We start from the raw sequence: 56,692 nt of genomic DNA on the forward strand, positions 1-56,692 counted from the left end.
TCCTCGGCGAACCAGATCCACTCGGGGCGGAACCGGTTCTGGGCGAGCTCCTCGCGGATCCCCTCGGCGGAAAGGGCTTCGACGGGGCCGTCGGCCGGGTAGGCGACGGCCCGGTCCAGGTCGGTGGGGTGCGCGGTGGCAGAGCGGAAGATCATTCGGCGATGATCACACGCACCGCCGACACCGACCAGGGCTTTTGTGCGGCTGGACCGTCGGCCGGCGAGAAGCCCTTTTCCAACGGCCGCTCACGATCACGCGGAGCCCGGAGACGCCCGATGGCCGGCCCCCGGTTCCGGGGCCGGCCATCGGACGTGGTGTGTACCGCCTGCTGCTACGACCAGGTGATCAGGCGGCGGGGGTGTTCCAGGACCGCCGCGATGTCGGCCAGGAAGCGGGAGCCGAGCTCGCCGTCGATGAGCCGGTGGTCGAACGACAGCGCCAGGGTGGTGACGTGCCGCGGCTTCACCTTGCCCTTGTGGACCCACGGCTGGAGCTTGATCGCGCCGACCGCGAGGATCGCGGACTCGCCCGGGTTCAGGATGGGCGTACCGGTGTCGACGCCGAAGACGCCGACGTTGGTGATGGTGATGGTGCCGTTCTGCATGTCGGCCGGCGAGGTCTTGCCGTCGCGGGCCGTGGCGACCAGCTCGGACAGGGCCGTCGACAGCTCGGGCAGCGTCTTGGCGTGGGCGTCCTTGATGTTCGGGACGATCAGGCCGCGGGGGGTGGCCGCCGCGATGCCCAGGTTCACGTAGTGCTTGAGCACGATCTCCTGGGCCGCCTCGTCCCAGGACGCGTTGACGTCCGGGTTGCGGCGGACGGCCACCAGCACCGCCTTGGCGATGAGGAGCAGCGGGTTGACGCGCAGCCCCGCCAGGTCCGGGTCGGCCTTGAGCTCCTGCACCAGCTTCATCGTGCGCGTCACGTCGAACGTGATGAACTCGGTGACGTGCGGCGCGGTGAAGGCGGAGCTGACCATGGCCTGGGCGCTGACCTTGCGGACGCCCTTGACCGGGATCCGGGTCTCGCGGGCCGTCGCCTCGCCCACCACCGGGGCCGGGACCTGTACGGGCGCGGCGGCGGCCGGGGCGGCCGGTGCCGGCGCGACCGCGGCCTGCGGGATGATCGAGGCCGCGGCGGCGTGCACGTCCTCCCGGGTCACGACCCCGCCGTCCCCGGTGGGCACCACGGTGGCCAGGTCGATCCCGAGGTCCTTGGCGAGCTTGCGCACCGGCGGCTTCGCCAGCGGGCGCTCCCCGCCGGCGTGGCCGTTGCCGTTCAGCCCGGCTACCGCGGCTGCCTCCGGCTGCGCCGGTACGGCGACCGGAGCGGCCACCGCGGCCGTGCCGTTCTGGGCGGCCTTGCGCGGGCGGCGCTTCGTGGACGCCTGGGACACGCCGTACCCGACCAGGACGGGCTGGCGGGCCGCAGCGGCCGGCTCCTCGGCGGGGGCCTCGGCAGCGGCCGGAACGGCAGCCGGGGCAGCAGCCGGAACGGCAACGGCAGCAGCCGGAGCCTCGGCCTCGGCCGGGCCGGTCTGCACGGAGATGATCACCTGGCCGACGTCGACCGTGGTGCCCTCCTCGAAGAGGAGCGCGTGCACGACCCCGTCGAACGGGATCGGCAGCTCCACGGCGGCCTTGGCCGTCTCGACCTCGCAGACGACCTGACCGTCGGTGACCGTGTCACCCGGCTGGACGTACCACTTGAGGATCTCGGCCTCGGTGAGGCCCTCGCCCACATCGGGCATCTTGAATTCGCGGATCGTCACAGGGCTCTCCTCAGTACGCCAACGAGCGGTCGACGGCGTCGAGCACCCTGTCAAGGCCCGGCAGGTACTCGTCCTCCAGGCGGGCCGGCGGGTACGGAGCGTGGAAGCCGCCCACGCGCAACACCGGCGCCTCCAGGTGGTAGAAGCACCGCTCCGTGATGCGGGCGGCGATCTCCGAGCCCATGCCCAGGAACACCGGTGCCTCGTGGACGACCACGAGCCGGCGGGTCTTCTCCACCGAGACCTGGAGTCCGTCGAAGTCGACCGGAGACATCGAGCGCAGGTCCACGACCTCCACCGACTTGCCCTCCTCGGCCGCCGCGGCCGCCGCCTCCAGGCAGACCTTCACCATGGGACCGTAGGCCGCCAGGGTGATGTCCGAGCCCTCGCGCGCCACGCGCGCCTTGTGCAGCTCGCCCGGGATGGCGTCGACGTCGACCTCGGCCTTGTCCCAGTAGCGCCGCTTCGGCTCGAAGAAGATCACCGGGTCGTCGCTGAGGATCGCCTGCTGGAGCATCCAGTACGCGTCGCTCGCGTTCGACGGCGAGACCACCTTCAGGCCCGGGATGTGCGCGAACAGCGCCTCGGGGGACTCCGAGTGGTGCTCGACCGCGCCGATGCCGCCCGCGTAGGGAATGCGTACGACGACGGGCAGCTTGATCTTGCCCAGGGCCCGCGCGTGCATCTTCGCGAGCTGCGTGACGATCTGGTCGTACGCCGGGAAGACGAAACCGTCGAACTGGATCTCCACCACCGGACGGTAGCCGCGCAGCGCCAGGCCGATCGCGGTGCCGACGATGCCGGACTCCGCGAGCGGGGTGTCGATGACCCGCTCCTCGCCGAAGTCCTTCTGCAGGCCGTCGGTGATCCGGAAGACACCGCCCAGCTTGCCGACGTCCTCGCCCATGATCAGGACCTTCGGGTCCGTCTCCAGGGCCTTGCGCAGGGACTCGTTGAGCGCCTTCGCGATCGACATCTTCTCGACAGCCATCAGTGACCCTCCTCGAAGGACGCGAGGTAGGCAGCGAACTGGGCGCGCTCCTCGTCGACGAGCGCGTGCCCGTCCGCGTAGACGTTCTCGAAGATCGCCATCGTGTCCGGGTCGGGCATGGCGCGCACGACCTCGCGCACCCGCTTGCCCAGCGCCTCGCTCTCGGCCTCCAGGGACTCGAAGAAGGCCTCGTCGGCGCCGCCGCTCGCGACCAGGTAGGTCTTCAGGCGCAGGATCGGGTCCTTCGCCTCCCAGGACGCGGTCTCCTCGTCCCGACGGTACTTCGTCGGGTCGTCGGAGGTGGTGTGCGCGCCCATCCGGTACGTGAACGCCTCGATCAGGGTCGGGCCCTCGCCGCGGCGCGCCCGCTCCAGCGCCCAGCGGGTGACCGCCAGGCAGGCCAGGACGTCGTTGCCGTCCACGCGGACGCCCGGGAAGCCGAAGCCCTGGGCGCGCTGGTAGAGCGGCACGCGCATCTGGCGCTCGGTCGGCTCGGAGATCGCCCACTGGTTGTTCTGGCAGAAGAACACCACGGGGGAGTTGTAGACGGCCGCGAAGGTGAAGGCCTCGGCGACGTCGCCCTGGCTGGACGCACCGTCGCCGAAGTAGGCGATGACCGCGGAGTCCGCGCCGTCCTTGGCCACGCCCATCGCGTAACCGGTCGCGTGCAGCGTCTGCGAGCCGATCACGATCGTGTACAGGTGGAAGTTGTTGGTGTTCGGGTCCCAGCCGCCGTGGTTCACACCGCGGAACATCCCGAGCAGGTTCGTCGGGTCGACGCCGCGGCACCAGGCCACACCGTGCTCACGGTAGGTCGGGAACACGTAGTCGTCGTCGCGGAGCGCCCGGCCGGAGCCGATCTGGGCGGCCTCCTGCCCGAGCAGCGAGGCCCACAGGCCCAACTCGCCCTGGCGCTGCAGGGCCGTCGCCTCGCCGTCGAAGCGGCGGGTCAGGACCATGTCGCGGTAGAGCCCGCGCAGGTCCTCGGCGGTGATGTCCTCGACGAAGGACGAGAACTCCGCAGTGTCAGGGTTGTCTGTGGCGCTGACGCGTTCCCCTTCGGGTGTCAGCAGCTGTACGAGCTGGGGCTCGGCGTTCTGCGCGGTGGCAGCGGCGGTCTTGCGGGCGCTCGCCGCGCCAGCCGCCCGCTTGGTGCCGCTGCTGCGTCGCGGCTTGCGCGCGGCAGTGCTCTCCACGGTCACGTGTTGCTCCTCCGTCGGTCCGGCTCCCGGGTTCTCCGGGGTCCAGTGCGGCTCACCCGAATCTCCACCAGCGCACGGGGTGGGTGCGCGTCGTGTGTGGATTCGGGCGTGACAGGTGCCCCGGCAAGTGCCCTGCGCAATGCACGTTACCCAGTACGCCGCATAACTGCGAAACCCCGCTTGACCTGCGTTTTTACTTGGATTTCCAAGTAAATCCACGGAGCCGGGAACAACCACTGGTCACAGCCTTGCAGGGGGCCGGAACAACGGCACGTTATCCCGGGTAACGACGTCAGGGAAGGGGTGAGTGTGTGAAACTGAGTTCGTGCGCGAAGACGGAAAAATCAAGGTATTCCTCCTGGACGACCACGAAGTGGTACGTCGGGGTGTCCATGAGCTTCTTTCGGTCGAAGAGGACATCGAGATCGTCGGCGAAGCCGGCACCGCAGCCGATGCCCTGGTGCGCATCCCCGCCACCCGTCCCGACGTGGCCGTGCTCGACGTGCGCCTGCCGGACGGCAGCGGGGTGGAGGTCTGCCGCGAGGTCCGCTCACAGGACGAGGACGTCAAATGCCTGATGTTGACCTCGTTCGCCGACGACGAGGCCTTGTTCGACGCGATCATGGCCGGGGCCTCGGGCTACGTGCTCAAGGCGATCCGCGGCAATGAACTGCTCGGTGCCGTTCGGGACGTGGCGGCCGGCAAGTCGCTGCTGGACCCGGTGGCCACGGCGCGGGTGCTGGAACGCCTGCGCGACGGCGGGAAGGGCAAGGGCGACGACCGCCTCTCGCACCTCACCGAGCAGGAGCGCAAGATCCTCGACCTGATCGGCGAGGGCCTGACCAACCGTGCCATCGGCGAGCGGCTGCACCTGGCCGAGAAGACCATCAAGAACTACGTCTCCAGCCTGCTGTCCAAGCTGGGCATGGAGCGTCGCTCCCAAGCCGCCGCGTACGTGGCCCGTCTCCAGGCCGAGAAGCGAGCCTGAGCGCGTCCGGTTCGGTTTGGTTCAGGACCAACGTCCTGCGGGCATCAGGGCGGGCTCCTCTTTTCCGGCACCGGGTGGGTACCTCAAGGTGGACGCATGTCACCGGAGGAACTCCACGCCATCGAACTGCTGCACCGGGTGCCGTACGGCAGGGTGGCCACCAGCATGCGCGCGCTGCCCTTCCTCGCCCCCGCCCGTCACATCGTGGTGGACGGCAAGGTCGTCCTGAGGATGCACGCCGGCTTCGGCTACCACCGGGCCTGCAACGGCAGCGTGGTCGCCTACGGGGCCGACAACTTCAATTCCCGGGACTCGCGGTTGTGGTCCGTTCAGTTCACCGGAACCGCGCAGATCATCGAACCGACGACCCGCGAACTGGAGCTCTTCGGGCCGGGCCCGCATTTCGTGGACGGTGAAGTGTTCGATCCGGTCCACCTGCGAATCGAGCCCCAGTTCGTCACGGTCCACTCCCTCTCCGGAAATCCGGACCGGGAGTACCAGTACGCCCTCTGATCAGGGCGTTCACCCGCGCATCGAAGACTCGCACGAAGGCGGGCCCGACGGAATCGCATTCCGTCGGGCCCGCCCTTCCGCACGCGCTGTTTCGCCGCTAGTTCGAATCACCTTGCGGATTCGGCGACTCCACCGGCGGCGACGCGCTCTTCGTCGGCGACTTCGTCGCCGAGGGCGAGGGCGTCCCCTTCGACGCCGAGGGCGACGGGCTGGACGACGGCGACGAAGACGGACTACTGCTCGGCGAGTACTTGCTGCGACTGGGCGCCGGCGTGAAGTCCTCGGACGAACGCGAGGCCGACGCCTCGTGCGACGGCTGCGTGTTCTGCTGCGCGGACGGGCTCTCCGACCGGCCGCTCGGCGAACTCTGGACGACCGACGGAGTGTTGTCGCCCTTCTCCTTGTGCGACACGGAGGTGACGGCGTACGCCACGCCTCCCGCGACCGCGACGATCGCGAGCAGCGCGAACAGCCACAGCTTCCAGCGGCCGGTGCCGCGGTCGTCGTAGCCGTCGTGGCCGCTCGGACCGCCACCGTGGCCGTGGTTGTCGTACCCGCCGCCCCCGCCGGGGAAGGCCGAGCCGTCGTCCGGGTTCAGCGGCGGCACCATCGGCTGGTGGAACTGCGAGGTCGTGGCGTGCGCCGGGTAGTTCTGCTGCCCACCGGACGCGGCCGTCGGCATCGCCGTGGTCTGTGCGCCACCGCGGCCGTGCGGAAGGGCCATGGTGACCGGGCCGGTGTTCCAGGTGCCCGTGTTAGCGCCCTGGTCGTGCAGCATCTGCAGGGCGTACTGGACCAGCCCGCGCATCTCCTCGGCGCTCTGGAACCGGTCGTCCGGGTCCTTGGCGAGGGAGCGCATGACGAGCCCGTCGAGCTCCTGCGGGATGTGCCGGCCCTCCGGCAGCTGCGACGGCGGTACCGGCACGTCCTGCACGTGCTGGTAGACCACCGACAGCGGGGTCTCACCCGTGAACGGAGGACGCAGCGCGAGCAGTTCGTACAGCAGGCAGCCCGTGGCGTACAGGTCGGAGCGGTGGTCCACCGCCTTGCCGAGCGCCTGCTCGGGCGACAGGTACTGCGGGGTGCCCATGACCATGCCGGTCTGGGTCATCGTCGACTGCGCGCCGTGCAGGGCACGGGCGATGCCGAAGTCCATCACCTTCACCGCGCCGGTGTCCGTGATGATGACGTTGGCGGGCTTGATGTCACGGTGCACGATGCCGTGCTGGTGCGAGTAGGCGAGCGCTTCGAGCACGCCCGAGACGATGATCAGCGCCTGCTCGGGGCCCGGGGCCTCGGCACTGATCAGCAGATCGCGGATGGTGCGACCCTCGACCAGCTCCATGACGATGTAAGGGACGGTGTTGGGGCCGACCTTGTCCTCACCGGAGTCGTACACGGCGACGACGGCGTGGTGGTTGAGCCCCGCGACCGACTGTGCCTCGCGCGTGAAGCGCGCCTTGGACACCGGGTCCTCGGCGAGGTCGGCGCGCAACAGCTTCACGGCGACGGTCCGGCCCAGCCGGACGTCCTCGGCGGCGAACACCTCCGCCATGCCACCGCGGCCCAGGCGGTGGGTGAGCCGGTAGCGGCCGTCGCCGACCAGTCCGCCGGCGCCCCAATGCTCAGGACCGTCGGCCATCCCGGCGCCGTTTCCCTCGGGTTCGGGTGCCATCAGTCCTCGCCGTCGTCTCTCTCGGCCGCCGCTCAGCGGTAGGTCCTTTTCGTGTGCTCCGATGAACGCTACAGCCTCGGAACAGGTCGCCGTTCGGACAATGGCGCGCGGTGGCCTTGTGGTCACGGAACGAGTACCTGGCTTGACGTGTGCTTGCCCTCCGGCAGACTGGGCGCGACATGCGCTCAGCCAGAGGCGTAGGGACACATCCCGAGGGGAAGCAACAGTCATGAGCCAGGACGGCACTCAGGGCCAGTACGCAGGCGGCTCTCTGGCCGGTGGCCGTTACCAGCTAAGGGACTTGCTGGGTGCGGGCGGCATGGCGTCCGTGTACTTGGCGTACGACACTGCGCTCGACCGGCAGGTCGCCATCAAGACGCTGCACAGCGACCTGGGCCGCGAACAGTCATTCCGTGAGCGGTTCCGCCGTGAGGCCCAGGCTGTTGCGAAACTGTCGCACACGAACATCGTCTCGGTCTTCGACACGGGCGAGGGCGAGGTGACCGGCTCCGGCGCGGACGGCGCGGTGATGCCGTACATCGTCATGGAGTACGTGGAGGGCCAGCCGCTCGGCTCCGTCCTCGAAGCGGACATCCGCCAGTACGGGGCGATGCCGGCCGACAAGGCGCTGAAGGTGACGGCCGACGTGCTGGCCGCACTGGAGACCAGCCACGAGATGGGCCTGGTCCACCGTGACATCAAGCCCGGCAACGTGATGATGACCAAGCGCGGCGTGGTCAAGGTGATGGACTTCGGCATCGCCCGGGCCATGCAGTCCGGTGTCACCTCGATGACGCAGACCGGCATGGTCGTCGGCACCCCGCAGTACCTCTCGCCCGAGCAGGCCCTGGGCCGCGGCGTCGACGCCCGCTCCGACCTCTACTCGGTCGGCATCATGCTGTTCCAGCTGCTGACCGGCCGGATTCCGTTCGACGCCGACTCACCGCTCGCCATCGCGTACGCGCACGTGCAGGAGGAGCCGGTCGCTCCGTCCTCCGTCAACCGGTCGATCACCCCGGCGATGGACGCACTGGTCGCGCGAGCCCTGAAGAAGAACCCGAACGAGCGCTTCCCCACGGCCACCGCCATGCACGACGAGGTCATCCGGGTGCTCTCGGCCGGGCAGGCCGGCGCGCCGGTCATCGTCCCGGGCAGCCACACCGGCGGCAGCGGGGCGGGCGTCAGCTCGGCCGTGTTCCCGCCGGTGGACTCCGGCTTCCAGGCACCGCCGCAGTCGGTGCAGCAGCCGTACGCGCAGACCCCGCCGCCGTCCCCGTACGCGCAGACCCCGCCGCCGGCGCCGCAGCAGCACGGGCAGGGCGGGTACGCGTACCCGCCCCAGCAGCAGTACGCGCCGCAGACCCCGCCGCCGTTCACCATCTCGCCGGCGACCAACGCGGCCCCGACCGCCGGGGGCGGCGACAAGCGGAACACGCCCGTGATCGTGGGCGCGATCGCGGTGGCCCTGCTGGCCGTCGGCGGTCTGATCGCGGCCCTGTCGTACGACGGCAACGAGAAGGACACCGGCGGCGGTACGGCTTCGCCCGGAGCCTCCGCGTCCGCGTCCGCATCGGCCAAGGCCGGTTTCAAGGGGCCGGACCTCTCGCGCACGATCGACGCGGCCAAGTGCAAGGAGCCGAGCAAGCACTACAGCGACGCCACCAAGTACACGGCGCCGGACCTGCGCTACAAGAACCTGCTCTCGGTCAAGGCGTGCATCCAGGCCTCCGGCGGCAAGTACACCATCGTCGAGAAGGACGAGGCCGTGTACGGCAAGGACACCGTGCTCGACCAGAACCCGCGGCCCGGCGACAAGATCGACAAGGAAGGCACGGAGTACACGCTGACCGTGTCGACCGGCAACCCCGAGTAGTCCGAAGCACCATGAAGGCGGCGCCGTCGCCGCCCCGCACGACACACCGGCATCCCGGACGACCCTGACGGGCCGCCCGGGATGCCGCTTTTGCCCCACCATGTAAACCTGAGCGAAACATCTCGCTCTCCCCCGGATCCGGTCCGGGGCCCCACGGACGGGAGGGGCTACCCGTGGCTCAACGCCTCCGTGTGCAGCGCTGGCTGGCCGGGGCCGCAGCGGCCGGCGCCGCACTGTCCCCCGCCGCATCCGCATCCGCGTCCGCGTGCGCGGCCACTTCGTCCGCCTCCACCGCTTCCCCGTCCGCCTCGTCCGCCACCTTCTCGTCCGTTTCCCGCGCCGCCCCGGCCGGCCGTCCGCTCGCCCGTGCAGCCTCCCCCGCCTCAGCCGGGCGGATCGACACCGAGGACCCGACCGACACCGAGGACACCGAGGAAACCACCGACACCACCGACATCGACGACACCGCCAGCGTCACCGCGCCGCACGTCGCCGCCCCCGATCCGGCGGCCGACGTACCCCACGAGGCCTACCAGGAGCTGGCCGGCAACGCCGCCGGGGTCGGGCGGGAGCGGCCCGGTCGGCCGGCGGCCGAGCCCCCGAACCCGGAGACCGTGCTGGCCTCCCGCCCCTTCCCGGTGCGCCCGCGCATCCGGCCCACCGCCACCGCGCCCCCGCCTCTCGCGCAGCCCCCGCCGAGCCCTCCACCCGCAGTCACCGCGCTCGGCACCGAGCGGAACGAGCGCGCCGCCGATCTGGCCGCCCACATACTGCCGCTCGGCACCGGTTTCGCCCTGATGGGGCTCGGCCTGGGGTACCTCGGCGTGCGGCTGCGCAGGGGCCTCTGACCCGCCTCCAGCAGGACGCGGGGCGGCCTCTCCTCCTCCCGACGTACACCTCAGGACGGTTGCGATACCCGACATACTCGGTATACATACTGAGTATGTCCATTCGCCACGGCCTTCTCGCCCTGCTGGAAAGGGGTTCTCGGTACGGCTCTCAGCTGCGTACCGAGTTCGAATCCCGTACCGGCTCCACCTGGCCACTCAACGTCGGTCAGGTGTACACCACACTCGCCCGTCTGGAACGCGACGGCCTCGTCGTCCCCGACGGCGAGGACGCTGCCGGGCACACCCTCTACGCCATCACCGATACCGGACGCGCCGAACTGCACCAGTGGTACGAGCGCCCCGTGGACCGCACCAACCCGCCCCGCGACGAGCTGTCCATCAAGCTCGCCATGGCCGTGGGCGCTCCCGGCGTGGACATCCGCGCCGTCATCCAGGCCCAGCGGCACGCCACGATCAAGGCGATGCAGGACTACACCCGACTCAAGGCGCAGGCGCTCGCCGCGATCGAGAGCGGGCAGACCCGCGAACGCGACGACGTGGCCTGGCTGCTGGTCCTGGAGCAGCTGATCTTCCAGACCGAGGCCGAGGCCCGCTGGCTCGACCATTCCGAATCCCGGCTCGTACGGCTCTCCCTGCTGGCCGACCGGAGAGCCGAGCCCGACCCGCCGCAGGCCGCCGACACCGACACCGTCGCCGTCACCGCACCACCGCTCCGCGCCTCCCGCACCCCGCGGAGCTGACCACACCACCGTCCCAGGGGGGACTTCCATGCCCGACCAGCATTCCGCACCCCACATACAGCCCGTACCGCACGCACCGTCCGAGCGCCCCGTCCTCCAACTCGACAGGCTGGTGCGCACGCACGGCAGCGGCGCCACCGAGGTGCACGCCCTGCGCGGCATCAACCTGGCCGTCTACCCCGGTGAACTCGTCGCCGTCATGGGCCCCTCCGGCTCCGGCAAGTCCACGCTGCTCACCCTGGCCGGCGGTCTCGACACCCCGACCAGCGGCCACGTCATCGTCGAGGGCACCGACATCACCACCGCGAGCCGCAAGGAACTGGCCGCGCTGCGCCGCCGCAGCATCGGGTACGTCTTCCAGGACTACAACCTGATCCCGGCCCTCACCGCCGCCGAGAACGTGGCCCTCCCCCGTGAACTCGACGGCGTCTCCGCCCGCAAGGCCCGCGTCTCGGCGCTGGCGGCCCTGGAGGAAATGGGCCTGCGGCAGCTCGCCGACCGGTTCCCCGACGAGATGTCCGGCGGCCAGCAGCAGCGCGTGGCCATCGCCCGCGCCCTCGTCGGCGACCGCCGCCTCGTGCTCGCCGACGAGCCCACCGGTGCCCTCGACTCCGAGACCGGCGAATCCGTCCTCGGCCTGCTGCGTTCCCGCTGCGACGCGGGTGCCGCCGGGGTCCTCGTCACCCATGAACCGCGGTTCGCCGCCTGGGCGGACCGCGTGGTCTTCCTGCGCGACGGAAGCGTGGTCGACGAGACCCTACGCAGCCAGGCCGACTCCCTGCTCTCGGGGCAGGCGGCCGGCCAGTGACGTCCTCGTACCACGCGTGGGTCGCGGCCATCCGGATCGCCCGCCGCGACGCCTGGCGCGCCAAGGGCCGCAGCGCCCTCGTCCTCGCGATGATCGCCCTGCCGATCGTCGGCGTGAGCGCCGCCGACCTCACGATGCGCAGCGCCCAGCTCTCCCCCGCGCAGGCCGTCTCCCGTCAAATCGGTAGTGCCGATGCCCGGTTGAGCGATCCGGGCATGGGCGTACCCGTCTACCAGAACGTCGAGGGAAGGGACTTCAGGCCGGTCGGCGGCTACGACTCGTACGACCCGTCCAAGGAATCGAATCCGAATCTCGTGGGCGAGGCGGTCCCGGCGGGCGCCCAGTCCCTCAAGGACAGCACGAGCCAGGCCAAGGTCCGTACCCGGTACGGCCTGCTCGACACCGAACTGCGCGAGATCAACGCGGCCAGCCCGCTGGTCGACGGCATGATCACGCTGAAGCGCGGCCGGCTTCCCCAGGAGGCGGGCGAGGTCATCGCCACCACCGCCTTCCTGAAGGACTCCGGCTTCTTCGTGGGCTCCGACTTCCGCGCCCGCGGATCGGACGCCTGGTACAAGGTCGTGGGTGCCTACGAGTTGCCCTCCGACCTGAACAAGTCCGAGGTCATCGCGCCGCCCGGCACCCTGCTCACCCCGCTCGACAAGGCCCTCCAGAGCGCCGGGGTGCCCGGGATCGTCGCCCACGACACCTACCTCGTCAAGGTCGGCGGCGATGGTTTCACGTGGAACATGGTCAAGGAGTTCAACGCGAAGGGCGTGGTGGTCGTCTCCCGCGCCGTGCAGCTGAACCCGCCGGCCGACTCCGAGGTGCCCTACATCGCCCAAGCCAAGGAGCTGGGCTACTACCTCCCCGACGACAAGCTCCCTGTCACCGAACTGGCCGTCCTGGCCACCGTCGTCGGCCTCGCGATGCTGGAGGTCTGCCTGCTCGCCGGACCCGCCTTCGCGGTCGGCGCCCGGCGCTCGCGCCGCCAGCTCGGCCTGGTCGGTTCCAACGGCGGCGACCGGCGCCACATCAGGGCCATCGTGCTCTCCGGCGGCCTCGTCATCGGCGCCGCGGCCGCAGTCAGCGGCACCATCATCGGCGTCGCCCTCACCGTGGGGCTTCGGCCGGTGCTGGAGGAGTACCTCGGCCTGCGCTTCGGCGGTTTCGAGTTCCGCCCGCTGGAGATCCTCGGCATCGCCCTGCTCGCCGTGCTGACCGGTCTGCTGTCCGCCATCGCCCCGGCCGTCACCGCCTCCCGACAGACCGTCCTGGCCTCGCTGACCGGCCGCCGCGGTGTCCGCCGGTCCAACCGCGTCCTGCCCGTCATCGGCCTGGTCGCCCTCGGCGTCGGCGCCACGATCGCCCTGTACGGCACGGCCTCCCGGATGGGCGCCACCGTCGTCGCGGGCGGCAGCGCCATCGCCGAACTGGGCATCGTCGCCCTCACCCCCGTGCTGGTCGGCCTGTTCGGGCGGCTCGGGCGCTGGCTGCCGCTGTCGCCGCGGCTCGCGCTGCGCGACGCCGTGCGCAACCGGGGCCGTACGGCGCCCGCCGTGGCCGCCGTGCTGGCCGCCGTCGCCGGCACCGTCGCCGTGGCCACGTACGAGCACAGCATGGACGTCCAGTCCCGCCACAAGTACGTCGCCGACCTCCCCGGCGGTTCGGGGGTCGTGGAGCTCCAGGAGCGTGGCCGCCAGAAGGACGTGCCCGCCGTCCGCGAGGCCCTGTCCCAGGAACTCCCGCTGGCGGTCCGGGCGGACGTGGACTACGTCCAGGTCGGCGCGGCCGATTGCGCGAAGTTCTCCCGCAACGACGGCTGCGGACTGGCCGAGATCATCAAGCCCAAGGAACAGCGCTGCCCGCTCTTCGAGGCGAAGAACGGGCCCTCCTCCTTCCCGCCGGCACAGGTGAAGGAACTGCGCAAGGACGAGCGGTGTCAGATGGACCGGCACGGCGTGCAGTACGAGACGGTGGTCGCCGACGAGAAGCTGCTGACGGCGCTCGCGGTCACCGATCCGGGGGCGGTGTCCGCCCTGAAGGCCGGCAAGGGCGTCTCCTTCGACAAGCGCAACGTCAAGGACGGCAAGGTCACCCTGCGGCTGATCGACAACAAGGGCCTCGACAAGCGCGAGCCCGGCGTGGACCCGCCCGGAGAGGACAAGGTCTTCGCGGTCCATCAGGTGCCCGACACCACGGACGGCTACGGCATCGAGCTCATCCTGCCGCCCTCCGCGGCCAAGAGCGCCGGCCTCGCTACGCTGCCGTACGGCTCGTACTTCACCCTGGACGGCAAGGCCACCAGCGAACAACGGCAGCGGCTCGCCGCCCGGATCGACCAGATCGGGGTGGAGGCACCCGTCACCATCGAGGCCGGCTACCAGCCCCGGGCCGGCGTGGCCATGCTGGCCCTGACCGTCTTCGCCGGCCTGGTCACCATCGGCGCGGCCGGCATCGCCACCGGGCTCGCCCAGGCCGACGCCGAGGGTGATCTGAAGACCCTGGCGGCGGTCGGCGCGGCCCCGCGGGTGCGGCGCACCCTCAGCGGCTTCCAGTGCGGGGTGGTGGCCCTGATGGGCGTGGTCCTGGGCTCGGCGGCCGGAATCCTGCCCGCGGTCGGCCTACGGCTCGTCCAGCGCCGGGAAGAGGAACACCTCATTGAGATGGCCGGCGGCCCGGGCGACGTGGTGTACGTGCCCATCTCGGTGCCGTGGGAGACCCTCGGCGGACTCCTCGTCCTGGTCCCGCTGGGCGCGGCCCTGCTGGCGGCCCTGGTCACGAAGTCGGGCGGCGCCCTGGCCCGCCGCGCAGCAGGCTGACGGTCACTTACCGTTCACGCCCCCGTACAGGGTGGATCACGCCCGTGCGGGGGCACACCGTGTGAGTACGCAGGTGTGCGAGAGAATGGCCGGCATGGAGATGCCGAGGAGTGAACGGTCGCAGGACAGCCCCCCGCACGTCCTGATCGTGGGACAGGACGGGACGGCGGTCGGCGGCGCCGATGACGAGTCGCGCGAGGTCCCGGTGACGGAGATGGTCGAACAGCCCGCCAAGGTCATGCGGATCGGCAGCATGATCAAGCAACTTCTGGAAGAGGTCCGCGCCGCACCTCTGGACGAGGCCAGCCGGGTCCGTCTCAAGGACATCCACGCCGCGTCGGTGAAGGAGCTGGAGGACGGTCTGGCCCCGGAACTGGTCGAGGAACTGGAGCGCCTCTCCCTGCCGTTCACCGAGGAAGCCATTCCTTCCGAGGCGGAACTGCGCATCGCACAGGCCCAGTTGGTGGGTTGGCTGGAGGGCCTCTTCCACGGCATCCAGACGGCCCTGTTCGCACAGCAGATGGCTGCTCGGGCCCAGCTGGAACAGATGCGCCGGGCGCTCCCGCCCGGCGCCCCGACGGACGACGACGACGGCCACGGCCCGATCCGCTCCGGCCCGTACCTGTAGACCGCCCTGCGGGGCCGGAAGCACTGCGCCTTCCGGCCCCGCAGGCACGTGCGGCGCCGCAGCCGGGACGAGACCGGCCGGGTCGGAGCCTCGGGCCGGGCGTGAGCTACGCATGCACCATGTGAGCCACACGGGCCACACGGGCCACGTGGCCGCGCAGGCCACGTGAGCCCCGTGGGGCCCCACGTACGCCCCGGGCAAGTGCAGTTCCCCGCGGGCGACATGACCCGCGCATACTCATTGGCATGAGCTACGACGCAATCGTCCTGGCCGGCGGAGCCGCCCGCCGTCTCGGAGGCGCGGACAAACCCGCCCTCCACGTCGGCGGTCGCACCCTCCTCGACCGCGTCCTCGACGCCTGCGCCGACGCCGCGACCACCGTCGTGGTCGGCGGTCGCCGCCCCACCGCCCGCCCGGTCCACTGGACCGTCGAGAACCCGCCCGGCGCCGGCCCCGTAGCCGCCCTGGACGCCGGTCTGCGCCAGACGACGGCCGACCTGGTCCTCGTCCTCTCCGCCGACCTTCCCTTCCTGGACCGCGCGACGGTCCGCGCCCTCCTCCACGCCTGCGCCGCCGGAGGCGACGGCGCCCTGCTCCGCGACCCCACCGGCCGCGACCAACCCCTCGTCGCCGCCTACCGCGCCGAACCCCTGCGTCGCGAAATCGCCCTCCTGGCCGCCGAGCACAGCACCCTCGCCGGGCTCCCCCTGCGCTTCCTCACCGCCGAGCTCGACCTGGCCACAGTGGCGGACGCTGCGCCGCTCGCCTCCTTCGACTGCGACACCTGGGACGATCTCGCAACCGCCCGCGCCAGGATCAGGGAGCATGGGAACGTGCTGGAACAATGGATCACCGCCGTCTCGACCGAGCTGGGGATCGACGTCACCGTCGACACCAAGACCCTGCTCGACCTCGCCCGCGACGCCGCCCACGGCGTCGCCCGGCCCGCCGCCCCCTTGACCACCTTCCTGGTCGGCTACGCGGCCGCCCAAGCCGAAGCCACCGGCGCCGACCCCGCCACCGCCGTCGCCGAGGCGTCCCGCAAGGCTGCCGACCTGGCCCTGCGCTGGGCCGCCGAAACCGAAACCGAGACCGGAGAGAACGGCTCAGGATGACCCCCACCGATGCCGACCACGCGATGCAGGCCCTCGATGAGGCCCTGGCCCTGGTTCGCCGCCGTCCCGACGGAGGCGGTCACCGTGCCGCCGCCTGGCCGCAGGCCCGGCAGACCGCCGCCCGTGCCGGTTCCGGCAGCCGCCCCCGGACCCACCGGGTCCCCCTCGCGGACGCACTCGGCGAGGTGCTGGCCCACTCCCTGGACGCCCTCACCGACCTGCCGTCCTTCGACACCTCCGCCATGGACGGATGGGCAGTCGCCGGCCCCGGCCCCTGGACCGTCCGCCCCGGAGGCGGGGTGCTGGCCGGCTCCGAGCCCCCCGAGCCGCTGGCCGACGGCGAGGCGGTGCGCATCGCCACCGGCGCCCGGATCCCCGCCGACACCACCGCCGTCCTCCGCAGCGAGCACTCCCGCGAGTCCGGCACCCAGCTCCACGCCGACCGGCCGGTCCTCACCGGTCAGGACATCCGACCGCGCGGCCAGGAGTGCCGCTCCGGCGACCTGCTGCTTCACGCCGGCTCCCTCGTCACCCCGGCCGTCCTGGGCCTCGCCGCAGCCGCCGGATACGACGAGCTCACCACCCGGCCCCGGCCCCGCGTCGAGATCCTCGTGCTCGGCGACGAGCTGCTCACCGAAGGCCGCCCGCACGACGGCCTGATCCGGGACGCCCTGAGCCCCATGCTCGGCCCGTGGCTCGACCGGCTCGGCGCCGAGGTCATCGCCACCCGGCGGCTCGGCGACGACCCGGCCGGAGCCCGCGCCCTGCTGGACGCCGTCACGGGCTCCGACGCCGACCTGGTCATCACCACCGGCGGCACCGCCTCCGGACCCGTCGACCACGTCCACCCCGTCCTGCACGAGGCCGGCGCAGAACTGCTGGTCGACGGAGTCGCCGTACGCCCAGGACACCCGATGCTGCTGGCCCGGCTCGGCGACGGGGCCTCCGGCCAGGACCCGGTCCGCCACCTGGTCGGCCTGCCCGGCAACCCGCTCGCCGCCGTCTCCGGGCTGCTCACCCTCGCCGAACCGCTGCTGCGCTCCCTCGCCGGCCGCCGCCAGCGCTCCCGGTACGCGGTCCCGGTACGGGACGACGTACCGGGCCATCCGCACGACACCCGGCTCGTGCCCGTCGTACTGACCGAAGAGCACGCCGTTCCGCTGCACTACAACGGCCCCGCGATGCTGCGCGGCGTGGCCGCCGCCGATGCGCTGGCCGTCGTACCGCCCCACGGCGCCCGGTCCGGACAGGACCTGGAGATCCTGGACCTGCCGTGGGTCTCGGGAGGATGTTTCACGTGAAACTCCACGGCCAGGACGCCATGGCCCGGGACGCCGACGAGAAGCTCGTCTCACGACGCGTCAAACTGCCCAAGCGCGTCGTGGAGAAGCCGCTCCGACAGGTCGCCAAACGCCTGTTGATGGCCCTGTGCGTACTGTTCCTGACGGTCCTGATCGTGTGGCTCGACCGCGACGGCTACCACGACAACGCCGACGGCCAGGTCAACTTCCTCGACTGCTTCTACTACGCGACCGTGACCCTGTCGACGACCGGATACGGCGACATCGTCCCGTACAGCGCCAGCGCACGACTGATGAACATCCTGCTGGTCACCCCCCTGCGCGTGCTGTTCCTGATCATCCTGGTCGGCACCACGTTGGAAGTCCTGACGGAGCGGACCAGGGAAGAGTGGCGGCTGAACCGCTGGAGGAAGAACTTGCGCGAACACACGGTCGTCGTCGGCTTCGGCACCAAGGGCCGCTCGGCCCTACAGACGCTGCTGGCCACCGGCCTCAGCAAGGAACAGGTCGTCATCGTGGACCCCAGCGCCCAGGTGATCGACTCGGCCAATGCGGAGGGCTTCACGGGCGTGGTCGGCGACGCCACCCGCTCCGACGTCCTCCTGCGTGCCGAGCTCCAGAAGGCCCGTCAGATCGTCATCGCCACGCAGCGGGACGACACGGCCGTGCTGGTCACGCTGACGGCGCGACAGATGAACCGCGGCGCGAAGATCGTCGCAGCGGTCCGCGAGGAGGAGAACGCACCGCTCCTGCGCCAGTCGGGCGCCGACGCGGTCATCACGAGCGCGAGCGCGGCCGGCCGACTGCTGGGGCTCTCGGTCCTGAGCCCCAGCGCGGGCACGGTGATGGAGGACCTGATCCATCAGGGCAGCGGGCTGGACCTCGTCGAACGACCCGTGAAGAAGCCCGAGGTCGGCAAGGGGGTGCGGGAGACGGACGACCTGGTGGTGAGCGTGCTGCGCGGCCACCGACTGCTCGCGTACGACGACCCGCACGCGAGCCCGTTGCAGCTGACCGACCGGCTCATCACCATCGTGCGGGCCGTGCCGCCCAGTTCACCGCCGGGGACACGGGCACCTGCGGACGAGGGACGGTTGGCGTAACCTCCGGGCCATGCATGCGATCACCATCGAAGCGCCCGGCGGCCCCGAGGCGCTCGTCTGGGCCGACGTACCCGATCCGGTGGCCGGCGAGGGCGAGGTCCTCGTCGACGTCGCGGCGAGCGCCGTGAACCGCGCCGACGTCCTGCAGCGCCAGGGCTTCTACGATCCGCCGCCCGGCGCCTCCCGCTATCCCGGCCTGGAGTGTTCGGGACGGATCGCCGCCATCGGGTCGGGGGTGTCCGGCTGGGCGGTGGGCGACGAGGTGTGCGCCCTGCTCGGCGGCGGCGGGTACGCGGAGCGCGTGGCCGTCCCCGCGGGCCAGCTGCTGCCGGTCCCAGCCGGCGTGGACCTGGTGACGGCGGCGGCGCTGCCCGAGGTGGTCTGCACGGTGTGGTCCAACGTCTTCATGGTGGCCCACCTGCGTCCCGGGGAAACCCTGCTGGTGCACGGCGGCTCCAGCGGCATCGGAACGATGGCGATCCAGCTGGCGAAGGCGGTCGGCGCGACGGTGGCGGTGACCGCCGGGGGCCCGGAGAAGCTGGCCCGCTGCAAGGAGCTGGGCGCGGACGTCCTGATCGACTACCGCGAGCAGGACTTCGTGGAGCAGGTTCGGGCCGCGACGGGCGGAGCCGGGGCGGACGTGATCCTGGACATCATGGGTGCGAAGTACCTGGAGCGGAACCTGGACGCGCTGGCCGTGAACGGGCGGCTCGCGGTGATCGGGCTGCAAGGCGGGGTGAAGGCCGAACTCAACCTGGGCGCGTTGCTGGCGAAGCGGGCGGCGATCACGGCGACCTCGCTGCGGGCGCGGCCACTGGAGGAGAAGGCGGCCATCGTCGCGGCCGTACGGGAGCACGTGTGGCCGCTGGTGGAAGCGGGCCGGATCCACCCGGTCGTGCACGCCTCCTTCCCCCTGCGGGACGCGGCCGAGGCGCACCGGGTCATGGAGTCCAGTACGCACGTGGGCAAGCTCCTGCTGACCACCTGACCGGACCGCCCCGCGGCTGCCCGGTGGCTGCACGCCCGCCCCGGAGTGACCGTGCCCCGCGGCGTCCGGCTCCGTCCGACCCGTCCGGGTCCACGATCAGGAGCCGTGACCCCACGGGGCACGGTCAGGCAGTCAGGCAGTCAGGCAGTCACAGCGAGCGCAGCAGCACCGCCGGGGACTCCACGCAGTCGGCGACGTACCGGAGGAAGCCCCCGGCCGTGCCGCCGTCGCAGACCCGGTGGTCGAACGTCAGGGACAGCTGTACGACCTGGCGGACGGCCAGCTCGCCCTGGTGCACCCACGGCTTCGCCACGATCCGGCCCACCCCGAGCATCGCCGCCTCCGGGTGGTTGATGATCGGCGTGGATCCGTCGACCCCGAACACTCCATAGTTGTTCAGGGTGAACGTCCCGCCCGTCAGGTCCGCCGGCGACAGCTTCCCGGTCCGGGCCAGCTCCGTGAGCCGCGCGAACTCCGCCGACAGCGACTCGGGGTTCCGCGTCTGGGCGTCCCGGACCACCGGAACCACCAGCCCGCGCTCGGTCTGGGCCGCGAAGCCCAGGTGCACGGACGGCAGTCGCACGATCTCGTTCGCCGCGAGATCCACGGTCGAGTTGAGTTCCGGGTACTTCGCGAGCGCGGCCGTGCAGATGCGGGCCAGCAGCGCGAGCACCGAGATCTTCGGCCCGCCCACGGCGTTCATCGCGGCCCGTGCCGCCATCAGCTCGGTCGCATCGGCGTCGACCCAGCACGTGGCGTCCGGGATCTCCCGGCGACTGCGCGACAGCTTCTCGGCCACCGCACCGCGCAACCCCTTCAACGGCACCCGCTCCCCGGCGGCGGCCGGCGACGCGGACGGGGCGGGGGCCGGAGCCGCTGCGGCCACCGGCTCCGGTGCCCGCAGAGCAGCCTCGACGTCCGCGCGCAGGATCAGGCCCTCGGGCCCGGAGCCGCGCAGCGCACGCAGGTCGATCCCGTGGTCCCGGGCCAGCTTCCGCACCAGCGGCGAGATCACCGGGACCGGGCCGGTGACCACCGGCGCGGCAGGAGCGGGAACAGCGGGAGCGGGAGCGGCGAGGGGAGCGGGGGCGGCCACGGCAGCAGCAGCCGGCACTGCGGAGCCCGGTCGCACCCGCCTCCGACGCGCCGTGCGCGAGTGGTCCGTCCCGTAACCCACCAGGACGTTGCCCGAGCCGGAGTCCTCCGGCTCCACCGCCTCGACATCCCCCGCACCCACCGCCACCGTGATCAGTGGTGCTCCGACGGGGAGTTCCGTGCCCTCCTCCCCGAACCGTGCGGTGACCACACCGCCGTACGGGCACGGCACTTCCACCATCGCCTTGGCCGTCTCGACCTCGACCACCGGCTGGTCGACGGCGACGACGTCGCCCACCGCCACCAGCCAGCGGACGATCTCGGCCTCGGTCAGTCCCTCCCCGAGGTCGGGGAGCTTGAACTCCATTACCTGCGGCATCAGTTCTCCCACTGCAGGCGGGCCACGGTGTCCAGGATGCGGTCCACACCGGGCAGGTGGTGCTTCTCCAGCATCGGCGGCGGGTACGGGATGTCGAAGCCCGTCACCCGCAGCACCGGCGCCTCCAGGTGGTGGAAGCACCGTTCCGTGATGCGGGCTGCGATCTCCGCGCCCGGTCCGCCGAAGCCGTTGGCCTCGTGGACCACCACCGCGCGTCCGGTGCGGCGTACGGACGCCACGACCGTCTCCTCGTCGAACGGGACCAGCGAGCGCAGGTCCACGACCTCCAGGTCCCAGCCCTCCTCGCGCGCCGCCTCGGCCGCCTCCAGGCACACCGGCAGCGAGGGCCCGTACGTGATCAGCGTCGCGCTCGTGCCGGTGCGCCGGACGAGTGCCTTACCGATCCCGGGTACGGCGGTCGGCTCCTCGGGGTTCCACTGGGCCTTCGACCAGTACAGCCGCTTCGGCTCCAGGAAGACCACCGGGTCGTCGCTCGCGATCGACGCGCGCAGCAGCCCGTACGCGTCCTCGACCGTCGCCGGGGTCACCACGTGCAGGCCGGGCGTCGCCACGTAGTACGCCTCGGAGGAGTCGCAGTGGTGCTCGACACCGCCGATCCCGCCGCCGTACGGCACCCGAATGGTGATCGGCAGCGGCATCGCGCCCCGCGTACGGTTGCGCATCTTCGCGACGTGCGAGATCAGCTGCTCGAACGCCGGGTACGCGAACGCGTCGAACTGCATCTCCACCACGGGCCGCAGCCCGTACATGGCCATGCCCACCGCGGCGCCCAGGATCCCGGCCTCTGCGAGCGGCGTGTCCGTGCAGCGCTCCTCGCCGAACTCCTTCGCGAGGCCGTCCGTGATCCGGAACACCCCGCCCAGCGTCCCGACGTCCTCGCCCATGACGTGGACCGTCGGGTCCTGCGCCATCGCATCGCGCATGGCCCGTCCCAGGGCCTGCGCCATCGTCGCCGGCTTCACGCCCGGCTTCGCCGCCACCGTCGTCACGACTGCTCCTCCGCGTCGAGCTCGGCGCGCAGCATCTCCGCCTGTTCGCGGAGCCGGCCGGTCTGCTCCGCGTAGACGTTTTCGAACAGGTCCATCGGGTCGAGCACGGGCTCGGCGTTCATCCGCTCGCGCAGCGCCGCCGCCATCGTCTCGGCCGCGTCCTTGGCCTCCTGGATGCCTTCGGCGTCCAGGAGCCCGCGCGCGGTCAGCTCGCGCTCCAGCAGCTCCACCGGGTCGTGCGCCTTCCACGCCTCGACCTCGGCGTCACCGCGGTAGCGGGTCGCGTCGTCGGCGTTCGTGTGGGCCTCGATGCGGTACGTGATCGCCTCGATCAGCGTCGGACCGCCGCCGGCCCGGGCCCGCTGGACGGCCTCGGACAGCACCTCGTGGACGGCGGCGATGTCGTTGCCGTCGACGAGCCGGCCGGGCATCCCGTACCCGACGGCCTTGTGGGCCAGGGTGGGGGCGGCCGTCTGCTTGGCGAGCGGGACCGAAATGGCGAAGCCGTTGTTCTGGACGAGGAAGACCACCGGGGCCTGCCAGACGGCCGCGAAGTTCAGCGCCTCGTGGAAGTCGCCCTCGCTGGTGCCGCCGTCGCCCACCAGGGCGAGGGCGACCACCTCGTCGCCACGCAGCCGGGCGGCGTGCGCCAGGCCCACCGCGTGCGGCAGCTGGGTCGCGAGCGGGGTGCACAGCGGGGCGATCCGGTACTCGCGGGGGTCGTAGCCGGTGTGCCAGTCGCCGCGCAGCAGGGTCAGTGCCTGGACGGGGTCCAGGCCGCGCGCCACGGCCGCGAGGGTGTCGCGGTAGCTCGGGAAGAGCCAGTCCTGGTCCTCCAGGACCAGCGCGGCGGCGATCTCGCAGGCCTCCTGGCCGACGGTGGAGGGGTAGACCGCCAGTCGGCCCTGTCGGGTGAGTGCGGTGGCCTGCGCGTTGTAGCGGCGGCCGCGCACCAGCTCGGCGTAGCAGCGGCGCATCAGCTCGGGGTCGAGCTTCTCGGCGGCCGGCGTGCCCAGCACCCGGTACGGCTCGGGGTCCGGGAGCAGCGGGGCGGCATCCGTACGGGGCCTCCAGGCGGGCGGCGGGGTGGATCGGTAGGACGCACCGGCACCGGGCAGCTCTTGGACCGTCATGGCGGCGTACACCTCCTCGTGGGAAGCAGGCAGGGCCGCCTCGGATGTGAGGCGCCTCACCAACCGATTGTTCGGTCGTTGGCGCAATTTGGCTACAGGCGAGTTCAGGCTGTGGACAAAGTGGCGCCGTGGCCGTGGGATGGGTGCAGGATGTCCAGGAGAGGGAGGCAGTGGGCCATGCCGGATGAACAAATGGCCGCATCGGGTTCCACGGAGGGTTCCGCCCAGACCCCCGCGGCGGGTGCGCCAGCGAGCCAGCAGGCCCCACAGGTCCCGCCCCGCCCCCTGGACCCCATCGACCGATCGATCATGCGCCTGCTCCAGGCGGACGGCCGCGCGTCGATACGGTCGGTGGCCGAGCAGGTGCACGTCTCGCGCGCGAACGCCTACGCCCGTATCAACCGCCTCATCGACGACGGAGTGATCCGCGGGTTCACGGCCCGCGTCAACCACGAACGGGCAGGTCAGGGGGCCTCCGCCTATATCACCCTGAAGATCGTCCAGAACTCCTGGCGCACGGTCCGCGAGAAGCTCCGCGAACTCCCCGGCGCGGCGCACATCGCCCTGGTCAGCGGGGACTTCGACGTCCTGCTCCTGGTCCACACACCGGACAACCGCACCTTGCGCGAGCTGGTGCTGACCCGCCTCCAGTCCATCCCGGAGGTCCTCTCGACCCGTACTCTCCTGGTCTTCGAGGAGACCGACCTGCTCGCCCCGGGACCTTCGGCGGGGCCGGCCCTCACCGAGGAGTAGCCGGCCCCGGAAACGCCGGTGTCCCGGGACGGCCGCGAAGGCCGCTCCCGGGACACCGCCCGCCGGTCCGATCCGTTACTTCGTGTCGTAGTAGCCGAAGAGGTCGACGATCAGGTCCGTGGTGTCCCAGCTCTGATTCCAGACGTCGACGATCCCGTTGGCGCCGGTGCTCGCCTGGACCAGGTTCGGGACGGTCTTACCGGACGTCCAGTTGAGCGTGGACGCCGTGGGCCGTGCCGGGAAGACGTCGGTGTCGTTCTCGTAGTCCGCCAGGCGGTTGGTGTCCGGGGCGACCGACAGGAATCCGTCGGACCTCGTGTTGGTCACCGTCGTGTTCAGGACGACAGCCGTGATGCCCTTGTCCTTGGTGGACATGGGCATCCAGATGTAGCCCCGGGCGTACATCGGCCCCTTACCCCAGCTGCGGGTGTCGAGCCAGCGGAACGGCTCCATGGTCATGAGTGCCCCCGAGCTGTCGGGGCTGTAGTAGCCGACGACGTCGACGATGACGTCGGTGCCCGCCCAGGCGCCGTTGAAGACGTTGACCTTGCCGTCCGAGCCGACGGGGACGATCACCGAGTTGGCGACGGTCTGCATGGCCTTGAAGTTCACGTTCGACGTGTTCGGGGCCTGCTGGCCGCTCGGGTAGGCCGTCAGGTGGCCGTCCTGGCGCGGGTTGGTGACGGTCACGTTGAGCGCCACGGCAGTGGCGTTGGCGGGCACGTACCAGCCGCCGAGCTGCACGCCGATCGCGGTGCGGCCCGGGACCTGGCCCTGCGGCGCGCCCTGGCCGGAGCGGGTGTCCACCGCGCGGACCGGGGTCATCGGCGTGTAGCCGTTGGCCGCGCTGCGGGTGAAGTAGCCGGTGATGTCGGCGATCAGGTCGACCGGCGTCCAGCTGCCGTTGTAGAGCTCGACGGTGCCGTCCTTGCCGACCGGCACGACCACCATGTTCGGGACGGTCTGGTTGGCCTCGAAGTTGAGGTTCGAGGTGGTCGGACGGTTGCTGCCGCCGGGGTACGCCGTGACGTGCCCGGGGTTGGAGGTGTTGGTCGCGGTGACGTTGAGGGCCACGGCCGTGACGCCCGCCGGGATCTTGCCGTTGCCGGCGATCTTCACCTTGACCGCGGAGTACGCCTGCACCATGCCCCTCGGGGCCCCGGTGCCGTCCCGGGTGTCCAGGAGACGGGTCGGGGCGTACGGGGTGAAGTCCGAACCGACCGTCGACAGCGGGAGCTCGTTGACGACCTCGACCTGGTTCGTGACGTCCGTCACGGTGACCTTGACGTTGTACTCGCCAAGCTCGGCGTAGGTGTGCTTGAGCGAGACCTCCTGGTTCGGGTAGGCGTCAGAGCCGTCGGTCGTCCCGTCACCCCAGTCGTAGGTGATCTTGAGCGTGGCGCCGGGGGCGCTGAGCACCTGGGCCCGCAGATCGACGCTGTGCGCGGTGTCGCTCTGCGCGTTGAGCACGAGGCCCAGGTCCGGGTTGCCGGCGGCGACGGTCTCCGCGCCCTGCGCGGTGGCGCTCCCGGAAGCCTTGCCCTTGGCTGCGGGCAGGGCCTTGCGGACCGAGTGCTCCTTCGGGCTGTGGAAGGTCTTCACGTCTGCCGCACCGAGCTTGGCCAGGTCCGCTCCGGGAGCGGACACCCCCTTGGCCGCGGGTGCGGACGGACCTGCGGCCGGACCGGCCGCCTGGGCCATGCCCGGGATGAAACCAACGCTGGCCGCGACGACGACGGCAGCGGAAACAACGAGACGGCGACTGCGCACCGATCCCCCCATTTTCATTTTTGAACGCGCTCAGGATTGAGTCACGCTCAGGCTACCTCCACTTGCGCCGGTTTATCGGACACATTTTCGGCCGGCTCGTCGCGGGCCCCGTGTGCTCTCCGGATCGTCGTTCGCGGGATGGAGGCCCCTGTGGAGCCATACCGGCGGAGCCCGCCCACCGGGAGCCGGCACCGCCGCGTCCCAGACCGCCGCGGGTCGGATTCGCCGGCGGTGCCGGAAAGCGTGCGGACGGCTCGCCGATCCGCACGGGAGTCGGCACGGGGAGCGGCAGGCGCGGGGCCTAGCCGGCCGTGCGGCGCAGGCCGTCGAACGCCATGAGGGCGATCGTGTCGGCCAGTTGGTCCGGAGTGGTGCCCGGGTGCGGGCGGTACCACTCGACCAGGGAGTTCACCATGCCGAACAGCAGGCGGGTGGCCAAGCGGATGTCCACGTCCGCGCGGAGGTCGCCGTCGGCCGCTGCGGCCTTGAGGAGCTCCGCGACCTGGTGGTCGAACTCGCGGCGGCGCTCCAGGGCCCAGCGCTCGGTCCGGGTGTTGCCCCGCACCCTCAGCAGCAGTGTCACGTAGGGCAGTTCAGAGACCAGGACCTCGACCGTGCGCCGCGTGACGTACTCGACGCGCTCGACCGCCCGGCCGCGCACCGCGCCCGGCTCCTCCAGTACGGCGAACAGTCCGTCGAGCGCCCGGCTGACGGCCCGCCGCAGCAGCTCTTCCTTGCCCGCCACGTGGTGGTAGATCGAGGACTTCGAGATGCCCGCCGCCTTGGAGAGGTGCTCCATGGAGGTGCCGTCGTAGCCACGCTCGTTGAAGACCTGGACGGCGACCGTCAGGAGCGTCTCGGGGGTGTAGGTGTCCCTCTTGACGGTGGTCATGCGGTCTCCTCCGCCCCGCCCGCCTCGTCCTCGCCGCCCTCTTCGCCCTCTACGTAGCCGAGCTTGAACAGCGCGAGCGACGGCGCGTAGCGGCCTCCCGGACAGCGCTCGTCGAGGTTGTGGAGCAGGTCGTACGCCCAGTCCCGGCCGAGCCGGTCGTGCCATTCGGCCGGGCCCAGCGGGTAGTTGACGCCGAGCCGCATGGCCGTGTCGATGTCCTCGGCGGTGGCCACGCCCCGGGCGACCGCGTCGGCGGTCAGGTCGATGAGCATCGCGACCGTACGGGCCACGATCATGCCGGGCACGTCGCCGATGACGGACACCTGCTTGCCGAGCTTCTGGAAGAGCCCGATCGCCTCGGCGAGGGTCCGCTCGCTGGTGTCCTCGCCCGCGGAGAGTGCGATCCGGGTGGCGCCGCGGTAGTCGAGCGCGAGGTCGAAGTAGACGACGTCGGCGAACTCGATCGAGGTCTTGCCGTCCGCGAGGACCAGCTGACCGTCGCCGGGCAGCTGGATGTACGGCCCCCCGTGCTCGGTGGCCGTGATCGCGATCCCGGCCTCCTCCAGCAGCTCGACGAGCCCGGCGGCGGGACCGAGGTCACCGACGACGGTGACCTTGTCGGGTGCCTCCTCGGGCGCGGCGGTGTGCGGGGCCAAAGCCTCGGCGTCCGGGCCGTACGGGAACCAGCCGTGCCCCGACTTGCGGCCCAGGCGGCCCGACTGGACCAGCCGGCGCTGTGCGAGGGACGGGGTGAACTTGGGGCTCCGGAAGAAGGACTCCCAGACGGAGCGGGTGACGGCCTCGTTGACGTCCTGACCGATCAGGTCGGTCAGCTGGAACGGGCCCATCTTGAAGCCGCCGCACTCGCGCAGCACGGCGTCGATGGTGGCCGGGTCGGCGCCCCGCTCCTCGTGGACCGCGAAGGCCTCGGCGTAGAAGGGGCGGGCGATCCGGTTGACGATGAAGCCGGGGGTGTCGGCGCAGCGGACGGGGGTCTTCCCCCAGCCCAGCACGGTGCGGTACGCCAGCTCGGCGGCGGCCGGGTCGGTCGCGAAACCGCTGACCACCTCGACGAGCGGGAGCAGCGGAGCCGGGTTGAAGAAGTGCAGGCCGAGGAAGCGGCCGGGGTGCGCGAGGCCGGCGGCGAGCTCCGTGACGGAGAGGGAGGAGGTGTTGGTGGCCAGCAGCGCGTCCGACGGAACCACCGCTTCGAGCGCTTCGAAGAGCGCGCGCTTGACGGCGGTGTCCTCGACGACGGCCTCGATGACGAGCGCGGCACCGGCGAGGTCGGCGAGGTCGGATGCCGCGTCGATCCGGGCGATCGCGTCCTCGGCCTCGACGCGGTCGAGGCGGCCCTTCGCGGCCATCCGCTCGACGCGGTCCTGGACGATGCCGACACCGCCGGCGGCGAGCGCGGCGTTGATGTCGTAGATCAGCACCCGGTGACCTGCGAGGAGGGCGACCTGGGCGATGCCCTGCCCCATGGTGCCGGCGCCGACGACCGCCACAGTGCGGGACCGCTCGATTGCTGTCATGTCCTGATCCTCCCGCACCGAGTTATCCACAGGTCCGCCGGGCCCTCTTGTCCCGACCGATCGTTCGGTTACTCTAACTCCAGTCTGCTCTTCTTCACCCGCCCCTGCCTGATGTCAGTCTGCGAACCAGCCTGATCTTGCCCGGCTCAACGAGGAGTTGGTCCCTGATGGCCGCCGCGCTCACCGTCCCCCAGCTGTCCGCCAAGCACCGGCCCACCCTGGACCAGGCCCTGGCCGCCATCCGCAGCCGTGCCTACTGGTCCCCGCACCCCGAGCACCCCAAGGCATACGGCGAGACCGCGCCGGCCGACGGGCTCGCCGCCTTCGAAGCGGTCCGCGGGACCCGACTCGACCTGGGGCAGCCCGGTACGGACGGCTGGGTCGGCGGCGAGGTGTCCCCGTTCGGGCCGGAACTCGGCGTCGAGTACCCGCACGTCGACCCCGACGTGCTGCTGCCCGCGATGAAGGCCGGCATGGGCGCCTGGCGGGACGCCGGACCCGAGGCGCGCGCCCTGGTCTGCATCGAGATCCTGGCCCGGATCGGCGCGCGGACGCACGAGTTCGCGCACGCCGTCATGCACACCAGCGGCCAGGCCTTCATGATGGCGTTCCAGGCGGGCGGCCCGCACGCGCAGGACCGCGGCCTGGAGGCCGTGGCGTACGCCTACGAGGAGCAGACCCGTGTTCCGGGGCAGGCAGACTGGTCCAAGCCGCAGGGCAAGAAGGACCCGCTGGAGCTGGGCAAGACCTTCACGGCCGTCCCGCGCGGCATCTCCCTGATGATCGGCTGCAACACCTTCCCGACGTGGAACGGCTACCCGGGCCTGTTCGCCTCGCTGGCCACCGGCAACGCGGTGCTGGTCAAGCCGCACCCGCGCGCCGTGCTCCCGCTGGCGCTGACGGTGAAGGTAGCCCGCGAGGTCCTCGCCGAGGCCGGGTTCGACCCGAACCTGGTGGCGCTGGCGGTGGAACGACCGGGCGAGGGCATCGCCAAGACCCTGGCCGTGCGCCCCGAGATCAAGCTGATCGACTACACCGGTTCGACGGAGTTCGGCGACTGGCTGGAGACGAACGCCCGCCAGGCCCAGGTCTACACGGAGAAGGCCGGCGTCAACACGGTCGTCATCGACTCCACCGACAACTACAAGGGCATGCTGTCCAACCTGGCCTTCTCGCTGTCGCTGTACAGCGGCCAGATGTGCACCACCCCGCAGAACCTGCTGATCCCCCGGGACGGCATCGCGACGGACGCCGGCCACAAGACGTACGACGAGGTCGTCGCCGACCTCGCGGCCTCGGTCGGAGGCCTGCTGGGTGACGACGCCCGGGCCAACGCGCTGCTGGGCGCCCTGGTCAACCCGGACGTCAAGGTCCGGCTGGAGGCGGCGTCCGCCCTGGGCGAGGTGGCGCTGGCCTCCCGCGAGGTGGCCAATCCGGAGTTCCCCGACGCGGTGGTCCGTACCCCGGTGATGGTGAAGCTGGACGGCACCAAGCCGGACGACTCGGCCCCCTACCTCTCGGAGTGCTTCGGCCCGGTGTCCTTCGCGGTCGCGGTCGACTCCACGGCGGACGCCCTCGACCTCCTGCGCCGCACGGTGCGGGAGAAGGGCGCGATGACGGTCGGGGCGTACACGACGTCCGCGGACACCGAGCGGGCCATCGAGGAGGTCTGCCTGGAGGAGTCGGCGCAGCTGTCGCTGAACCTGACGGGCGGGGTCTACGTCAACCAGACCGCGGCCTTCTCGGACTTCCACGGTTCGGGCGGCAACCCGGCGGCGAACGCGGCGCTGTGCGACGGAGCGTTCGTCTCGAACCGCTTCCGCGTGGTGGAGGTCCGCCGCCAGGCCTGACCTCGGTCAGACCACGGTGACCACGGTGACCACGGCGGTGGCCGCCGCGGTCACCGTTTGTCTAACCGCCGTGGGGCCCGCCCCAGTGGAACAGGGTCATCGCGACGCTGGTCGCCAGGTTGTAGCTGGACACCTGCGACCGCATCGGCAGGGACACCAGGTGGTCGGCGCGGGCGCGCAGCTCGGGCGAGATGCCGTGGCGCTCCGAGCCGAAGGCGAGCAGGGCGTCGTCCGGGAGGGCGAGGGCGCGGATGTCCTCGCCCTCCGGGTCAAGCGCGTACAGCGGCCCGGCGGGGAGCGTGTCGAGCTCCACCCGGTCGACGGTGGTGGCGTAGTGCAACCCGGCCCCGGCCCGGACCACGTTCGGGTGCCAGGGGTCGAGGTCCCCGCGCGTCACCACTCCGGTGGCGCCGAAGCCCGCGGCGAGCCGGACGACGGCGCCGACGTTGCCGAGGTTGCGCGGGTTGTCGAGCACGACGACGGGTGCGGTGCGGGGCCGCCCGTCGAGCCGGGCCCGCCCCTCCGCGCGGTCGGGCCGCACCGCCAGTGCCGCGACCCCGGTGGGATGCACGCGGGTCAGCAGGGTGCGCAGCTCTGCCTTGCGCACCAGCCGCGCCACGTCCGCCTCCACGTCCGGAGCCAGCTCCGCGGCGAGGGCCTTCACGGCGTCCGGGTCGTCGGCGACGACGGCCCGGACGTCAGCCCCGAAGCGCAGGGCGTGCTTCAGCGCGTGGAACCCGTCGAGGAGCACGAGGTCCCCCCGCTCGGCTGCGGTCCGCCACTCCCGCACGGTCTGCTCAGTCATACCGCCGAGCCTACGGGGCCGCGGCCCGGGGTTTCCCGCCCCGCCGGGCCGGACTCCGGCAGGGCCACCGGGGGAGTCCCCGCCCGGGCCGGCGGCCCGGGCGGCCGGGAGACCTTGGCACCCAACCAGAGCAGGAACGCCGTCGGCAGGAACACCGCGTCCGCGGTGATCATCGCCAGCGAAAAGAACGGCAATCCCAGCAGCACCGCGATCCCCGCGTGCTCCAGCATCATCACCGCCAGCAGCACGTTCTTGATCCGCCGGTTGAACACCGTGAACGGGAATGCGACCTGCACGACCACGGTCCCGTACGAGAGCAGCATCACCACCGTCCCGCTCCCCGCCACCACCGACGACAACCCGGGCCACGGCGTGAAGTAGTCCAGCCCCAGCGGGTAGTACAGCGCGGTCCCGTCCTGCCACCGCGAGCCCTGGATCTTGTACCACCCCGCCGTCGCGTAGATCAGGCAGACCTCCGCCGCGATCACCAGCATCCCGGCGTTGTGGACCAGGTTCGCCACGACGTCCAGGACCGCGCGTCCCTCCCCCTCCGGCTCGTACCGGTCCGCCCTCCACCACACCGCGCAGACCACCCACAGCGTCGCCAGGGCCGCCAGCCAGCCGTGGCTGAACCGCGCCGTCACCGCCCCGTAGGCGAGCACCGCGCCCAGTACGACCCACAGCGCCGGCCCGGCAGCCCCCGCCGAGGCCGACCCCCGCAGCCTCGCGCGCCGCGCGTCCAACGACCACACCTGCGCGCACCGCGTCAGCACCAGGTACATCGCCATGAGGTGGATGACGTTGTCCCCGCCGTCACCCATGAACACGCTGCGGTTCTGTAGCGACAGCACGCCGACCATGAACACCACGGACGTCGCCCGGGTCCGCCAGCCCAGCAGCAACAGGGCGCTCGACACCACGGACAGCGCGTAGACGACCTCGAACCACAGCGCCGCGTCCGACCACACCAGCACGGTGAAGGCATGGTTCGAGGCGATCAGCCGCTCCGCCAGCGCGAAGCTCCAGGGCCCGTCGGGCCCGTACAGCTCGTGCCGGTTCGGGAACTCCCGCAGCAGGAAGAACAGCCAGGTCGCGGAGAAGCCGATGCGGACCACGGCGCTCTGGTACGGGCCCAACGCCTGCCCGGAGACCCGTGCCACCGCCCGGCCGGCGGCGGCCCGTGCCCGCCTCACACCGTCCACCACGGCAGCTCCCGGTAGTAGGTCTGGGTGTCGGTCTTCTCGTCGCTCCACGGCGGGGCCGCCACCGCCCTCGTCGCCGAGCGCAGCTGGATGCGTACGATCTCGCCCGCCGCGTCCGGCGCGATCCGGTTCAGCGCGATCCGCCGCAGGTACTGCTCCGACAGCGCGCCGCGTTCACCGATCGGCTTGTTGTCCTCGTCGTGGGAGCTGGTGAAGAAGTCCCAGGCCCGCCGCAGCTCGTTCTGCCGCGCGTGACTCGGCAGCAGGCTGTGCCGGATGGCCGCGCCGTCCTCCGCGGACAGGTCACGCCAGCTGCCGGTGACCGGCTCGCCGCCCCCGGTCCGGACCTCCGCGCGCACCTCCACCGCGATGTTCTGCTGGAGGGGGTTGGGGGCGAACAGCTTCCAGTTCTGCTCGAACTCGGGGTAGATCCAGTCGTCGACCGTCTTCGCGTGCTGTTTGCTCACCGTGTTCGACGGGGCGACGTGCAGGAAGACCAGCGCCAGGTGCCCGCATGCGGCGAGGGCGACGGCAGCCAGGGCCAGGGACGCGAGGACCCGGTACGGGGCGGACAGTCCGGCGATCCCGGGAACCCGTGGCGCCGGCGCAGGAGGCCGCGGAGCGGTCCGGGGAAGGGCCTGGGGAACGGCCGGCAGGACAACCCCCTCCGCGGGCTCGCGCTCGTTCGAATCCATCCCACCCCGATCATCCGGCGTCCACAGGGTTGACCACAGAGGTTGACACCCTACGGGCCGCCGACTCACCATTGAAGGGTACGAACCGAACGATCGGTCGGTCGGGCGGTCAACAATCTCTGGCAGGGGGCCGGGATGGTGGCAGTGACCCCGGAAACGGGGCAGGACGCAGGCCTCGGGGCTGACCTCGGGGCACAGCTCGCGGCAGCCTTCGACGCCGCGGTGGCGGCCGACGAGCGCGTCGAGCCGCGGGACTGGATGCCCGAGGCGTACCGCGCCTCGCTCGTCCGCCAGATGGCCCAGCACGCGCACTCCGAGATCATCGGCATGCAGCCCGAGGCCAACTGGATCACTCGCGCGCCCTCGCTGCGCCGCAAGGCGATCCTGATGGCCAAGGTGCAGGACGAGGCCGGCCACGGCCTCTACCTGTACAGCGCCGCCGAGACCCTCGGCACCAGCCGCGACGAGCTGCTCGACAAGCTCCACTCCGGCAAGCAGAAGTACTCCTCGATCTTCAACTACCCCACCCTGACCTGGGCGGACGTGGGCGCGATCGGCTGGCTCGTGGACGGCGCGGCGATCACCAACCAGGTGCCGATCTGCCGCTGCTCGTACGGGCCGTACGCCCGCGCCATGGTCCGCATCTGCAAGGAGGAGTCCTTCCACCAGCGCCAGGGCTTCGAGCTGCTCATGGCCCTCTCCAAGGGCACCGAGGCGCAGCACGCGATGGCACAGGACGCGGTGAACCGCTGGTGGTGGCCCTCGCTGATGATGTTCGGTCCGCCGGACGACGAGTCGGCGCACTCCGCGCAGTCGATGGCCTGGCGGATCAAGCGGCACTCCAACGACGAGCTGCGCCAGCGCTTCGTGGACATCGCCGTTCCGCAGGCCGAAGCGCTGGGCCTGACCCTGCCCGACCCCGATCTGAAGTGGAACGAGGAGCGCGGGCACCACGACTTCGGCGCGATCGACTGGGCGGAGTTCTGGGACGTGGTCAAGGGCAACGGCCCGTGCAACGACCAGCGGCTCGGCCAGCGGCGCCGCGCCCACGAGGAAGGCGCCTGGGTCCGCGAGGCGGCCGCGGCGTACGCACAGAAGCGCACCGCACAGCACACCGCGCAGCACACGGCGCAGCACACGGCAACGAACCAGGAGGCAGGGGTATGACGCAGAACTGGCCACTGTGGGAGGTGTTCGTGCGCTCGCGCCGCGGCCTCTCGCACACGCACGCGGGCAGCCTGCACGCGCCCGACGCGGAAATGGCCCTGCGCAATGCCCGCGACCTCTACACGCGGCGCAGCGAGGGCATCTCGATCTGGGTCGTGCCGTCCACCGAGATCACCGCGTCCTCGCCGGACGAGCGGGACCCCTTCTTCGCCCCGTCGGCCGACAAGCCGTACCGGCACCCCACCTTCTACGAGATCCCCGAGGGGGTGCATCACCTGTGACCAGCACCGATGTGGTTCAGTCCGCCGCCCTCGCACTGGGGGACGACGCGCTGGTCCTCTCCCACCGCCTCGGCGAATGGGCGGGGCACGCCCCCGTCCTGGAGGAGGAGGTCGCCCTCGCCAACATCGCCCTCGACCTGCTCGGCCAGGCCCGCGTCCTGCTGTCCATGGCCGGCGACGAGGATGAGCTCGCCTTCCTGCGCGAGGAGCGGTCCTTCCGCAACCTCCAGTTGGTCGAGCAGCCGAACGGGGACTTCGCGCACACGATCGCCCGCCAGCTCTACTTCTCCTTCTACCAGCACGAGCTGTACGCGGAACTCGCCGCCGGCGAGGGCCCGTTCGGCCCGCTGGCGGCCAAGGCCGTCAAGGAGACCGCCTACCACCGCGACCACGCCGAGCAGTGGACCCTGCGGCTCGGCGACGGCACGCAGGAGAGCCACGCCCGCATGCGGGCCGCCCTGGACGCGCTGTGGAAGTACACCGGCGAGATGTTCCAGCCGGTGGACGGGATCGACGGCGTCGACTGGGCCGCCCTGGAGGGCCGCTGGCTGGCCGCCGTCGGCAGTGTGGTGGAGCGGGCCGGGCTCGCGCTCCCCGAAGGCCCGCGCACCGGCGCCTGGGTGGCCGGGGCCGGCCGGCAGGGCCTGCACACCGAACCCTTCGGCCGCATGCTCGCCGAAATGCAGCACCTGCACCGCAGTCATCCGGGGGCGTCATGGTGACGGACACGCCCCGCACCGAGGCTCCGGCCCACACCGAGGCTCCGCCCCGTACCGGGGACCCGGCCCCCACCGAGGACCCGGCCCACATCGAGGCCAGGAGCCGCCTGGAGGCGGAGCTGGCCGAGCTCGCAGGCTCCGTACCCGACCCCGAGCTGCCCGTACTCACCCTCGCCGATCTCGGCGTGATGCGCGGAGTGCGGATGCACGAGGATGGCCACGTCGAGGTCACCCTCACCCCGACCTACACCGGCTGCCCCGCCGTCGAGGCCATGTCCGCCGACATCGAGCGGGTCCTGACCGACCGCGGCATGCAGGACGTACAGGTGCGCACGGTGCTGTCCCCGGCCTGGTCGACCGACGACATCAGTGCCGAAGGGCGGCGCAAGCTGGCCGAGTTCGGCATCGCCCCGCCCCGGCCGCACGCGGCTGGCGAACCGGTCGCGCTCACCCTCTCGATCCGCTGTCCGCACTGCGGATCGACCGACACCGAACTGCTCAGCCGGTTCTCCTCCACCGCGTGCAAGGCGCTGCGCCGCTGCACCGCCTGCCGTGAACCGTTCGACCACTTCAAGGAGTTGTAGATGGCCGCGTCCACGCCGTCGCCCACGTCGGGCCCCGGGCGCCCCGCGCGCCACGGCGCCTTCCACCCGCTGACGGTGGCGGCGGTCGACCGGCTCACCGACGACTCCGTGGCGCTGACCCTGAGCGTCCCCGAGGAGCTGCGCGGCGAGTACCTGCACGCCCCCGGTCAGCACCTCACGTTGCGCCGCAGCACCCCCGAGGGTGACGAGATCCGCCGCACGTACTCGATCTGCTCCCCCGCCCCGGAGCCGGCCGGCCCCGGCCCTGCCGCGCTGCGGGTGGGCGTGCGGCTGGTGGAGGGCGGGGAGTTCTCCACGTTCGCGCACAAGGAGATCGCCGCCGGGGACGTCCTGGACGTGATGGTCCCGGCCGGGCGGTTCGTCCTGGAGCCGGCCGCCGCGCCGGCCGCCGGCCACTACGCGGCGATCGTCGGCGGCAGCGGCATCACCCCGGTGCTGTCGATCGCCGCCTCGCTGCTCGCGGCCCGGCCCGACGCCCGGTTCTGCCTGGTCCGCAGCGACCGTACGGCCGCCTCGACGATGTTCCTGGACGAGGTCGCCGACCTCAAGGACCGCTACCCGGACCGGTTCCAGCTGGTGACCGTCCTGTCGCGGGAGGAGCAGGAGGCCGGCCTGCCGTCCGGCCGCCTCGACGAGGAGCGTCTGAAGGCCCTGCTGCCGGCGCTGCTGCCGGTCGCCGAGGTGACGGGCTGGTTCCTGTGCGGGCCGTACGGTCTGGTCTTGGGGGCGGAGCAGGCGCTGGGCGCGCTCGGCGTCGTCCGGACCCGGATCCACCAGGAGATCTTCCACGTCGAGGACACGACGGCGCCGGCCCCCGCCGCGGCCCCCGCCCACGTACGGGTCACGGCCCGCCTCGACGGCCGCTCCGGCACCTGGCCGGTCCAGGACGGGGAATCCCTGCTCGACGCCGTGCTGCGCAACCGCGCGGACGCCCCGTACGCCTGCAAGGGCGGGGTGTGCGGTACCTGCCGGGCGTTCCTGGTCACGGGCGAGGTCCGGATGGAGAGGAACTTCGCGCTGGAGTCGGAGGAGACGGAGGCCGGATTCGTCCTGGCCTGCCAGTCGCACGCGGTGACCGAGGAAGTGGAGATCGACTTCGACCGCTGAGCGGGCCACCGGCACCCTGCCCTGTCCAATTTCCATAACGTGTTCTATCTTGACGCACCGTCAGGTCCGTATCGGGCCCGACGGGCATCCGGTGCGCGCGGGAGGACAGGCAGTGGACTTCACCTTCACCGAGGAGCAGCAGGCCGCCGTCGAGGCGGCGAGGGCCGTCTTCGCGGACGTCGCCCCGGACGGCGTGCCCAGCCCCGCGCTGACCCCGGGGGCCGTCGCGGACGACTTCGACCGGCGGCTGTGGGCCGAGCTCGCGGCGTCCGACCTGTTGAGCCTGGTCCTCGCCGAGGAACACGGCGGAGCGGGCCTCGACACCATCGCCCTGTGCCTGGTGCTGCGCGAGGCGGCGAAGGTACTGGCCCGGGTGCCGCTGCTGGAGCACTGTGCCACCGCCATGGTCGTCCAGGCCCACGGCAGCCCCGAGCTGGCCGCCGCCCTGCTGCCCGGAGCCGGGCGCGGAACGCCCGTCCTCACCGCCGCAGCCCACGGCCGCAGCGGCCACGATCCCGCGGAGCTCGCCGTCACCGCCCGCCGCGAGGGCGCCCGGTGGGTCCTCGACGGGGTGCAGACGGCCGTCCCGTGGGCGTACGGCGCCGACTGGATCGCCGTACCGGCCCACACGGGGGAGGCCGAGGCAGTCCTCGCGCTCGTCCCGCGCACCGCCGGGGGGCTCGCCCTGTCCGACCAGGTCTCCACCACCGGGGAACGGCTCGCCGAGCTCGCCCTGGACGGCGTACGGGTGCCCGCGACGCACCTCATCGACGCCCCGGGCGCCTGGGAGCGGCTCCGCCAACTCCTCGCCACCGGAACCTGCGCCCTCGCGCTCGGCCTCGGCGAGAGGGTCCTCGCCATGACCAGCCGGTACACCACCCAGCGCGAGCAGTTCGGCTTCCCGGTGGCCACCTTCCAGGCCGTCGCCGTCCAGGCCGCCGACCGCTACATCGACCTGCGGGCGATGGAGGTCACCCTGTGGCAGGCCGCGTGGCGGCTGGACGCCGCGACGGGCGGGGCCGGCGGCCCGCTGCCGAGCGCGGGGGACGTCGCCGTCGCCAAGATCTGGGCCTCGGAGGGAGTGCGCCGGGTCGTACAGACGGCACAGCACCTGCACGGCGGCTTCGGCGCCGACACCGACTACCCGCTGCACCGCTACCACGCGTGGGCCAAACAACTGGAGCTCCAGCTCGGCCCGGCCGCCGCGCACGAGGAGGCGCTGGGCGACCTCCTGGCCGCCCACTCCCTCGCCTGACGGGCCCGGGCCGGCCCGGGCCCGTGGCCGACCCGGGGCAGCCCGGGCACGGCCCACCGCGGGCTAGAGCACGAAGGCCGGGTTCCCGTTGTCGGTCACCATCGGGCGCCCGACGCCGTCCCAGGCCTGCATGCCGCCGTCGACGTTCACGGCGTCGATCCCCTGGCCCACCAGGTACTTGGTGACCTGCGCGGACCGCCCGCCCACCCGGCACATCACGTGCACGCGACGGCCGTCCTCGACGGCCTCGGTCAGCTCACCGAAGCGGGCCACGAAGTCGCTCATCGGGATGTGCAGAGCGCCTTCCACGTGTCCGGCAGCCCATTCGTCGTCCTCACGGACGTCAAGGACAAAGCCTTCGGAGGGCACCGCGGCGGCGTCCACCGAGGGAAGCGGTCCGAAGTTCATACGTCGCCTTCTCTCATCGCAGATCTGACGTCCAAACCTAGCGGAGCCGCCGCCCCGAACGGCACGGCCCCGCAGCGCGGCCTCAGAAGGCCAGGGCAGCGAGCTCCGCCTCGCGCTCGGACACCTGCGCGAGCAGCTGCTCCGCGATCTCCTCCAGCAAACGGTCCGGGTCCTCCGGCGCCATGCGCAGCATCGACCCGATCGCGCTGTCCTCAAGCTCCCGGGCCACCACCGACAGCAGCTCCTTGCGCCGCGCCAGCCACTCCAGCCGGGCGTACAGCTCCTCGCTCTCGTTCAGCCGCCGCACGGCCTCCGGTACGGGGCCCGCCGCCCACTCCTCGGCCAGCTCGCGCAGCACCTGCTCCTCGCCCCGCCCGTACGCCGCGTTGACCCGTGCTATGAACGCGTCGCGCCGTTCCCGTTCGGCTTCGTCCTGCGCGAGGTCCGGGTGCGCCCGGCGGACCAGCTCCCGGTAGAGGCGGCGCACCTCCTCCGAAGGCCGCACCCGCTCCGGGGGCCGCACCGCACGGTCGGTGAGCATGGCCGACGCGTCGTCGGAGATGCCGTCCGAGTCCATCCAGTCGTGGAACAGCTCGTCCACCCCGGGCATCGGCATCACCAGCGAGCGGGCCTCCCGGGCCCGTCGCAGGTCCTCGGCATCGCCGCTGCGCGCCGCCTTCGCCTCCGCGATCAGCGCGTCCAGCTCGTCGAGCCGCGAGTACATCGGGCCGAGCTTCTGGTGGTGCAGCCGGGAGAAGTTCTCCACCTCCACCCGGAAGGTCTCCACCGCGATCTCGAACTCGATCAGCGCCTGCTCGGCGGCCCGCACGGCCCGCTCCAGGCGCGCCTCGGGACGCTCGTCGCCAAGGTTCCCGGAAACGCCGGAAGCGCCGGAGTCCTCGGGGACGGTCTCTTCAGTCTGCTGCTCGCTCACCCGGCCAGCCTAAGGCCGGTCCGCCCGGGACGGTGGTCCTCCCCCGCTGCCACCGGCAGCGGTGCCCGGCGGATCACCGGCCCCGGGGACGGTGACCTGCTCAGACTCCGGCCTCCGCCGCGATCCGTCCGGACCGGACCGCCGCCACCAGGTGCGCGTGGTCGGCCTCGCTCCGGTCGGCGTACGCCACCGCGAAGGTCGCCATCGCCTCGTCCAGCTCGTCGTTCTTGCCGCAGTACCCGGCCAGCAGCCGCGGATCGGCGCTGTGTGCGTGCGCCCGGGCCAGCAGGGCGCCCGTCATGCGGCCGTAGTCGTCGAGCTGGTCGGGGGTCAGCGCGGCAGGGTCCACACTGCCCTTCCGGTTGCGGAACTGCCGCACCTGGTACGGACGCCCCTCCACGGTCGTCCAGCCCAGCAGGATGTCGGAGACCACCTGCATCCGCTTCTGCCCGGCCACCACCCGACGGCCCTCGTGTTCCTCGGCCGGGGACTCGAAGCCCAGCGCGGGCAGGTGCGGCAGCAGCACGGAGGGCCGCGCCTCCTTCACCTGGAGGACGAGCGGCTCACCGCGGTGGTCCAGCAGCAGCACCACGTACGAGCGGGTGCCGACGCTCCCGGTGCCCACGACCCGGAAGGCCACGTCGTGGATCGCGTACCGGGCCAGCAGCGGCAGCCGGTCCCCCTGGAGGGTCTTCAGGTACGGGCCCAGCGAGGCCGCCACGGCCGCCGCCTCCCGGTCGCCGACCCGGCGCAGCACGGGCAGGGCGTCCACGAAGCGGCGCACTCCGTCGGGGCACGGCTCCGTCGACTTGGCCGCGAACCGCGCCGAGGTGTTGTTGCGGGCCTTCTCCGAGACCTTCTCCAGCGTGCCCAGCAGGTCCCGGGCATCGGCGTGCGAGACGAGCTCCTCGTCCGCGATGGCGTTCCAGGCGTCCAGCGCCGGCAGCTTGGCCAGCAGCCGTACGGTCCGGCGGTACGCGCCCACCGCGTCGAGCGCCGCGGCCCGGCAGGTGTCCTCGTCCGCGCCGGCCACCCGCCCGGCCAGCACCAGCGAGGTCGCCAGCCGCTTCACGTCCCACTCCCACGGCCCGAACACGGTCTCGTCGAAGTCGTTCAGGTCGATGACGAGCCGGCCGCGGGCGTCCCCGTACAGCCCGAAGTTCGCCGCGTGCGCGTCGCCGCATATCTGCGCGCCGACGCCGGTCACCGGGCCGCCGGACAGGTCGTGCGCCATCAGGCCGGCCGAACCCCGCAGGAACGCGAAGGGGTTGGCGGCCATCCGGCCCACCCGTATCGGAGCCAGTTCGGCGACCCGTCCGACGTTGGACTCCTCCACCGCGCGCACCGCGTCCGGACGCCCGGCCGGCGCCTCGAAGTGCGCGTGTGCCGAGCGCGGCACCCGCGCGCGCAGCGCCTTGCCCGCCTCCTTGGGCGAGCCCGCCACGACCCGCGGGGCGAACCCCTCGACGGTCGGGATCCGTCCGCCGCCCCACGCGGCGTCGACCGCGCCCGTCACGCCGGTCCCGCCCGTCGCGCTCGCCGTGTCCGGCGCGCCGGCTCTGTCCCGTTCCACCGTGCACTGCTCCGGTACCGTCGCCATACCTGCCGCCCCCGCCCGTGTCCGTCGGCCGCCGAACGGCCGGGCCGACCCCATCAATTCGGCCCGACGGTACCTACAGCCCGGCGTCCCTGGCCAGCAGGGCCGCCTGTACCCGGTTCTCGCAGTCCAGCTTCGCCAGGATCCGGCTCACATAGGTCTTCACCGTCGCCTCGCTCATGTGCAACCGCCGCCCCGCGTCCGCGTTCGACAGGCCCTCCCCGAGCAGCGCCAGCACCCCGCGCTCCCGCTCGCTCAGCTCCGCCACCCGCCGCCGGGCCTCCTCGCCGCGTACCGTGCCCTGACCCGAGGCCAGTTGGTCCACCACGTGCCGGGTCGCTCCCGGCGAGAGGTAGGCGTCCCCGGCGGCAGCGGCGCGGACCGCGCCGATCAGCTCGCCCGGCGCCGAGTCCTTGAGCAGGAACCCCGCGCCGCCCTGGCCGAGCGCCCGCAGCACGTTCTCCTTCTCGCCGAAGGTGGTCAGGATCAGCGCCCGGACCTCCGGCGCCGCCCGCCCCAGCTCGCCGAGCGCGGTCAGTCCGTCCATCACCGGCATCTGGATGTCCAGCAGCATCACCTGGGGCGCGTGCGCGCGGGCCAGGTCCACGGCCTCGCGGCCGTTCGCCGCCTCCGCGACGACTTCGATGTCCGGCGCCGAGGTCAGGATCATCCTGATCCCGGCCCGGATCAGCGGCTCGTCGTCAGCGATCACCACTCGGATCACCTTGGCTGTCACCCGCGCTCCTACTGCTTGGCCTCGTACGCCTGCTTGTCGACGAGCTTGCCGTCCTTGAAGCAGAACCGGAAAACGGTATCGGTGGTCAGCCCCGATTCGTCCGTCGACAGCAGGGCGAGGCACTGCGTGCCCTCCGGCCGCTCGGGACCCTTGCGGTCCAGGCCTGCCGTCATGAAGCTGTCGCCCTCGGGCAGCCGGCCCCGGACCGCCTCCTCCGACTCGCCCACGTGCACCGCGTCGTAGTCGTCCTGGCTGATCATGGCCTTGTTCACCGAACCCGCCAAGAACGCCATCCCCGCCCCGAGCACGATCACCAGCAGCACCACTGCCGCGAAGGCGATGCCGCAGCCCATGGCGACGCCCCCGGTCCGGCTGCGGCCCCGTACGGCCAGTTCCCGGTCCACCGCCGCCCAGTCCATCGGCGGCGCCCCCAACGGCCCGAGCGCCTGCTGCCCGAAGTCGTCGGCGATGTCCGCCACCCCGGCCGGCTCCGCCCCGTACGGGAGCACCCCGGCCACCCGGAACCCGCCGTCCTCGGTCGCTCCGGCGTGCACCATCCCGCCGACCAGCCGCGCCCGCTCCCGCAGGCCCGTCAGCCCCTGCCCGCCCGAGACCACCTCTCCGGCGCCCGGTCCGGCCGCCGGACCGTTGGCGATCTCCACCACGAGCGAGTCGTCCTCGTACCGCAGTTCCACCGCGATCGGCGCCCCCGAAGCATGCTTGTACGCATTGGTGAGCGCCTCCTGCACGATCCGGTACGCCGCGTGGTCGCACGCCGCCACCAGCGGCCTCGGCCGCCCCGACGTGGTCATCCGTACGTCGGTCCCGGCGCTGCGGGCCGCCTCCACGATCCCCGCGATCCCGACCACCCCGCGCGCCGCGGGCTGGGCCTCCTCCACAGGCACCGGCGCCTCGACGCCGTCCCGCAGGATCCCGACGACCTCGCGCAGTTCGTGCATCGCGGCCACCGAGGCCTGCCGCAGCACGCCCACCGCCTCCCGCTGGCGGTCGGTGAGCTCCGGGTCCACCTCCAGGGCACCGGTGTGCACCGAGATCAGCGCCAACTGGTGGCCGAGACTGTCGTGCATGTCCTGGGCGATCCGCTGCCGTTCCCACAGCCGGGCCTGCCCGGCGACCATCGCGCGCTCCCGCATCAGCTGCCCGTTGCGCTCCTGGAGCGCCTGGAGCAGCGTCCGGCGCTGCGACCAGTACCGGCTGGCCAGGCCTGGCATCACCGTCATCGCCAGGAACATCAGCGTGGAGAACACGATCACGAGCAGGGGCCGCATCTCGGACCACGCCTGCACCACGCTGAGGACGACCTCGGCGAGGAAGGCGACGGTGAACGCGGCCAGCGCCCGGCCCACCCCGACAATCCGGCGCCCCGCCGACCAGCCCAGCAGGATCATGATCAGGAAGGCCCCGGGCAGGAACGGGGACACCGCCGCCCCCACGATCAGCGTCGCCACCGGCAGCCGGCGCCGCAGCAGCGTCAGCACCACCACGGCCACGGCGCTGCCCAGCATCCGCTGCACGCTGCCGTTGTCGAGTTCCTCGACCCCCAGGCCGAGCAGCACGATCACTGCGGCGAGCACCAGGTCCCCGGCCACCATCCGCCGGGTCCACGGCTCGGGGCCCCTCAGCCAGTCCCAGCCCGCCCGCATCCTCGCCGTCGCATCCACCCGCCCGACCCTAGACACCCCCGCGCCCGTCCGAACGTCCTCTTTCGTCGCGCCCTGCGTGACGAAAGTCGTACGGACGACCGCACGGGGCGGCAGTGCGGACGGCAGCACGGCCGATCCGGTCACGATCCCCAACTCCCCGCGCACGCGCGGAAATCTCAGCCGCCCCGTTGAACGTCCGTGTCCGCGGCCCCACTTCGGACCGACTTCTCCTCAGGAGACGGGCAAAGCGAAACGGCCGCCACCGCTTTCGCGATGACGACCGTTTCGTCGATGTGGGCGAGGGGGGATTTGAACCCCCACGTCCCGAAGGACACTGGCACCTGAAGCCAGCGCGTCTGCCGTTCCGCCACTCGCCCGAGTAGCGTCCCAGTGGCTCTTCCCTTGCGGGCCGTTCCCCTGGCGACGTCGAAACATTAGCACGTCGGACGGGGTGGAATCACATCCCTTTCCCCGCACCCCCCACCCCGGCCACGAATGCCCCTCCCACACTGCACTCCCGGTGCGGGACACTGTTCCCGGAGCACCCCTACGATCCCTTGTGAGTACCAACACTCCTGCGCATGGGACCCAGGGGGAACCAGCCGAATCCGCCACGCGTGGATACGATCAGTAAGCAGTACAGGGCGACAACGACGGAGGAGGTGCCCCATGGGAGTTCTGAAGCGGTTCGAGCAGCGACTCGAAGGTCTGGTGAACGGCACCTTCGCCAAGGTGTTCAAGTCCGAAGTCCAGCCCGTCGAGATCGCCGGCGCACTCCAGCGCGAGTGCGACAACAACGCGACGATCTGGAACCGCGAGCGGACCGTCGTCCCCAACGACTTCATCGTCGAGCTCAGCGCCGGTGACTACGAGCGTCTGAGCCCCTACTCCGGGCAGCTCGGCGACGAGCTCGCGGGCCTCGTCCGCGACTACGCCAAGCAGCAGCGCTACAGCTTCATGGGCCCGATCAAGGTCCACCTGGAGAAGGCCGACGACCTCGACACCGGGCTCTACCGGGTCCGCAGCCGCACGCTCGCCGCCAGCACCTCCCAGGCGCAGCCGCAGGCTCCCCAGAACCAGCAGGGCGGCTACGGCTACCCTCCCCCTGCCTACGGCGTGGGGGCCCCCGTCGCCGCACCGCCCATGCCCGCCGGGCCGCCCCCGGGCGCGCCCGCGCGCCGGCCGGGCGCCGGCGGACCGGCCCCCGTACCCGTCGGCGGCGCCACCCGGCGCCACTGGATCGAGATCAACGGCACCCGCCACCAGATCTCGCGCCCCACGCTCGTACTCGGCCGAAGCACGGAAGCCGACGTGCGGATCGACGACCCCGGCGTATCCCGCCGGCACTGTGAGATCCGGACCGGAACGCCCTCGACGATCCAGGATCTCGGGTCCACCAACGGCATCGTGGTGGACGGGCAGCACACCACCCGCGCTACGCTCCGCGACGGCTCGCGGATCGTCGTGGGCAGCACCACCATCATTTACCGGCAAGCCGAAGGGTGAAGCGGGGGCAATGTCAGAGCTGACCCTGACGGTCATGCGGTTGGGTTTCCTGGCCGTTCTGTGGCTGTTCGTCATCGTGGCCGTCCAGGTCATCCGCAGCGACCTCTTCGGTACGCGCGTCACCCAGCGCGGCTCGCGCCGCGGTAGCGCCGCGGCCGGAGCGCCGCAACAGGCGGGCCGCCAAGCGGCGGCACCGCCGCAGCAGCGCCAGCGTCGTGGAGCACCCACCAAGCTGGTCGTCTCCGAGGGCACCCTCACGGGCACCACGGTGGCCCTCGCGGGCCAGACGATCACGCTGGGCCGCGCCCACGACTCCACGATCGTGCTGGACGACGACTACGCCTCCAGCCGCCATGCCAGGATCTACCCCGACCGTGACGGCCAGTGGATCGTCGAGGATCTCGGGTCCACCAACGGCACGTATCTCGACCGGACCCGTCTGACCACCCCGACGCCCATTCCGCCGGGTGCCCCGATCCGCATCGGCAAGACCGTCATCGAGCTGCGGAAGTAGTACGAGAATGAGCGAGCGGAGCGAGCGAGCCGCGGTAGTCCGTCCCATCCAGGACACGGACCCGAGCGCGCTCCCGACCGGAGGGTGGGCAGTGTGGCTCGAGACCGGTTGTACCCGGAGCCGACCGGCGAGGTGCGCATGAGTCTGTCCCTGCGGTTCGCCGCCGGATCACACAAGGGCATGATCCGCGAGGGCAACGAGGACTCCGGCTACGCCGGCCCCCGTCTCCTCGCCGTGGCCGACGGCATGGGCGGCCAGGCCGCCGGCGAAGTCGCCAGCTCCGAGGTGATCTCCTCCCTCGTGCAGCTCGACGACGACGTCCCGGGCTCCGACATCCTCACCTCGCTCGCCACCGCCGTGGCGCGCGCGAACGACCAGCTGCGCGTCATGGTCGAGGAGGACGCCCAGCTGGAGGGCATGGGCACCACCCTGACCGCGCTCCTGTGGACCGGCCAGCGCCTCGGCCTCGTCCACGTCGGCGACTCCCGCGCCTACCTGCTCCGCGACGGCGTCCTCACGCAGATCACCCAGGACCACACCTGGGTGCAGCGCCTCGTCGACGAGGGCCGCATCACCGAAGAGGAAGCCACCACCCATCCGCAGCGCTCCCTTCTCATGCGGGCGCTCGGCAGCGGCGACACCGTCGAGCCGGACCTCTCCATCCGCGAGGTCCGGGCCGGCGACCGGTACCTCATCTGCTCCGACGGGCTCTCCGGCGTCGTCTCCCACCAGACCCTGGAAGAGACCCTCGCCGACTACCACGGCCCCCACGAGACCGTGCAGGCCCTGATCCAGCTCGCCCTGCGCGGCGGCGGACCGGACAACATCACCTGCATCGTCGCGGACGTCCTCGACACCGACAGCGGCGACACCCTCGCCGCCCAGCTGAACGACACCCCGGTCGTCGTCGGCGCGGTCGCCGAGAACCAGCACCAGCTCTTCGACGGCGGCAACGCCATGCAGACCCCGGCGGGCCGCGCCTCCGGCCTGGGCCGCCAGGTCCCCCCGCAGGCCGGCGCCTTCGGGCCCCCCGGCAGCGGTGACGCCCCCGGCTACGGATACCCCGACCAGGGCCAGGGCGGCGGCGCGTACGGCAGCTTCGGCGAAGCCGAGCCGTACGACGACGACTCCCGCTACGACGACACGTACGACCGCCCCCGCCGGCGCCGCAGCAAAGGGCGCAAGTGGACCACCCGCACGCTGATCCTGCTGATCGTCGCGGGAGTCGTCGGAGGCGGCGTCTACGCCGCCCACCGTTGGACCCAGACCCAGTTCTACGTCGGCGTCAAGGGCGAGCACGTCGCGCTCTTCCGCGGGATCAGCCAGAAGCTCGGCCCGCTGGAGCTCTCCAAGGTGGAGACCGACCGCACCGACATCGAACTGAAGTACCTGCCGCCCTTCAAGCGCAAGCAGGTCGAGGCCACCATCAGCGAGACCAGCCTCGCCGGTGCCCAGCAGAAGATCGACGAACTCGGTGTCCAGGTCTCCGCCTGCAAGAAGGACGAGGAGCGCCGCGCCGCGGAAGCGCAGAACCCACCAGCACCCGGTCCCAGCCTGACTCCCGCGGAGCAAGCGCTGGTCGGCCTCTGCGGCAAGCAGTAGTACACACCTGCGGGCACAGGGGGCCTGCCACACCATGAGCGTTGTCACCAATACGACCACCATCGGCGCCATCGAGCTGCCGAGCCGGCGGAACACCGAGCTCCTGCTGCTCGCTTTCGCCGTGGTCATCCCGATCTTCGCCTACGCCAACGTGGGTCTGTCGATCCACGGCAAGCTGCCGCCCGGCATGGTCGCCTACGGCGGCGGCCTCGCCGTGCTCGCCGGCATCGCCCACCTCGTGGTGCGCCGCTACGCGAAGTACGCGGACCCGCTGCTGCTGCCGATCGCCACCCTGCTCAACGGCCTCGGCTGCGTCCTGATCTGGCGGCTCGACCAGTCGGAGCGGCTCCAGAACCTGGCGAAGCGCAGCTTCGGCGGCTTCTCCGAGTCGGCCCCCCGCCAGATGATGTACACCGCCTTGGCCATCGCGCTGTTCGCGGCGGTGCTGCTGCTGCTCAAGGACCACCGCACCCTCCAGCGGTTCACCTACATCTCCATGGCCGGCGCCCTGGTCCTGCTGATCCTGCCCGTCATCCCGGGCCTGGGCGCCGACGTCTTCGGCGCCAAGATCTGGATCAGCGTCGGCGGCTTCTCCATCCAGCCCGGTGAGTTCGCGAAGATCGTCATCGCGATCTTCTTCGCCGGCTACCTCATGGTGAAGCGCGACGCCCTCGCCCTGGCCAGCCGCCGCTTCATGGGCCTCTACCTGCCACGCGGTCGTGACCTCGGCCCCATCCTGATGATCTGGGCGATGAGCCTGCTCGTCCTCGTCTTCGAGAACGACCTCGGCACCTCGCTGCTCTTCTTCGGCATGTTCGTGATCATGCTGTACGTGGCCACCGAACGCACCAGCTGGATCGTCATCGGCCTGCTCATGAGCGTGGGCGGGGCCGCCGTGGTCGGCGCCACCGCCAGCCACGTCAAGGTCCGCGTCAACGCCTGGCTCGACCCCTTCGCCTGCTACTCCAAGTCGGGCGCGTGCGAGCAGGTCGGCCAGTCGATCATGAGCTTCGGATCCGGCGGGGTCCTCGGCACCGGCTGGGGACAGGGCAACTCCGACCTCATCGGCTTCGCGGCCAACTCCGACTTCATCTTCTCCACGGTCGGCGAAGAGCTCGGCCTCGCGGGCGTCATGGCCTTCCTCCTGCTGTACGGCCTGATCATCGAGCGCGGTGTGCGCACCGCCCTCGCCGCCCGCGACCCCTTCGGCAAGCTCTTCGCCATCGGCCTCTCCGGCGCCTTCGCCCTCCAGATCTTCGTCGTCGCCGGCGGCGTCATGGGCCTCATCCCCCTCACCGGCATGACCATGCCCTTCCTCGCGTCCGGCGGCTCGTCCGTCCTCGCCAACTGGGCCCTCATCGGGATCCTCATCCGGATCAGCGACACCGCACGCCGCCCCGCCCCGGCCCCGGCACCGTCCCCCGACTCCGAGATGACCCAGGTGGTCCGCCCGTCATGAACAAGCCCCTGCGCCGCATCTCGATCTTCTGCGGGCTGCTCATCCTCGCCCTGCTGATCCGGACCAACTGGATCCAGTACGTCCAGGCCGAGGAGCTCAGCACCCGCAAGGAGAACCGCCGAGTCCAGATCGCCCAGTACGCCACCCAGCGCGGCAACATCATCGTCGCGGGCGGCCAGGCCATCACGGGCTCCGACACCACCGACGGCAGCGACTACAAGTACAAGCGGACCTACGTCGACGGCAAGCTGTGGGCGCCGGTCACCGGGTACGCCTCCCAGGCTTTCGGCTCCACCCAGCTCGAATCGCTCGAAGACAAGATCCTCACCGGCAACGACGACCGGCTGTTCTTCGACCGCACCATCGGCATGTTCACCGGCGACAAGAAGGCCGGCGGCAACGTCGTCACCACGCTGATGCCCGACGTCCAGAAGGCCGCGTACGAAAAGCTCGGCGAGAAGACCGGCGCCGTCGCCGCGATCGACCCGCGCACCGGCGCCATCCTCGCCCTGGTCAGCACGCCCTCGTACGACCCGTCCACCTTCGCCGGCAACTCCAAGACCGACGAGAAGGCCTGGGTCGCCCTCAAGGACAGCCCGGAGAAGAGCCTCGTCAACCGCGCCCTGCGCGAGACGTACCCGCCGGGCTCGACCTTCAAGGTCGTCACCGCCGCCGCGGCCCTGGAGCACGGCGTCGTCACCGACATCAACGCACCGACGGACACCCCCGAGCCGTTCAACCTGCCGACCACCAGGACCCCGATGGTCAACCACGCCAAGGGGTGCGAGAAGGCCAGCCTCAACTTCGCGCTCCAGGTGTCCTGCAACTCCGTCTTCGCCAACGTCGCCGACAAGGTGACGAAGGACAAGATGCTGGAGACGGCGCAGAAGTTCGGCTTCAACAACGACAAGATCGACACCCCGGTCCGCGCGTTCGCCAGCATCTACGACAAGAACATGGACCGGCCGAGCAACTCGCTCTCCGCGATCGGCCAGTACAACACCGCCGCCACCCCGCTCCAGATGGCGATGGTCGCCGCGGCCGTCGCCAACGACGGCAAGCTGATGAAGCCGTACATGGTCGACCAGCTCACCGCCCCCAACCTCGACGTCATCGAGAAGCACGAACCGCAGGAGATGAGCCGGCCGCTCTCCCCCGCCAACGCGCAGAAGCTCCAGCAGATGATGGTCAACGTCGTCGAGAACGAGAACGGCACCGGCGGCAAGGCCAAGATCAACGGCGTCACCGTCGGCGGCAAGACCGGCACCGCACAGCACGGCGAGAAGAACGCCAAGCGCCCCTACGCCTGGTTCATCTCCTACGCCAAGACCGACAAGGGCTCCCCCGTCGCGGTCGCGGTCGTCATCGAGGACAGCGACGCCGACCGGGAGGACATCAGCGGTGGTGGCCTCGCCGCCCCCATCGCCAAGGCCGTCATGGAAGCCGTACTGAAGAACAAGAGCTGACAGGGGCGCAAAGCCGAATCGTCAGTGATCCAGACCACTGATACGGCCCGGATGAGAGCGTACGGTACCGGTCCTGTATCAGCCTGTGGTCACGAACCGATCACCGACGATCGGCCGGTAGCCTTTGCGCGAACAGCACACCGCCGGACCACACACGGGTGCGGTCGGGACTGACGGAGAGGGCTGCAACGTTATGGAAGAGCCGCGTCGCCTCGGCGGCCGGTACGAGCTGAGCCACGTGCTCGGCCGCGGTGGCATGGCCGAGGTCTACCTCGCCCACGACACCCGGCTCGGCCGTACCGTCGCCGTCAAGACCCTGCGCGCCGATCTCGCCCGCGACCCGTCCTTCCAGGCCCGGTTCCGGCGCGAGGCCCAGTCGGCCGCATCGCTGAACCACCCGGCGATCGTCGCCGTCTACGACACCGGCGAGGACTACGTCGACAACATCTCCATCCCGTACATCGTGATGGAGTACGTCGACGGCTCGACCCTGCGCGAGCTGCTGCACTCCGGCCGCAAACTGCTGCCCGAGCGCACCCTGGAAATGACCATCGGCATCCTCCAGGCCCTTGAGTACTCGCACCGCGCCGGCATCGTGCACCGCGACATCAAGCCCGCGAACGTCATGCTCACCCGCACCGGCCAGGTCAAGGTCATGGACTTCGGCATCGCCCGCGCCATGGGCGACTCCGGCATGACCATGACGCAGACCGCGGCCGTGATCGGCACCGCCCAGTACCTCTCCCCGGAGCAGGCCAAGGGCGAGCAGGTCGACGCTCGCTCCGACCTCTACTCCGCCGGCTGCCTGCTGTACGAACTCCTCTGCGTCCGGCCGCCCTTCATCGGGGACTCCCCGGTCGCCGTCGCCTACCAGCACGTGCGGGAAGAACCCCAGCCCCCGTCGAACTTCGACCCCGAGATCACGCCCGAGATGGACGCGATCGTGTTGAAGGCACTGGTCAAGGACCCCGACTACCGCTACCAGTCCGCGGACGAGATGCGCGCCGACATCGAGGCCTGCCTCGACGGCCAGCCCGTCGCCGCGACCGCCGCCATGGGCGCGGCCGGCTACGGCTACCCCGACCAGGGCGGCTACGGACACCAGGGCTACGACCAGCCCACGACCGCCCTGCGCCCCGCCGACTCCGGCCAGACCTCCATGCTCCCGCCGATGCCCCCGGGCGACGGGGGCTACGGGTACGGGGACCAGGGCCACGGCGGCTACGACCCCGGCCACGGCCGCCGCCAGAAGAAGAGCAAGGCCTCGACGATCCTGCTCGTCACGGCCGGCATCCTCGTCCTGGTCGGCGCGACCCTCATCGGCCGCTCCCTCTTCAACGGCGGCGCCGACAACCGCCCCATCGTGCCCAAGCTCATCGGCGAAACCTTCGAGCAGGCGCAGAAGAACGCCGACAACGTCGGCCTCAAGGTCGAGAAGCAGGCCGACGAGCCCTGCGACAACCAGCCCAAGGGCAACGTCTGCAAGCAGGACCCGGCGCCCGACGGCAAGGCCGAAAAGGGCTCCACGATCAAGCTCGTGATCTCCTCGGGCGCGCCGACCCTACCCGTGCTCGACGTCCTCAACCTGAAGTTCGAGGAAGCCGAGAAGGCGCTCAAGGAGAAGGGCTTCGAGGTCGAGAAGAAGACCCAGGAGTCCGACCGGACCGCCGGCACCGTCCTCGACCAGAACCCGAAGAGCGGCAGCCAGGCCCAGAAGGGTTCGACCATCACCCTGACCGTCGCCAAGGAGGTGGCGAAGGCGAACGTCCCCGAACTGCTCGGAAAGAGCAGGGAGGACGCGGCCAAGGCGCTCTCCGACGCCAAGCTCAAGCTCGGCAGCGTCACGGAGGTCGACTCCCCCGCCGCCCAGCCGAGGACGGTCGTCCAGCAGCAGTACCAGCCGGGCGAGCAGCTCGCGGTGGGCTCGGCGGTCAACATCCAGATCGCCAAGTCCGCGCAGCAGACGCAGGTCCCGCAGCTGACCGGCAAGACCGTCGCCCAGGCCAAGGCGGAGCTCGCCTCCAGGGGTCTGAACTTCGGCTCGATCCTCTCGGGGCCGACGGACGACAACGCCCGGGTGTTCTCCTCGGACCCCCAGGCCGGCAGGCCGGTCCCGACGGGCACCGTGGTCAACGTGATCACCGTGCAGGGTCAGCAGGACGGCGGCAACGGCTTCATCGGAGGCCTTCCAGGCGGCCGCTAGCCGACGGGACGCACCGCGTGGTGGAAAGCCCCTGTGGGCGGCCTCAGAGCCGCGCACGGGGGCTTTCACGTATCAGCGCAGCTCCACCGGAAGCGTGCGCTTCGCGTCCACCTTCTCCGTGCGCACCAGCTCGCCCCATACGACGTACCGGAACTTCGACGTGTACACCGGGGTGCAGGTCGTCAGGGTGATGTAGCGCCCCGGCGCCGTCCTCCCCGATTCCTTCGGGACCGCCGAGATCACGTCCACGTTGTACTTCGACGTCTGGCGCAGCTCCGCGAAGACCTTGTACACGTACCAGGTGTCGCGCGTCTCGAAGACGACCGCGTCGCCGCTCTTCACCTTGTCGATGTTGTGGAACTTCGCCCCGTGCCCGTCGCGGTGCGCGGCCAGCGAGAAGTTCCCCGACCCCTCCCACGGCAGGGCGGATTTCACCGGGTCCGTGTAGTAGCCGGCCACGCCGTCGTTCAGGACGTCCGGGGCCGTACCCCGCTTGACCAGGACCTCGCCGTTCTTCATCGCCGGCACGTGCAGGAAGCCGATGCCGTCCTTCGTGTCCAGCGCACCCGGCGCCGCGGGCGCGTTCGTCCCCGGGGCCGTCTGCCACTGCTGGCGGACCTCGTCGCCCCGCGCCGACGCCTGCCGGTCCGCGAGCACGTTCGTCCACCACAGCGAGTACGCCACGAACAGGCCCAGCACCAGGCCCACCGTGATCAGGAACTCGCCCAACAGGCTCAGGAACCCGGCGAGCACACTGCGGTGACGGGGCGACGGCGCGGCACGTGACACTGCTTGTTCGTCCTTACGGGCTGGTCAGCGCGGGCGGAGCACCCTTGCTGCGGGGGCTTTCGTCGATCATCCTGCCCCATACGACCATCCGGTAGGTGCTCGTGAACTCCGGGGTGCAGGTCGTCAGGGTGATGTACCGGCCGGGGGAAGTGAAGCCCGATCCCTCGGGCACCGGCTTGATCACCGACACGTTCGTCGGTGGCGTCTGCGGCAGCACCGAGGTCATCTCGTACGTGTAGTAGGCGTCCCGCGTCTCGACCACGATCGGGTCTCCAGGAACCAGCCGGTTGATGAAGCGGAACGGTTCGCCGTGGGTGTTCCGGTGCCCCGCCAGCGCGAAGTTGCCCTGCTTGTCGGCCGGCATCGCCGTCTTCAGCGCACCGTCGCCGTAGTGCCCGACCATCCCCTTGTCGAGCACCTTCGGCTTGCTGATCCCCTCCGCCACCGGCACCTTCACGTCCAGTTTCGGGATGTGGAGGATCGCGAAGCCCTGCCCCGGCTCGAACGCCGTTCCCGCACCGGCGGGGTCGCCCGCGTCGGCCCCGTCCGGGGCGTTTTCCCAGGTCTGCCGCAGCGAGCCGGCGGCCCCGTTCGCCGTCCGCTCGGCCAGTACGTTCGTGTACCAGAGCTGGTAGCCGACGAAGAGCAGCATCACCAGGCCCAGCGTGATGAACAGCTCCCCGGCGAGCCGGCTCGCGATGACCACCGGCCCGCCCGAGGCGGGCCGCCTGCGCCGCCTCCCGCCGCCCCGCCTTCCGCCGCCCTGCCTCCGCGTGCGCTTCGCGGCCTCCTGAGCTGCCCTGCGCCGCGCGGCCCGGCCCTGGGGGGGCGCGGACGGCGCGAGCGCGGTCACGCGACGGCCTTGCCCACCACCGGGGCCAACCCCACCGACCGCTCGACGGCACCCGCGTCCCCGCAGCGCACCAGCCAGTTCGCGAGCATCCGGTGGCCCCACTCGGTCAGCACCGACTCGGGGTGGAACTGCACGCCCTCCACGTCGTGTTCCCGGTGGCGCAGGCCCATGATGATCCCGTCCTCGGTGCGTGCGGTGACCTGGAGCACGTCCGGCAGGGTCTGCGGCTCGGCCGCGAGGGAGTGGTACCGGGTCGCGGTGAACGGCGAGGGCAGTCCCTCGAAGACGCCGAGGCCCTCGTGCACCACCGGCGAGGTCTTCCCGTGCAACAGCTCCGGCGCCCGGCCCACGACACCGCCGTACGCCACCGCCATGGACTGCATGCCGAGGCACACGCCGAAGACCGGGACGCCCGTGTCGGCGCAGTGGCGGACCATGTCGATGCAGACGCCCGCCTGCTCCGGCGTCCCCGGACCGGGCGACAGCAGGACGCCGTCGAAGCCGTCCTGCGCGTGCGCGAGCTCCACCTCGTCGTTGCGCAGCACCTCGCACTCGGCGCCGAGCTGGTACAGGTACTGGACCAGGTTGAAGACAAAGCTGTCGTAGTTGTCTACAACCAGAATGCGCGCGCTCACGGAGTGGCTCCCGATCCCTCGTCCACCGTCACGTCGTTGAACGGAAGGAGCGGCTCTGCCCACGGGAAGACGTACTGGAACAGCACGAAAACCACCGAGAGGACCAGTACGAGAGAGATCAGCGCGCGTACCCACGCGTTGCCCGGCAGATGCCGCCAGATCCAGCCGTACATGCCGTCTGTTTCCTTAATCGTCCACGATCGACCCACGCACCGCAGGGGCGGTACGCGAACAGCCTAAAGGCAGCGGCCCCGCGCAGTGGGTCAGCTCGGCAAACCCTCCGGTCGGCCCTGGGTGACCGTCCGGGTCTGGGTCAGCTCTGCCCACACGACCAACCGGTGGCTGTGACCCCATTCCGGATCGCAGGTCGTCAGCGTCAGATAGCGCCCCGGCCCCGCGAACGGCCCCCTCCGCGGCACCGGGTCGATCACCCCGACCTCGCTGGGCAGCGTGCGCAACGGCCCGCCCCGGACCGTGTACGTGTACCAGGTCGTGGCGTCCTTGAGGATCACGGCGTCGCCCGTGCGCAGCTCGGGGAAGTCCTTGAAGGGGTCTCCGTAAGTGCGCCGGTGGCCCGCCACGGAGAAGTTCCCGGTGCCGCCGGGGCGGGCCGTGCCCTCGTAGTGGCCGAGGCCCTTCTTCAGGAGCTCGGTGTCCGTGCCCTCCAGCACCGGCTTGTTCCAGCCCGGGCCGAAGCGCGGGACGTACATCTCCGCGAAGGCCTGGCCCCGGGGAGGTCCGGGCTCGTCGGCGGGCTGCTGCGCGGGTGCGGGCGAGGCGGCGGGGGCGGCAGCCGGGGCCGCGACCGCCCAGCGGTCACGCATCCGGGCCATCTCCCCGTCCATGGCCCGGTCGGCCTTGACCCCGGTCCACAGGAGCACGTACGCCACGAACAGCACGATCAGCGTGCCCGCCGTCAGACACGCCTCGCTGAACGTCCGCACCACCAGGCGCAGTACGACGTCACGGCGTACTGGTCGCGGAAGAAGCATCCAGCGGCTTCGCATAGTGGAGGTCCACTGTGCCGGAGTAGCCGGGAAGTGTCAGCTCCTTGTGCTCGTCCACTTTCCAGCCGAGCCCGTACGCCGACACGTACAGCTGGTAGTTCTGCAGGGCGGGGGAGGCGGCGAGCGCCTTGCGCAACGCGCCCGGGTCGCCGACCGCCGTGACCTTGTACGGCGGCGAGTAGACCCGGCCCTGGAGGATCAGCGTGTTGCCCACGCAGCGCACCGCGCTGGTGGAGATCAACCGCTGGTCCATGACCTGGATGCCCTGGGCGCCGCCCTGCCACAGGGCGTTCACCACGGCCTGGAGGTCCTGCTGGTGGATCACCAGGTCGTTGGGCTGCGGCTCCGGCACGTTGGGGATGCGGGCGGTGGCGTTCGGCGGTGCGTCGTTCAGGGTGACCGTCAGGCCCTTGCCGGACAGTGGCTCGGTGCCCGAGGCGACGCGCAGAGCGGCCAGTTTCGCGTCCTCGGCCTTGGTGCTGCCGTCATCGCGCTCGGCGAGGACGTCGACCCGGCTACGGACGGCCGCGGTGCTCTGTTCGAGCAGTGCGTTGTTCTGGCTGCGCTCGTGGATGAGGTCGGAGAGCTTGAGGAGCGAGGCGTCCGTCCGGATGTTCGTACCCTTGGACGTGTTGAAACTGGTGACGAAGATGAGACCGGCCAGGGCGAAAACGGCGGCCGTCAGCAGCCGGACCGGCCTGGCCCGGCGACGGGGACCCGCGGAGGAGTCGTCGTGATTGCTCAACGTACCCTTCTCCTTCAACGCCACAGGTCCACTACGCTAACGGACGCCCGGGGCAGGCAAGGTCCCCAGCGCATCGACAGGAGAGCCCCTCGTGCCGAAGTCACGTATCCGCAAGAAGGACGACTACACGCCGCCGCCGGCGAAGCAGGCGCAGACCATCAGGCTGACCAATCGCAGCTGGGTGGCCCCGGTCATGCTGGCGTTCTTCCTGATCGGTCTCGCGTGGATCGTCGTCTTCTACGTGACCGAGACCCAGCTGCCGATCGAGGCACTGGGCAATTGGAACATCGTAGTCGGATTCGGGTTCATCGCGGCAGGATTCGGCGTATCCACGCAGTGGAAGTAGTCGCGCCCTGAACGGCCGCCGCAAGCACAGGCGGGCCCGGTCCGACAAGCTCTCCCCATGAGTTATCCACAGCGTCATCCACACCTGAGGAAAAGACAGAAGATCTGTGGATAACTCTGTGGAGTGTTGACGCCGGTGTGATCAGGTGAGTTCGGCCGTACGAACCAGGACCACCGCTGCTGCCAGCAGGAATGCCGCCCCGCAGATCCCCCACTGGACGAGCGTGCGCCTCCTGCCGGCGGCAGGTCCCACCATGCCCGCACCCACCAGCAGGCCGGTCACGAAGCCGCCGATGTGGGCCTGCCAGGACACGGACAGACTGCCGCCGAAGGGCACGAAGGTCAGCACCAGCATGAGCACGGCCATGGTGATCACCGGCCGCATCTCGTAGCGCATGCGGCGCGCCAGGACGACGGTCGCGCCGAGCAGGCCGAAGACGGCGCCGGAGGCGCCGAGGGTCGGCGTGTTCGGCGCGGTCAGCAGATAGACGAGGGCGCTGCCGCCCAGGCCCGACAGCAGGTAGACGGCGAGGTAGCGGAACCGGCCCAGGGCCGCTTCCAGCGGACCGCCGATCACCCACAGGGCCAGCATGTTGCCCGCGATGTG

General features: G+C 71.3%; 52 protein-coding genes, 1 tRNA gene and 1 pseudogene (2 of these 54 only partly in view). 27 read left to right on the forward strand and 27 right to left on the reverse strand.

The window, feature by feature from the left end:
- The 4 genes from ABZZ20_RS19815 to pdhA (ABZZ20_RS19830) form a co-directional block, all read right to left on the reverse strand.
- Window positions 1-155 carry the start of a GNAT family protein gene (locus tag ABZZ20_RS19815; protein ID WP_356871184.1) on the reverse strand. Its footprint begins 781 nt before the window's first position, so the window shows 155 of its 936 coding nt (coding positions 1-155); the start codon lies at window positions 153-155; its stop codon lies off the left edge, out of view.
- A 176-nt stretch (window positions 156-331) separates the two neighbouring features.
- Complete coding sequence (locus tag ABZZ20_RS19820; RefSeq protein WP_356871272.1) at window positions 332-1,750, reverse strand: dihydrolipoamide acetyltransferase family protein; 1,419 nt, start codon at window positions 1,748-1,750, stop codon at window positions 332-334.
- A 31-nt stretch (window positions 1,751-1,781) separates the two neighbouring features.
- Complete coding sequence (locus ABZZ20_RS19825; protein WP_356871186.1) at window positions 1,782-2,762, reverse strand: alpha-ketoacid dehydrogenase subunit beta; 981 nt, start codon at window positions 2,760-2,762, stop codon at window positions 1,782-1,784.
- A complete protein-coding gene (pdhA, locus tag ABZZ20_RS19830; RefSeq protein ID WP_356871188.1) occupies window positions 2,762-3,964 on the reverse strand; it encodes a pyruvate dehydrogenase (acetyl-transferring) E1 component subunit alpha in 1,203 nt (400 codons plus the stop codon). The genes ABZZ20_RS19825 and pdhA (ABZZ20_RS19830) overlap by 1 nt, the downstream gene beginning before the upstream one ends.
- A gap of 325 nt (window positions 3,965-4,289) precedes the next feature.
- On the opposite strand from pdhA (ABZZ20_RS19830), the gene ABZZ20_RS19835 reads away from it, so the two are divergent.
- Entirely contained in the window at window positions 4,290-4,952 is a 663-nt protein-coding gene (locus ABZZ20_RS19835; RefSeq protein WP_356871190.1) for a response regulator transcription factor, read from the forward strand.
- Window positions 4,953-5,048: 96 nt separating this feature from the next.
- Window positions 5,049-5,465 (forward strand): pyridoxamine 5'-phosphate oxidase family protein, encoded by a 417-nt coding sequence (locus ABZZ20_RS19840; protein WP_356871192.1) that lies wholly within the window; start codon window positions 5,049-5,051, stop codon window positions 5,463-5,465.
- 97 nt (window positions 5,466-5,562) lie between these two features.
- Here ABZZ20_RS19840 and ABZZ20_RS19845 read toward each other — a convergent pair whose 3' ends face one another.
- The gene (locus ABZZ20_RS19845) at window positions 5,563-7,140 is read right to left on the reverse strand and encodes a protein kinase (RefSeq protein WP_356871194.1); all 1,578 of its coding nucleotides are present in this window, start codon (window positions 7,138-7,140) and stop codon (window positions 5,563-5,565) included.
- A gap of 229 nt (window positions 7,141-7,369) precedes the next feature.
- On the opposite strand from ABZZ20_RS19845, the gene ABZZ20_RS19850 reads away from it, so the two are divergent.
- The 10 genes from ABZZ20_RS19850 to ABZZ20_RS19895 all read left to right on the forward strand — a co-directional run bounded on the left by ABZZ20_RS19850 (window position 7,370) and on the right by ABZZ20_RS19895 (window position 19,369).
- The gene (locus tag ABZZ20_RS19850) at window positions 7,370-9,013 is read left to right on the forward strand and encodes a protein kinase (protein ID WP_356871196.1); all 1,644 of its coding nucleotides are present in this window, start codon (window positions 7,370-7,372) and stop codon (window positions 9,011-9,013) included.
- 173 nt (window positions 9,014-9,186) lie between these two features.
- Entirely contained in the window at window positions 9,187-9,861 is a 675-nt protein-coding gene (locus tag ABZZ20_RS19855) for a hypothetical protein (protein WP_356871198.1), read from the forward strand.
- A 95-nt stretch (window positions 9,862-9,956) separates the two neighbouring features.
- Entirely contained in the window at window positions 9,957-10,604 is a 648-nt protein-coding gene (locus ABZZ20_RS19860) for a PadR family transcriptional regulator (RefSeq protein WP_356871200.1), read from the forward strand.
- Window positions 10,605-10,632: 28 nt separating this feature from the next.
- The gene (locus tag ABZZ20_RS19865) at window positions 10,633-11,412 is read left to right on the forward strand and encodes an ABC transporter ATP-binding protein (protein WP_356871202.1); all 780 of its coding nucleotides are present in this window, start codon (window positions 10,633-10,635) and stop codon (window positions 11,410-11,412) included.
- Window positions 11,409-14,234 (forward strand): ABC transporter permease, encoded by a 2,826-nt coding sequence (locus ABZZ20_RS19870; RefSeq protein ID WP_356871204.1) that lies wholly within the window; start codon window positions 11,409-11,411, stop codon window positions 14,232-14,234. The genes ABZZ20_RS19865 and ABZZ20_RS19870 overlap by 4 nt, the downstream gene beginning before the upstream one ends.
- Before the next feature lie 94 nt (window positions 14,235-14,328).
- On the forward strand, window positions 14,329-14,862 hold the full coding sequence (locus ABZZ20_RS19875) for a bacterial proteasome activator family protein (protein WP_356871206.1): 534 nt from the start codon (window positions 14,329-14,331) through the stop codon (window positions 14,860-14,862).
- Window positions 14,863-15,107: 245 nt separating this feature from the next.
- Complete coding sequence (locus tag ABZZ20_RS19880; RefSeq protein ID WP_356871208.1) at window positions 15,108-15,977, forward strand: NTP transferase domain-containing protein; 870 nt, start codon at window positions 15,108-15,110, stop codon at window positions 15,975-15,977.
- Window positions 15,978-16,000: 23 nt separating this feature from the next.
- Window positions 16,001-17,278, forward strand: a complete 1,278-nt coding sequence (locus ABZZ20_RS19885) for a molybdopterin molybdotransferase MoeA (RefSeq protein WP_356871274.1) — start codon at window positions 16,001-16,003, stop codon at window positions 17,276-17,278.
- Entirely contained in the window at window positions 17,266-18,381 is a 1,116-nt protein-coding gene (locus ABZZ20_RS19890; RefSeq protein WP_356871210.1) for a potassium channel family protein, read from the forward strand. Before ABZZ20_RS19885 ends, ABZZ20_RS19890 begins: the two co-directional genes overlap by 13 nt.
- A gap of 10 nt (window positions 18,382-18,391) precedes the next feature.
- Window positions 18,392-19,369 (forward strand): NAD(P)H-quinone oxidoreductase, encoded by a 978-nt coding sequence (locus ABZZ20_RS19895; protein ID WP_356871212.1) that lies wholly within the window; start codon window positions 18,392-18,394, stop codon window positions 19,367-19,369.
- Window positions 19,370-19,517: 148 nt separating this feature from the next.
- On the opposite strand, the gene ABZZ20_RS19900 is transcribed toward ABZZ20_RS19895, so the two are convergent.
- Genes ABZZ20_RS19900 through pdhA (ABZZ20_RS19910) form a run of 3 tightly spaced genes read right to left on the reverse strand, consistent with a single transcriptional unit; the run spans window position 19,518 to window position 22,986 of the window.
- Entirely contained in the window at window positions 19,518-20,843 is a 1,326-nt protein-coding gene (locus tag ABZZ20_RS19900) for a dihydrolipoamide acetyltransferase family protein (protein WP_356871213.1), read from the reverse strand.
- Window positions 20,843-21,811 (reverse strand): alpha-ketoacid dehydrogenase subunit beta, encoded by a 969-nt coding sequence (locus ABZZ20_RS19905; RefSeq protein WP_356871276.1) that lies wholly within the window; start codon window positions 21,809-21,811, stop codon window positions 20,843-20,845. Before ABZZ20_RS19905 ends, ABZZ20_RS19900 begins: the two co-directional genes overlap by 1 nt.
- A gap of 38 nt (window positions 21,812-21,849) precedes the next feature.
- On the reverse strand, window positions 21,850-22,986 hold the full coding sequence (pdhA, locus tag ABZZ20_RS19910) for a pyruvate dehydrogenase (acetyl-transferring) E1 component subunit alpha (RefSeq protein WP_356871278.1): 1,137 nt from the start codon (window positions 22,984-22,986) through the stop codon (window positions 21,850-21,852).
- A gap of 177 nt (window positions 22,987-23,163) precedes the next feature.
- Here pdhA (ABZZ20_RS19910) and ABZZ20_RS19915 point away from each other — a divergent pair, with 177 nt between their 5' ends.
- Entirely contained in the window at window positions 23,164-23,739 is a 576-nt protein-coding gene (locus ABZZ20_RS19915) for an Lrp/AsnC family transcriptional regulator (RefSeq protein WP_356871215.1), read from the forward strand.
- 75 nt (window positions 23,740-23,814) lie between these two features.
- Here ABZZ20_RS19915 and ABZZ20_RS19920 read toward each other — a convergent pair whose 3' ends face one another.
- The 3 genes from ABZZ20_RS19920 to ABZZ20_RS19930 form a co-directional block, all read right to left on the reverse strand.
- Window positions 23,815-25,509 carry a PKD domain-containing protein gene (locus ABZZ20_RS19920; protein ID WP_356871217.1) on the reverse strand — a complete coding sequence of 565 codons (1,695 nt, stop codon included), beginning with the start codon at window positions 25,507-25,509 and terminating at the stop codon, window positions 23,815-23,817.
- 301 nt (window positions 25,510-25,810) lie between these two features.
- Complete coding sequence (locus tag ABZZ20_RS19925) at window positions 25,811-26,401, reverse strand: TetR/AcrR family transcriptional regulator (RefSeq protein WP_356871219.1); 591 nt, start codon at window positions 26,399-26,401, stop codon at window positions 25,811-25,813.
- Window positions 26,398-27,936 carry a 3-hydroxyacyl-CoA dehydrogenase gene (locus ABZZ20_RS19930; RefSeq protein ID WP_356871221.1) on the reverse strand — a complete coding sequence of 513 codons (1,539 nt, stop codon included), beginning with the start codon at window positions 27,934-27,936 and terminating at the stop codon, window positions 26,398-26,400. The genes ABZZ20_RS19925 and ABZZ20_RS19930 overlap by 4 nt, the downstream gene beginning before the upstream one ends.
- Before the next feature lie 167 nt (window positions 27,937-28,103).
- Between ABZZ20_RS19930 and paaN the strand changes: the two genes are divergently transcribed.
- A complete protein-coding gene (gene paaN / locus ABZZ20_RS19935) occupies window positions 28,104-29,786 on the forward strand; it encodes a phenylacetic acid degradation protein PaaN (protein ID WP_356871223.1) in 1,683 nt (560 codons plus the stop codon).
- 61 nt (window positions 29,787-29,847) lie between these two features.
- On the opposite strand, the gene ABZZ20_RS19940 is transcribed toward paaN, so the two are convergent.
- The 3 genes from ABZZ20_RS19940 to ABZZ20_RS19950 are packed head-to-tail and all read right to left on the reverse strand — an operon-like array spanning window position 29,848 to window position 32,560.
- Entirely contained in the window at window positions 29,848-30,591 is a 744-nt protein-coding gene (locus tag ABZZ20_RS19940) for an RNA methyltransferase (RefSeq protein WP_356871225.1), read from the reverse strand.
- On the reverse strand, window positions 30,588-31,796 hold the full coding sequence (locus ABZZ20_RS19945) for an HTTM domain-containing protein (protein WP_356871227.1): 1,209 nt from the start codon (window positions 31,794-31,796) through the stop codon (window positions 30,588-30,590). The genes ABZZ20_RS19940 and ABZZ20_RS19945 overlap by 4 nt, the downstream gene beginning before the upstream one ends.
- Window positions 31,781-32,560, reverse strand: coding sequence for a DUF5819 family protein (locus ABZZ20_RS19950; protein WP_356871228.1), 780 nt, complete (start codon window positions 32,558-32,560; stop codon window positions 31,781-31,783). The genes ABZZ20_RS19945 and ABZZ20_RS19950 overlap by 16 nt, the downstream gene beginning before the upstream one ends.
- Window positions 32,561-32,623: 63 nt before the next feature.
- Here ABZZ20_RS19950 and paaA point away from each other — a divergent pair, with 63 nt between their 5' ends.
- From paaA to ABZZ20_RS19980, 6 genes are all read left to right on the forward strand, one after another.
- Complete coding sequence (gene paaA, locus ABZZ20_RS19955; protein WP_356871230.1) at window positions 32,624-33,655, forward strand: 1,2-phenylacetyl-CoA epoxidase subunit PaaA; 1,032 nt, start codon at window positions 32,624-32,626, stop codon at window positions 33,653-33,655.
- Entirely contained in the window at window positions 33,652-33,936 is a 285-nt protein-coding gene (paaB, locus tag ABZZ20_RS19960; RefSeq protein ID WP_356871232.1) for a 1,2-phenylacetyl-CoA epoxidase subunit PaaB, read from the forward strand. Before paaA ends, paaB begins: the two co-directional genes overlap by 4 nt.
- Window positions 33,933-34,658: a 1,2-phenylacetyl-CoA epoxidase subunit PaaC gene (paaC, locus tag ABZZ20_RS19965; protein ID WP_356871234.1), complete on the forward strand. Its 726-nt coding sequence runs from the start codon at window positions 33,933-33,935 to the stop codon at window positions 34,656-34,658. Before paaB ends, paaC begins: the two co-directional genes overlap by 4 nt.
- Before the next feature lie 86 nt (window positions 34,659-34,744).
- A complete protein-coding gene (gene paaD, locus ABZZ20_RS19970) occupies window positions 34,745-35,239 on the forward strand; it encodes a 1,2-phenylacetyl-CoA epoxidase subunit PaaD (RefSeq protein WP_356871280.1) in 495 nt (164 codons plus the stop codon).
- Window positions 35,240-36,367 (forward strand): 2Fe-2S iron-sulfur cluster-binding protein, encoded by a 1,128-nt coding sequence (locus ABZZ20_RS19975; protein ID WP_356871236.1) that lies wholly within the window; start codon window positions 35,240-35,242, stop codon window positions 36,365-36,367. It abuts the gene before it with no gap.
- A 112-nt stretch (window positions 36,368-36,479) separates the two neighbouring features.
- On the forward strand, window positions 36,480-37,622 hold the full coding sequence (locus ABZZ20_RS19980; RefSeq protein WP_356871282.1) for an acyl-CoA dehydrogenase family protein: 1,143 nt from the start codon (window positions 36,480-36,482) through the stop codon (window positions 37,620-37,622).
- A 63-nt stretch (window positions 37,623-37,685) separates the two neighbouring features.
- Here ABZZ20_RS19980 and ABZZ20_RS19985 read toward each other — a convergent pair whose 3' ends face one another.
- The 6 genes from ABZZ20_RS19985 to ABZZ20_RS20010 form a co-directional block, all read right to left on the reverse strand.
- Complete coding sequence (locus ABZZ20_RS19985; RefSeq protein WP_356871238.1) at window positions 37,686-38,030, reverse strand: rhodanese-like domain-containing protein; 345 nt, start codon at window positions 38,028-38,030, stop codon at window positions 37,686-37,688.
- 82 nt (window positions 38,031-38,112) lie between these two features.
- Entirely contained in the window at window positions 38,113-38,871 is a 759-nt protein-coding gene (locus tag ABZZ20_RS19990) for a J domain-containing protein (protein WP_356871284.1), read from the reverse strand.
- Window positions 38,872-39,064: 193 nt separating this feature from the next.
- Complete coding sequence (locus tag ABZZ20_RS19995) at window positions 39,065-40,564, reverse strand: DUF2252 domain-containing protein (RefSeq protein ID WP_356871240.1); 1,500 nt, start codon at window positions 40,562-40,564, stop codon at window positions 39,065-39,067.
- Between the two features lie 73 nt (window positions 40,565-40,637).
- Entirely contained in the window at window positions 40,638-41,285 is a 648-nt protein-coding gene (locus tag ABZZ20_RS20000; RefSeq protein ID WP_356871286.1) for a response regulator transcription factor, read from the reverse strand.
- Between the two features lie 20 nt (window positions 41,286-41,305).
- On the reverse strand, window positions 41,306-42,961 hold the full coding sequence (locus ABZZ20_RS20005; protein ID WP_356871287.1) for a histidine kinase: 1,656 nt from the start codon (window positions 42,959-42,961) through the stop codon (window positions 41,306-41,308).
- A 294-nt stretch (window positions 42,962-43,255) separates the two neighbouring features.
- Window positions 43,256-43,338, reverse strand: a tRNA-Leu gene (locus ABZZ20_RS20010).
- A gap of 292 nt (window positions 43,339-43,630) precedes the next feature.
- On the opposite strand from ABZZ20_RS20010, the gene ABZZ20_RS20015 reads away from it, so the two are divergent.
- From ABZZ20_RS20015 to pknB, 6 genes are all read left to right on the forward strand, one after another.
- Window positions 43,631-44,467 carry a DUF3662 and FHA domain-containing protein gene (locus tag ABZZ20_RS20015; protein ID WP_356871242.1) on the forward strand — a complete coding sequence of 279 codons (837 nt, stop codon included), beginning with the start codon at window positions 43,631-43,633 and terminating at the stop codon, window positions 44,465-44,467.
- 10 nt (window positions 44,468-44,477) lie between these two features.
- The gene (locus ABZZ20_RS20020) at window positions 44,478-44,981 is read left to right on the forward strand and encodes an FHA domain-containing protein (RefSeq protein ID WP_356871244.1); all 504 of its coding nucleotides are present in this window, start codon (window positions 44,478-44,480) and stop codon (window positions 44,979-44,981) included.
- Between the two features lie 138 nt (window positions 44,982-45,119).
- Window positions 45,120-46,583, forward strand: a complete 1,464-nt coding sequence (locus ABZZ20_RS20025; RefSeq protein ID WP_356871246.1) for a PP2C family serine/threonine-protein phosphatase — start codon at window positions 45,120-45,122, stop codon at window positions 46,581-46,583.
- A 34-nt stretch (window positions 46,584-46,617) separates the two neighbouring features.
- Window positions 46,618-48,042, forward strand: a complete 1,425-nt coding sequence (locus tag ABZZ20_RS20030) for an FtsW/RodA/SpoVE family cell cycle protein (RefSeq protein WP_356871248.1) — start codon at window positions 46,618-46,620, stop codon at window positions 48,040-48,042.
- A complete protein-coding gene (locus ABZZ20_RS20035) occupies window positions 48,039-49,508 on the forward strand; it encodes a penicillin-binding protein 2 (RefSeq protein ID WP_356871250.1) in 1,470 nt (489 codons plus the stop codon). The genes ABZZ20_RS20030 and ABZZ20_RS20035 overlap by 4 nt, the downstream gene beginning before the upstream one ends.
- A 193-nt stretch (window positions 49,509-49,701) precedes the next feature.
- Entirely contained in the window at window positions 49,702-51,711 is a 2,010-nt protein-coding gene (gene pknB / locus ABZZ20_RS20040) for a Stk1 family PASTA domain-containing Ser/Thr kinase (RefSeq protein ID WP_356871252.1), read from the forward strand.
- Between the two features lie 72 nt (window positions 51,712-51,783).
- Here the strand turns inward: pknB and ABZZ20_RS20045 are convergent, their stop codons facing one another.
- The 6 genes and pseudogenes from ABZZ20_RS20045 to ABZZ20_RS20070 all read right to left on the reverse strand — a co-directional run bounded on the left by ABZZ20_RS20045 (window position 51,784) and on the right by ABZZ20_RS20070 (window position 55,740).
- Window positions 51,784-52,500, reverse strand: a complete 717-nt coding sequence (locus ABZZ20_RS20045; RefSeq protein ID WP_356871254.1) for a class E sortase — start codon at window positions 52,498-52,500, stop codon at window positions 51,784-51,786.
- 13 nt (window positions 52,501-52,513) lie between these two features.
- A pseudogene (locus ABZZ20_RS20050) lies at window positions 52,514-53,338 on the reverse strand (class E sortase); the annotation flags it as partial.
- Window positions 53,339-53,349: 11 nt separating this feature from the next.
- The gene (locus ABZZ20_RS20055; protein ID WP_356871256.1) at window positions 53,350-53,988 is read right to left on the reverse strand and encodes an aminodeoxychorismate/anthranilate synthase component II; all 639 of its coding nucleotides are present in this window, start codon (window positions 53,986-53,988) and stop codon (window positions 53,350-53,352) included.
- The gene (locus ABZZ20_RS20060; protein WP_356871258.1) at window positions 53,985-54,161 is read right to left on the reverse strand and encodes a hypothetical protein; all 177 of its coding nucleotides are present in this window, start codon (window positions 54,159-54,161) and stop codon (window positions 53,985-53,987) included. The genes ABZZ20_RS20055 and ABZZ20_RS20060 overlap by 4 nt, the downstream gene beginning before the upstream one ends.
- 90 nt (window positions 54,162-54,251) lie before the next feature.
- Window positions 54,252-54,980, reverse strand: coding sequence for a class E sortase (locus ABZZ20_RS20065; RefSeq protein WP_356871260.1), 729 nt, complete (start codon window positions 54,978-54,980; stop codon window positions 54,252-54,254).
- Window positions 54,952-55,740: a DUF881 domain-containing protein gene (locus ABZZ20_RS20070; protein WP_356871262.1), complete on the reverse strand. Its 789-nt coding sequence runs from the start codon at window positions 55,738-55,740 to the stop codon at window positions 54,952-54,954. Before ABZZ20_RS20070 ends, ABZZ20_RS20065 begins: the two co-directional genes overlap by 29 nt.
- 91 nt (window positions 55,741-55,831) lie before the next feature.
- Between ABZZ20_RS20070 and crgA the strand changes: the two genes are divergently transcribed.
- Window positions 55,832-56,086: a cell division protein CrgA gene (crgA, locus tag ABZZ20_RS20075; RefSeq protein WP_030153143.1), complete on the forward strand. Its 255-nt coding sequence runs from the start codon at window positions 55,832-55,834 to the stop codon at window positions 56,084-56,086.
- 141 nt (window positions 56,087-56,227) lie between these two features.
- Here the strand turns inward: crgA and ABZZ20_RS20080 are convergent, their stop codons facing one another.
- Window positions 56,228-56,692: the 3' portion of a rhomboid family intramembrane serine protease gene (locus ABZZ20_RS20080; RefSeq protein WP_356871264.1), read on the reverse strand. Its footprint extends 411 nt past the window's final position; 465 of the gene's 876 nt are visible here — the last part of the coding sequence; the start codon falls outside the window, past its right edge; the stop codon is at window positions 56,228-56,230.

Origin of the sequence: Streptomyces sp. NPDC006430, assembly GCF_040612395.1 — a bacterium.
Lineage (GTDB): Bacteria > Actinomycetota > Actinomycetes > Streptomycetales > Streptomycetaceae > Streptomyces.

Coding starts and splice junctions, on each gene's coding strand:
- ABZZ20_RS19985 (WP_356871238.1), bottom strand. CDS start 38,030: ATGAACTTCGGACCGCTTCCCTCGGTGGACGCCGCCGCGGTGCCCTCC.
- ABZZ20_RS20025 (WP_356871246.1), top strand. CDS start 45,120: ATGAGTCTGTCCCTGCGGTTCGCCGCCGGATCACACAAGGGCATGATC.
- paaA (WP_356871230.1), top strand. CDS start 32,624: ATGGTGGCAGTGACCCCGGAAACGGGGCAGGACGCAGGCCTCGGGGCT.
- pdhA (WP_356871278.1), bottom strand. CDS start 22,986: ATGACGGTCCAAGAGCTGCCCGGTGCCGGTGCGTCCTACCGATCCACC.
- ABZZ20_RS19950 (WP_356871228.1), bottom strand. CDS start 32,560: ATGGTGAGTCGGCGGCCCGTAGGGTGTCAACCTCTGTGGTCAACCCTG.
- ABZZ20_RS20065 (WP_356871260.1), bottom strand. CDS start 54,980: ATGCTTCTTCCGCGACCAGTACGCCGTGACGTCGTACTGCGCCTGGTG.
- ABZZ20_RS20020 (WP_356871244.1), top strand. CDS start 44,478: ATGTCAGAGCTGACCCTGACGGTCATGCGGTTGGGTTTCCTGGCCGTT.
- ABZZ20_RS19850 (WP_356871196.1), top strand. CDS start 7,370: ATGAGCCAGGACGGCACTCAGGGCCAGTACGCAGGCGGCTCTCTGGCC.
- ABZZ20_RS19930 (WP_356871221.1), bottom strand. CDS start 27,936: ATGACAGCAATCGAGCGGTCCCGCACTGTGGCGGTCGTCGGCGCCGGC.
- ABZZ20_RS20060 (WP_356871258.1), bottom strand. CDS start 54,161: ATGTACGGCTGGATCTGGCGGCATCTGCCGGGCAACGCGTGGGTACGC.
- ABZZ20_RS19995 (WP_356871240.1), bottom strand. CDS start 40,564: ATGGCGACGGTACCGGAGCAGTGCACGGTGGAACGGGACAGAGCCGGC.
- ABZZ20_RS19860 (WP_356871200.1), top strand. CDS start 9,957: ATGTCCATTCGCCACGGCCTTCTCGCCCTGCTGGAAAGGGGTTCTCGG.
- ABZZ20_RS19885 (WP_356871274.1), top strand. CDS start 16,001: ATGCAGGCCCTCGATGAGGCCCTGGCCCTGGTTCGCCGCCGTCCCGAC.
- ABZZ20_RS20030 (WP_356871248.1), top strand. CDS start 46,618: ATGAGCGTTGTCACCAATACGACCACCATCGGCGCCATCGAGCTGCCG.
- ABZZ20_RS19915 (WP_356871215.1), top strand. CDS start 23,164: ATGCCGGATGAACAAATGGCCGCATCGGGTTCCACGGAGGGTTCCGCC.
- ABZZ20_RS20035 (WP_356871250.1), top strand. CDS start 48,039: ATGAACAAGCCCCTGCGCCGCATCTCGATCTTCTGCGGGCTGCTCATC.
- ABZZ20_RS19825 (WP_356871186.1), bottom strand. CDS start 2,762: ATGGCTGTCGAGAAGATGTCGATCGCGAAGGCGCTCAACGAGTCCCTG.
- paaB (WP_356871232.1), top strand. CDS start 33,652: ATGACGCAGAACTGGCCACTGTGGGAGGTGTTCGTGCGCTCGCGCCGC.
- ABZZ20_RS20015 (WP_356871242.1), top strand. CDS start 43,631: ATGGGAGTTCTGAAGCGGTTCGAGCAGCGACTCGAAGGTCTGGTGAAC.
- ABZZ20_RS19905 (WP_356871276.1), bottom strand. CDS start 21,811: ATGGCGCAGGCCCTGGGACGGGCCATGCGCGATGCGATGGCGCAGGAC.
- ABZZ20_RS19880 (WP_356871208.1), top strand. CDS start 15,108: ATGAGCTACGACGCAATCGTCCTGGCCGGCGGAGCCGCCCGCCGTCTC.
- ABZZ20_RS19975 (WP_356871236.1), top strand. CDS start 35,240: ATGGCCGCGTCCACGCCGTCGCCCACGTCGGGCCCCGGGCGCCCCGCG.
- ABZZ20_RS19895 (WP_356871212.1), top strand. CDS start 18,392: ATGCATGCGATCACCATCGAAGCGCCCGGCGGCCCCGAGGCGCTCGTC.
- ABZZ20_RS19900 (WP_356871213.1), bottom strand. CDS start 20,843: ATGCCGCAGGTAATGGAGTTCAAGCTCCCCGACCTCGGGGAGGGACTG.
- ABZZ20_RS19840 (WP_356871192.1), top strand. CDS start 5,049: ATGTCACCGGAGGAACTCCACGCCATCGAACTGCTGCACCGGGTGCCG.
- paaN (WP_356871223.1), top strand. CDS start 28,104: ATGGCCGCCGCGCTCACCGTCCCCCAGCTGTCCGCCAAGCACCGGCCC.
- ABZZ20_RS19940 (WP_356871225.1), bottom strand. CDS start 30,591: ATGACTGAGCAGACCGTGCGGGAGTGGCGGACCGCAGCCGAGCGGGGG.
- ABZZ20_RS20005 (WP_356871287.1), bottom strand. CDS start 42,961: ATGCGGGCGGGCTGGGACTGGCTGAGGGGCCCCGAGCCGTGGACCCGG.
- ABZZ20_RS19845 (WP_356871194.1), bottom strand. CDS start 7,140: ATGGCACCCGAACCCGAGGGAAACGGCGCCGGGATGGCCGACGGTCCT.
- ABZZ20_RS19865 (WP_356871202.1), top strand. CDS start 10,633: ATGCCCGACCAGCATTCCGCACCCCACATACAGCCCGTACCGCACGCA.
- ABZZ20_RS19890 (WP_356871210.1), top strand. CDS start 17,266: ATGTTTCACGTGAAACTCCACGGCCAGGACGCCATGGCCCGGGACGCC.
- ABZZ20_RS19875 (WP_356871206.1), top strand. CDS start 14,329: ATGGAGATGCCGAGGAGTGAACGGTCGCAGGACAGCCCCCCGCACGTC.
- pknB (WP_356871252.1), top strand. CDS start 49,702: ATGGAAGAGCCGCGTCGCCTCGGCGGCCGGTACGAGCTGAGCCACGTG.
- ABZZ20_RS19820 (WP_356871272.1), bottom strand. CDS start 1,750: ATGCCCGATGTGGGCGAGGGCCTCACCGAGGCCGAGATCCTCAAGTGG.
- ABZZ20_RS19925 (WP_356871219.1), bottom strand. CDS start 26,401: ATGACCACCGTCAAGAGGGACACCTACACCCCCGAGACGCTCCTGACG.